The organism is Achromobacter veterisilvae (genome assembly GCF_900496975.1).
Classification (GTDB): Bacteria; Pseudomonadota; Gammaproteobacteria; order Burkholderiales; family Burkholderiaceae_B; genus Achromobacter; species Achromobacter veterisilvae.
In genome coordinates, this window is the sequence record NZ_UFQC01000033.1 from 1 (window position 1) to 56255 (window position 56255).

General features: G+C 69.1%; 48 protein-coding genes (1 of these 48 running past the window's edge). 23 read left to right on the forward strand and 25 right to left on the reverse strand.

Annotation, left to right across the window (positions count from 1 at the left end; all coding sequences use genetic code 11):
- From AVE30378_RS24345 to AVE30378_RS24365, 5 genes are all read left to right on the forward strand, one after another.
- Nucleotides 1-335: UDP binding domain-containing protein (locus AVE30378_RS24345; protein WP_279636208.1), on the forward strand; the 335-nt coding region annotated here is incomplete at its 5' end.
- A 37-nt stretch (nt 336-372) separates the two neighbouring features.
- Nucleotides 373-2430: a capsular polysaccharide biosynthesis protein gene (locus AVE30378_RS24350; protein ID WP_129244421.1), complete on the forward strand. Its 2058-nt coding sequence runs from the start codon at nt 373-375 to the stop codon at nt 2428-2430.
- Entirely contained in the window at nt 2427-3647 is a 1221-nt protein-coding gene (locus tag AVE30378_RS24355) for a capsule biosynthesis protein (protein WP_129244423.1), read from the forward strand. Before AVE30378_RS24350 ends, AVE30378_RS24355 begins: the two co-directional genes overlap by 4 nt.
- Nucleotides 3644-4414: an SDR family NAD(P)-dependent oxidoreductase gene (locus AVE30378_RS24360; RefSeq protein ID WP_129244425.1), complete on the forward strand. Its 771-nt coding sequence runs from the start codon at nt 3644-3646 to the stop codon at nt 4412-4414. The genes AVE30378_RS24355 and AVE30378_RS24360 overlap by 4 nt, the downstream gene beginning before the upstream one ends.
- Nucleotides 4404-5912 (forward strand): LTA synthase family protein, encoded by a 1509-nt coding sequence (locus AVE30378_RS24365; protein ID WP_129244426.1) that lies wholly within the window; start codon nt 4404-4406, stop codon nt 5910-5912. Before AVE30378_RS24360 ends, AVE30378_RS24365 begins: the two co-directional genes overlap by 11 nt.
- A gap of 14 nt (nt 5913-5926) precedes the next feature.
- On the opposite strand, the gene AVE30378_RS24370 is transcribed toward AVE30378_RS24365, so the two are convergent.
- The 3 genes from AVE30378_RS24370 to AVE30378_RS24380 all read right to left on the reverse strand — a co-directional run bounded on the left by AVE30378_RS24370 (nt 5927) and on the right by AVE30378_RS24380 (nt 15825).
- On the reverse strand, nt 5927-7276 hold the full coding sequence (locus AVE30378_RS24370; protein ID WP_129244428.1) for an aminotransferase class I/II-fold pyridoxal phosphate-dependent enzyme: 1350 nt from the start codon (nt 7274-7276) through the stop codon (nt 5927-5929).
- Nucleotides 7273-14856 carry a type I polyketide synthase gene (locus tag AVE30378_RS24375; protein ID WP_129244430.1) on the reverse strand — a complete coding sequence of 2528 codons (7584 nt, stop codon included), beginning with the start codon at nt 14854-14856 and terminating at the stop codon, nt 7273-7275. The genes AVE30378_RS24370 and AVE30378_RS24375 overlap by 4 nt, the downstream gene beginning before the upstream one ends.
- A 363-nt stretch (nt 14857-15219) precedes the next feature.
- On the reverse strand, nt 15220-15825 hold the full coding sequence (locus AVE30378_RS24380) for an RBBP9/YdeN family alpha/beta hydrolase (RefSeq protein WP_129244526.1): 606 nt from the start codon (nt 15823-15825) through the stop codon (nt 15220-15222).
- A gap of 315 nt (nt 15826-16140) precedes the next feature.
- Between AVE30378_RS24380 and AVE30378_RS24385 the strand changes: the two genes are divergently transcribed.
- Nucleotides 16141-17268, forward strand: a complete 1128-nt coding sequence (locus AVE30378_RS24385; protein WP_129244432.1) for a branched-chain amino acid ABC transporter substrate-binding protein — start codon at nt 16141-16143, stop codon at nt 17266-17268.
- A 217-nt stretch (nt 17269-17485) separates the two neighbouring features.
- Here the strand turns inward: AVE30378_RS24385 and AVE30378_RS24390 are convergent, their stop codons facing one another.
- From AVE30378_RS24390 to ugpB, 4 genes are all read right to left on the reverse strand, one after another.
- On the reverse strand, nt 17486-18574 hold the full coding sequence (locus tag AVE30378_RS24390; RefSeq protein WP_129244434.1) for a sn-glycerol-3-phosphate import ATP-binding protein UgpC: 1089 nt from the start codon (nt 18572-18574) through the stop codon (nt 17486-17488).
- Between the two features lie 47 nt (nt 18575-18621).
- Nucleotides 18622-19473, reverse strand: a complete 852-nt coding sequence (gene ugpE, locus AVE30378_RS24395; protein WP_129244436.1) for a sn-glycerol-3-phosphate ABC transporter permease UgpE — start codon at nt 19471-19473, stop codon at nt 18622-18624.
- Between the two features lie 21 nt (nt 19474-19494).
- Nucleotides 19495-20376: a sn-glycerol-3-phosphate ABC transporter permease UgpA gene (gene ugpA / locus AVE30378_RS24400; protein WP_129244438.1), complete on the reverse strand. Its 882-nt coding sequence runs from the start codon at nt 20374-20376 to the stop codon at nt 19495-19497.
- Nucleotides 20377-20511: 135 nt separating this feature from the next.
- Nucleotides 20512-21825 (reverse strand): sn-glycerol-3-phosphate ABC transporter substrate-binding protein UgpB, encoded by a 1314-nt coding sequence (gene ugpB / locus AVE30378_RS24405; RefSeq protein WP_129244440.1) that lies wholly within the window; start codon nt 21823-21825, stop codon nt 20512-20514.
- Nucleotides 21826-22020: 195 nt separating this feature from the next.
- Here ugpB and proC point away from each other — a divergent pair, with 195 nt between their 5' ends.
- The gene (gene proC, locus AVE30378_RS24410; RefSeq protein WP_129244442.1) at nt 22021-22854 is read left to right on the forward strand and encodes a pyrroline-5-carboxylate reductase; all 834 of its coding nucleotides are present in this window, start codon (nt 22021-22023) and stop codon (nt 22852-22854) included.
- Nucleotides 22851-23405, forward strand: a complete 555-nt coding sequence (locus tag AVE30378_RS24415; RefSeq protein ID WP_129244444.1) for a queuosine precursor transporter — start codon at nt 22851-22853, stop codon at nt 23403-23405. The genes proC and AVE30378_RS24415 overlap by 4 nt, the downstream gene beginning before the upstream one ends.
- A gap of 35 nt (nt 23406-23440) precedes the next feature.
- Here AVE30378_RS24415 and AVE30378_RS24420 read toward each other — a convergent pair whose 3' ends face one another.
- The 3 genes from AVE30378_RS24420 to AVE30378_RS24430 form a co-directional block, all read right to left on the reverse strand.
- On the reverse strand, nt 23441-24457 hold the full coding sequence (locus AVE30378_RS24420; RefSeq protein WP_129244445.1) for a Bug family tripartite tricarboxylate transporter substrate binding protein: 1017 nt from the start codon (nt 24455-24457) through the stop codon (nt 23441-23443).
- A gap of 77 nt (nt 24458-24534) precedes the next feature.
- On the reverse strand, nt 24535-25347 hold the full coding sequence (locus AVE30378_RS24425) for a citryl-CoA lyase (RefSeq protein ID WP_129244447.1): 813 nt from the start codon (nt 25345-25347) through the stop codon (nt 24535-24537).
- The gene (locus tag AVE30378_RS24430) at nt 25344-26504 is read right to left on the reverse strand and encodes a CaiB/BaiF CoA transferase family protein (protein WP_129244449.1); all 1161 of its coding nucleotides are present in this window, start codon (nt 26502-26504) and stop codon (nt 25344-25346) included. Before AVE30378_RS24430 ends, AVE30378_RS24425 begins: the two co-directional genes overlap by 4 nt.
- A 116-nt stretch (nt 26505-26620) precedes the next feature.
- Between AVE30378_RS24430 and AVE30378_RS24435 the strand changes: the two genes are divergently transcribed.
- From AVE30378_RS24435 to AVE30378_RS24460, 6 genes are all read left to right on the forward strand, one after another.
- The gene (locus AVE30378_RS24435) at nt 26621-27526 is read left to right on the forward strand and encodes a LysR substrate-binding domain-containing protein (protein ID WP_129244451.1); all 906 of its coding nucleotides are present in this window, start codon (nt 26621-26623) and stop codon (nt 27524-27526) included.
- A 335-nt stretch (nt 27527-27861) separates the two neighbouring features.
- On the forward strand, nt 27862-28977 hold the full coding sequence (locus tag AVE30378_RS24440) for a high-affinity branched-chain amino acid ABC transporter substrate-binding protein (protein ID WP_129244453.1): 1116 nt from the start codon (nt 27862-27864) through the stop codon (nt 28975-28977).
- 191 nt (nt 28978-29168) lie between these two features.
- Nucleotides 29169-30095: a high-affinity branched-chain amino acid ABC transporter permease LivH gene (gene livH, locus AVE30378_RS24445; RefSeq protein WP_129244455.1), complete on the forward strand. Its 927-nt coding sequence runs from the start codon at nt 29169-29171 to the stop codon at nt 30093-30095.
- Nucleotides 30095-31330, forward strand: a complete 1236-nt coding sequence (locus tag AVE30378_RS24450; RefSeq protein ID WP_165360287.1) for a high-affinity branched-chain amino acid ABC transporter permease LivM — start codon at nt 30095-30097, stop codon at nt 31328-31330. Before livH ends, AVE30378_RS24450 begins: the two co-directional genes overlap by 1 nt.
- Complete coding sequence (gene livG, locus AVE30378_RS24455) at nt 31327-32094, forward strand: high-affinity branched-chain amino acid ABC transporter ATP-binding protein LivG (RefSeq protein ID WP_129244459.1); 768 nt, start codon at nt 31327-31329, stop codon at nt 32092-32094. Before AVE30378_RS24450 ends, livG begins: the two co-directional genes overlap by 4 nt.
- The gene (locus AVE30378_RS24460; RefSeq protein ID WP_129244528.1) at nt 32094-32795 is read left to right on the forward strand and encodes an ABC transporter ATP-binding protein; all 702 of its coding nucleotides are present in this window, start codon (nt 32094-32096) and stop codon (nt 32793-32795) included. Before livG ends, AVE30378_RS24460 begins: the two co-directional genes overlap by 1 nt.
- A 217-nt stretch (nt 32796-33012) precedes the next feature.
- Here the strand turns inward: AVE30378_RS24460 and cuyB are convergent, their stop codons facing one another.
- The 3 genes from cuyB to AVE30378_RS24475 are packed head-to-tail and all read right to left on the reverse strand — an operon-like array spanning nt 33013 to nt 36201.
- Entirely contained in the window at nt 33013-33756 is a 744-nt protein-coding gene (gene cuyB, locus AVE30378_RS24465; RefSeq protein ID WP_129244461.1) for a cysteate racemase, read from the reverse strand.
- Between the two features lies 1 nt (nt 33757).
- The gene (locus AVE30378_RS24470) at nt 33758-35224 is read right to left on the reverse strand and encodes an N-acyl-D-amino-acid deacylase family protein (RefSeq protein WP_129244463.1); all 1467 of its coding nucleotides are present in this window, start codon (nt 35222-35224) and stop codon (nt 33758-33760) included.
- A 2-nt stretch (nt 35225-35226) separates the two neighbouring features.
- Nucleotides 35227-36201, reverse strand: coding sequence for a Bug family tripartite tricarboxylate transporter substrate binding protein (locus AVE30378_RS24475; RefSeq protein WP_129244465.1), 975 nt, complete (start codon nt 36199-36201; stop codon nt 35227-35229).
- A gap of 132 nt (nt 36202-36333) precedes the next feature.
- Between AVE30378_RS24475 and AVE30378_RS24480 the strand changes: the two genes are divergently transcribed.
- Complete coding sequence (locus AVE30378_RS24480; RefSeq protein WP_129244467.1) at nt 36334-37320, forward strand: LysR substrate-binding domain-containing protein; 987 nt, start codon at nt 36334-36336, stop codon at nt 37318-37320.
- Between the two features lie 19 nt (nt 37321-37339).
- On the opposite strand, the gene AVE30378_RS24485 is transcribed toward AVE30378_RS24480, so the two are convergent.
- The gene (locus AVE30378_RS24485; RefSeq protein WP_129244469.1) at nt 37340-37951 is read right to left on the reverse strand and encodes a glutathione S-transferase family protein; all 612 of its coding nucleotides are present in this window, start codon (nt 37949-37951) and stop codon (nt 37340-37342) included.
- Between the two features lie 143 nt (nt 37952-38094).
- Here AVE30378_RS24485 and AVE30378_RS24490 point away from each other — a divergent pair, with 143 nt between their 5' ends.
- Nucleotides 38095-39249: a PQQ-dependent sugar dehydrogenase gene (locus tag AVE30378_RS24490; protein ID WP_129244471.1), complete on the forward strand. Its 1155-nt coding sequence runs from the start codon at nt 38095-38097 to the stop codon at nt 39247-39249.
- Nucleotides 39250-39254: 5 nt separating this feature from the next.
- On the forward strand, nt 39255-39893 hold the full coding sequence (locus AVE30378_RS24495; RefSeq protein WP_129244473.1) for a glutathione S-transferase family protein: 639 nt from the start codon (nt 39255-39257) through the stop codon (nt 39891-39893).
- 7 nt (nt 39894-39900) lie between these two features.
- On the opposite strand, the gene AVE30378_RS24500 is transcribed toward AVE30378_RS24495, so the two are convergent.
- Both AVE30378_RS24500 and AVE30378_RS24505 read right to left on the reverse strand, forming a co-directional pair.
- On the reverse strand, nt 39901-40815 hold the full coding sequence (locus tag AVE30378_RS24500; RefSeq protein ID WP_129244475.1) for a DMT family transporter: 915 nt from the start codon (nt 40813-40815) through the stop codon (nt 39901-39903).
- Nucleotides 40816-40875: 60 nt separating this feature from the next.
- Nucleotides 40876-41253: a DUF423 domain-containing protein gene (locus AVE30378_RS24505; protein ID WP_129244477.1), complete on the reverse strand. Its 378-nt coding sequence runs from the start codon at nt 41251-41253 to the stop codon at nt 40876-40878.
- A gap of 194 nt (nt 41254-41447) precedes the next feature.
- Between AVE30378_RS24505 and parS the strand changes: the two genes are divergently transcribed.
- Both parS and AVE30378_RS24515 read left to right on the forward strand, forming a co-directional pair.
- Nucleotides 41448-41933 carry a type II RES/Xre toxin-antitoxin system antitoxin gene (gene parS / locus AVE30378_RS24510; protein ID WP_129244479.1) on the forward strand — a complete coding sequence of 162 codons (486 nt, stop codon included), beginning with the start codon at nt 41448-41450 and terminating at the stop codon, nt 41931-41933.
- Nucleotides 41930-42493, forward strand: a complete 564-nt coding sequence (locus AVE30378_RS24515; protein ID WP_129244481.1) for an RES family NAD+ phosphorylase — start codon at nt 41930-41932, stop codon at nt 42491-42493. The genes parS and AVE30378_RS24515 overlap by 4 nt, the downstream gene beginning before the upstream one ends.
- Before the next feature lie 553 nt (nt 42494-43046).
- On the opposite strand, the gene AVE30378_RS24520 is transcribed toward AVE30378_RS24515, so the two are convergent.
- A complete protein-coding gene (locus AVE30378_RS24520; protein WP_129244483.1) occupies nt 43047-44105 on the reverse strand; it encodes an alcohol dehydrogenase in 1059 nt (352 codons plus the stop codon).
- 28 nt (nt 44106-44133) lie between these two features.
- On the reverse strand, nt 44134-45345 hold the full coding sequence (locus AVE30378_RS24525) for an ABC transporter substrate-binding protein (RefSeq protein ID WP_129244485.1): 1212 nt from the start codon (nt 45343-45345) through the stop codon (nt 44134-44136).
- 224 nt (nt 45346-45569) lie between these two features.
- Here AVE30378_RS24525 and AVE30378_RS24530 point away from each other — a divergent pair, with 224 nt between their 5' ends.
- Complete coding sequence (locus tag AVE30378_RS24530; RefSeq protein ID WP_129244487.1) at nt 45570-46307, forward strand: IclR family transcriptional regulator; 738 nt, start codon at nt 45570-45572, stop codon at nt 46305-46307.
- 27 nt (nt 46308-46334) lie between these two features.
- Here the strand turns inward: AVE30378_RS24530 and rocF are convergent, their stop codons facing one another.
- On the reverse strand, nt 46335-47273 hold the full coding sequence (rocF, locus tag AVE30378_RS24535; RefSeq protein WP_244235133.1) for an arginase: 939 nt from the start codon (nt 47271-47273) through the stop codon (nt 46335-46337).
- A gap of 24 nt (nt 47274-47297) precedes the next feature.
- Nucleotides 47298-48521 carry an ornithine--oxo-acid transaminase gene (gene rocD, locus AVE30378_RS24540; RefSeq protein ID WP_165360288.1) on the reverse strand — a complete coding sequence of 408 codons (1224 nt, stop codon included), beginning with the start codon at nt 48519-48521 and terminating at the stop codon, nt 47298-47300.
- A gap of 149 nt (nt 48522-48670) precedes the next feature.
- Here rocD and AVE30378_RS24545 point away from each other — a divergent pair, with 149 nt between their 5' ends.
- Nucleotides 48671-49492, forward strand: a complete 822-nt coding sequence (locus tag AVE30378_RS24545) for a MetQ/NlpA family ABC transporter substrate-binding protein (RefSeq protein ID WP_165360289.1) — start codon at nt 48671-48673, stop codon at nt 49490-49492.
- A gap of 157 nt (nt 49493-49649) precedes the next feature.
- Nucleotides 49650-50606: a sensor domain-containing diguanylate cyclase gene (locus tag AVE30378_RS24550; RefSeq protein ID WP_129244489.1), complete on the forward strand. Its 957-nt coding sequence runs from the start codon at nt 49650-49652 to the stop codon at nt 50604-50606.
- Nucleotides 50607-50630: 24 nt separating this feature from the next.
- On the opposite strand, the gene AVE30378_RS24555 is transcribed toward AVE30378_RS24550, so the two are convergent.
- A complete protein-coding gene (locus tag AVE30378_RS24555) occupies nt 50631-51827 on the reverse strand; it encodes an MFS transporter (RefSeq protein WP_129244491.1) in 1197 nt (398 codons plus the stop codon).
- A 91-nt stretch (nt 51828-51918) separates the two neighbouring features.
- Here AVE30378_RS24555 and AVE30378_RS24560 point away from each other — a divergent pair, with 91 nt between their 5' ends.
- The gene (locus tag AVE30378_RS24560; RefSeq protein WP_129244493.1) at nt 51919-52374 is read left to right on the forward strand and encodes an Lrp/AsnC family transcriptional regulator; all 456 of its coding nucleotides are present in this window, start codon (nt 51919-51921) and stop codon (nt 52372-52374) included.
- Between the two features lie 5 nt (nt 52375-52379).
- On the opposite strand, the gene AVE30378_RS24565 is transcribed toward AVE30378_RS24560, so the two are convergent.
- From AVE30378_RS24565 to AVE30378_RS24580, 4 genes are all read right to left on the reverse strand, one after another.
- On the reverse strand, nt 52380-53549 hold the full coding sequence (locus tag AVE30378_RS24565) for a metallophosphoesterase (protein ID WP_129244495.1): 1170 nt from the start codon (nt 53547-53549) through the stop codon (nt 52380-52382).
- A 91-nt stretch (nt 53550-53640) separates the two neighbouring features.
- Nucleotides 53641-54867, reverse strand: coding sequence for an alpha-hydroxy acid oxidase (locus AVE30378_RS24570; RefSeq protein WP_129244497.1), 1227 nt, complete (start codon nt 54865-54867; stop codon nt 53641-53643).
- Between the two features lie 98 nt (nt 54868-54965).
- Nucleotides 54966-55829, reverse strand: coding sequence for an archaetidylserine decarboxylase (asd, locus tag AVE30378_RS24575; protein ID WP_129244499.1), 864 nt, complete (start codon nt 55827-55829; stop codon nt 54966-54968).
- Between the two features lie 166 nt (nt 55830-55995).
- Nucleotides 55996-56255, reverse strand: partial view of a cytochrome P450/oxidoreductase gene (locus AVE30378_RS24580; RefSeq protein WP_129244501.1) — the 3' portion only. It continues 2095 nt past the right edge of the window; only the last 260 of its 2355 coding nucleotides appear in the window; its start codon lies beyond the right edge, outside the window; the stop codon is at nt 55996-55998.

Sequence of the window (56255 nt, forward strand, 5' to 3'; positions counted from 1 at the left end):
CCCGCGTGCTGGTGATGGGCCTGACGTTCAAGGAGAACTGCCCGGACCTGCGCAACACCCGCATCGTGGACATCGTGCGCGAACTGGGCGATTACAACGTGGCGGTCGACGTGTACGACCCGTGGGTGGATGCCGAAGAAGCCATGCACGAGTACGGCATCGAGCCGGTCGCCAAGCCCGAGGCGGGCAAGTACGACGCCGTGATCCTGGGCGTGGCGCATCACCAGTTCACGGAATTGGGCGCGGAGGGCATCCGCAAGCTGGGCAGGGCGGACCACATTCTCTATGACCTGAAGTACGTGCTGCCGGCGGACCAGTCCGACCTGCGCCTGTGAGCACGCCTTCGACGCGGAGCAAGCGCCGGCCCGACGCATGATAGAAATCCATTCCGCGGGCGTCGCCCGCATCCCTTTCCTGGAAGCCTTGCTGGGCGCGCCGGTCCGGCGGGGAAACGCCCTGGCGGGCCTGAACGGCAGGCGGCCGGACGCCGTGGCGGGCTGGGGGCTGCGTCCCTCGGCGCAGGCGGCGCGCAAGCGGGCCGCCCAATTGGGCGTGCCCTACCTGGCGCTGGAGGACGGATTCCTGCGGTCGTTCGGCGCGGGCGCCGACTATCCGACGGTGTCGATGGTGGTGGACCCGGAAGGCATCTACTACGACGGGACCCGCCCGTCCGCGCTGGAACGCATGCTGGCTTCGGATCTCGACCTGCTCGCGGGCATCGAGGACGACGTGGACGAGGCGATGGCGCTGGTGAAGGCCCATCGCCTCAGCAAGTACAACCACGCGGGCGCCGACTGCCCGCCGCTGTCGGCTGGCGGCCGCAAGTGCGTGCTGGTGGTGGACCAGACGGTGGGCGACATGAGCGTGACGCTGGGCGGCGCCGACGCGTCCACCTTCGCCGAACTGCTGGAGACGGCGCGGCGCGAGCATCCCGGCGCGCTGTGCATCGTGAAGACGCATCCCGAAGTGAGCGAAGGCCGGAAGGCGGGCTACCTGACGCACGTCGCCGATGACGCCGACACGCGGGTGCTGCGCGAGGAGGTGAATCCCCTGGCGCTGCTGGAGCAGGTGGACCACCTGTACGTGGTCAGCTCGCAGATGGGCTTCGAGGGCCTGCTGCTGGGCAAACCGGTCACGTGCCTGGGCATGCCCTGGTATGCGGGCTGGGGGCTGACGCGCGACCGCCAGCGGTGCGCACGGCGCACGCGCCGGCGCAGCGTGCGCGAGCTGTTCGCCGCGGCCTATTTCCATTACACCCGCTACCTGGACCCGGTCAGCCGCCGGCAGGGCAGCATCTTCGACGCGATTTCCTGGCTGCTGCGGCAGCGGATCATGGCGGAGCGCCTGCCGCGCCGGATGATCTGCGTGGGCTTCAGGCGCTGGAAGGCCGCCAACGTGCGGCCGATGCTGTCGCTGCGGGCCGGACGCGTGCTGTTCGTCCCGGACGCGCGGCGCGCGCAGGCCTTGGCGCCCGGCCCCGGGGACGCCCTGGTCCATTGGAGCGCGCGGGCGCCCGACGGCCTGGCGCGGCTGGCCGCCCAGGCCGGCTGCCCCATGCTGCGCATGGAAGACGGTTTCGTGCGCTCGGTCGGCCTGGGGTCGGACCTGATACGGCCCTTGAGCCTGGCGCTGGACGGGCAGGGCATGTACTTCGATCCGAGCCGTCCGAGCGACCTGGAACAGACTTTGAACCGCGCGCGCTTCACGCCGGGGGAACTGGCCGCCGCCCGCCGGGCGCGGGCCTTCATGGTCGCGCACGGCATCACCAAGTACAACCTGGAGCCGGCGCGGCCGGTGGCCTGGCGCGCGCAGGGCAGGGAGGTGGTGCTGGTGCCGGGCCAGGTCGAGGACGACGTTTCCGTGCGGCTGGGCTGCGGTCCGGTGGCGGACAACCTGGCGCTGCTGCGCCAGGCGCGCCAGGCGCACCCCGACGGCTACATCGTCTACAAGCCGCATCCGGACGTGGCCTCGGGCAACCGGCGCGGCGCGGTGGCGCGCGGCGAACTGGGCGGGCTGGCCGACCACGTCGAGACCGAGGCGTCGGTCGTGTCGTGCATCGACGCCTGCGACGTGGTGCACACCATGACCTCGCTCTCCGGTTTCGACGCCCTGCTGCGGGGCAAGCGGGTGGTGACGCACGGCCGGCCGTTCTACGCGGGCTGGGGCCTGACCGAGGACCGCATGGACATGCCGCGCCGCGAACGGGCCCTGACGCTGGACGAACTGGTGGCCGGGGCGTTGCTGCGCTACCCGGTCTATTGGGATTGGGAACTCAGGGGCTACACCACCTGCGAGGCGGTCCTGTGCCGGATAGCCGAAACCCGCGACGCGCTGGAACGCGAAGGCAGGCTGAAGAGCCTGCGGGCCGGCTATGCGCGGCGCCAGTGGCGCAAGCTGGACACGCTGCTGCGCGCGCGGTTCGCGCCATGAGGCGGTCCTATCTTTTCCTGCAGGGCGTGTGCTCCCCGTTCTTCTCGCAACTGGGCGCGCGGCTGCGGGCCGACGGCGCGGCGGTGTCCAAGGTGAATTTCACCGCGGGCGACGCCGCCTATTGGCGCAACGGCGACGCGCGCGCGTTCCGGGGCCGCGCGCAGGCCCTGCCGCAGTTCTACGCATCCGCGTTCGCGGAGCGCGCCGCGACCGATATCGTCCTGTTCGGCGACCGCCGTCCTGTGCACCGGCCGGCGATCGAACTGGCGCGCAGGCAGGGGCTGCGGGTCCACGTGTTCGAGGAGGGCTATTTCCGGCCGCACTGGATCACGCTGGAGCGCGGCGGCGTGAACGCGCATTCCGCCTTGCCGCGCGATCCCGCGTGGTATCGCGAGGCGGCTCGGGCGGCGCCCGCGCCGGAGCCGCGGCCCTTCCGGGCGCCGTTCTGGAACCGCGCGGGGCACGACGTTGCGTACCATCTCTGCGGGGCGCTGAATGCGCTCTGCTTCCCGCGCTACCGCAGCCACGCGCCCTATGGCGCGGCGCGCGAATACGCCGCCTACCTGCGGCGCGCGGCGGCGCTGCGGTGGCGCGGGCAGGCCGACGCGGTGGCGGTGGCGCGCGTCACCTCCGGTTCGCGGCCGTACTACCTGTTGCCGCTGCAGCTCGACGGCGACGCGCAGATCAGGGACCATTCGCCCTTTCACGGCATGCGCCAGGTGGCGGCGCTGACGATCGCGTCCTTCGCGCAGCACGCGCCCGCCGACAGCCTGCTGGTGGTGAAGAACCATCCGCTGGATCCCGGCGTGGCGGACCACGAGACCGGGGTGCGCGAACTGGCGCGCACTTATGGCGTGGCGGAGCGCGTGGTCTACCTGGAGCGGGGCCATCTGCCCAGCCTGCTGGCGCGCGCGGCGGGGGTGGTGACCGTCAATAGCACGGTCGGCTCGGCGGCGCTGGAACACGGCTGCCCGACCGTGGCGCTGAGCAGCGCCATCTATCATCTGGAAGGGCTGACGTTCCAGGGCCCGCTCGACGAATTCTGGCGGGCGGCCGAGCCGCCGGACCGGGCGCTGTTCCGGTCGTTCAAGGCGGCGGTGGTCCACGCCACGCAGGTCAATGGCGGCTTCTACAGCGAGCCGGGCATTTCGCTGGCCGTGCGCGGCGCGGCCGAGCGGATGCAGCGGCCGCGTTCGCCGCTGGAGGACATGATATGACGCAGACTGCCTTGAACGTGCTGATCACGGGCGCCACGGGCGCCATCGGCCAGGCGCTGGCCGAAGAATATGCCGCGCCCGGCGTGGCGCTGGTGTTGCAGGGACGGCGCCTGGACGTGCTGCGCGACCTGGCCGCTCGCTGCGAGGCGCGCGGCGCGCGCGCTCGCACCGCCGCGCTGGACCTGCGCGACCGCGAGGCGCTGCGGACCTGGCTGGACGCGCTGGCCGACGAGGCGCCGCCGGACCTCGCCATCGTCAATGCGGGCGTCAATATTTCGGCGCCGCGGCCGGGGCAGGGAGAAGTCTGGGACGACGTGGAAGGCCTGCTGGAGGTCAACGTGCGGGCGTCGATGGCGATCGCCCACGCGCTGGGCGAGCGGATGCGCCGCCGGGGCGCGGGCCAGATCGCCCTCATGAGTTCCCAGGCGGCCTGGCGCGGGTTGCCCGCCACGCCCAGCTACAGCGCCAGCAAGGCCGCGCTGAAGGCGTATGGCGAGGCGCTGCGCGATGGCCTGGCCGGGCAGGGGGTGCGCGTCAACGTGGTGATGCCGGGATACGTGACCTCGCCGATGTGCGCGGCCATGCCCGGGCCCAAGCCGTTCGAATGGGATGCCGCGCGCGCCGCGCGGCGCGTGCGCCGCGGGCTGGCCGCGGACCGCGCGCGCATCAGCTTTCCGTTTCCGCTGAACCTGGGGTGCTGGCTGCTGGCCGGCCTGCCGCCGGGACTTTCCGGGCGCATCCTGCGCTGGCTGGGCTATGGCGCCTGAGGAATTCGCCGCGGCCGCGGCGGTGCCGCTGGCGGGCGGGCTGGCGCTGTCCTGGGCGCTGGAGGCCTGCCTGTCTTTGCGCCCGCGGCCGCCGTGGCGCAGGCCGGCCAGCGCCGTGCTCCTGCACGCCGGCCTGTGGATGCTGGCCTTCGCCCTGGCCTGGGCGCTGGTGCGCCGGCCGTACTTCGCGGCCGCGCTGGCGCTGGCCGGCGCCGGCCTGATCGTGGTGGTCGACAACGCCAAGTACCAGGCGCTGCGGGAACCCTTTGTCTGGGCCGATTTCGAGTATTTCACGGACGCGCTGCGCCATCCCCGGCTGTACCTGCCGTTCCTGGGCCTCTGGCGGGCGCTGGGCGCGGCGGCGGGCGCCGGCGCGGCCCTGGCCGCGGGCCTGATGCTGGAGGCGCCCGGGCTTTCCTGGGCGGGCGTCTGCGCGCTGGGGCTGGGCGGCGCGGCGATCGCCGCCGCGGCGGGAAGCCGGCCGCGGCGTATCACCTTCGAGGCGCGCAAGGACCTGCGCCGGCTGGGGCTGGCCGCGGCCCTGTGGGGCTATGCGCGCAGCGAACGGCAGATGAAGGCGCCTCCGGCCACGCCGTTTTCCGTTCCGCCGGCGGCTCGGCCGGAAGCGCTGCCGGACCTGGTGTCCGTGCAGAGCGAGTCATTCTTCGATCCGCGGGCCCGCTATCCCCAGCTTCGCCCCGGACTGCTCGCGGAGTTCGACGCCCTGCGCGCGCGGGCCTGCGCGCACGGGCCGCTGCGGGTGGCGTCCTGGGGCGCCAATACCGTGCGCACCGAATTCGCCTTCCTGTCGGGGCTGGACGCGGGCCGGCAGGGCGTGCACCGCTACCAGCCGTACCGGCGCCTGGCGCGCACCGGCCTGGCCTCGCTGGCGGGCTACCTGCGCGGGCTGGGCTACCGGACCGTGTGCGTGCATCCGTACCACGGCGGTTTCTATGGACGCGACCGGGTATTACCCTTGCTCGGGTTCGACGAATTCATCGACATTTCGGCCTTCGAGGGCGGCGCGCCCGGCCAGCCCTACGTGGGCGACCGGGAGCTGGCCGCGCGCGTGACCGGCCTGCTGGCGCGCGAGCGGGCCGAGCCGCTGTACGTGCACGTCATCACCATGGAGAACCACGGGCCGCTGCACTGGGAGCGCGTCGACGCCGCGGACGAGGCGGCCGTCTGCCGCGAGCCGCTGCCGGCGGACTGCCGGGACCTCGTCGCCTATTGCCGCCACCTGCGCAACGCCGACGCCATGTTCGGGATGCTCGCGTCCGCGCTCGCGGCCCTGCCGCGCCCGGCGGGACTGTGCGTCTATGGCGATCACGTGCCGATCATGCCCGGCGTCTACCGGCGCCTGGGCGCGCCGTCGGGCGAGACGGACTATCTGATCTGGCGCCCGGACGGGACGGCGCGGTCGGCGGCCGCTCCGCTGGCGGCGAGCGACCTGGGACAGGCGTTCCTGGCGCACATGGGGTTGATGCCCGCGGCCTGAGCCGCGGGCCGGGCCTACAGGCGTTCGATCTCTTCGGCCAGGGCGTCCACCGCGCGGGCGACGTCGGCCTCGCTGTGCTCGCTGCACAGGAAAAAGCGCAGGCGCGCCGACTGCTCGGGGACGGCGGGATACAGGATGGGCTGCGCGTTGATGCCGCGCGCGAACAGCGCGGCGGACAGGCGGGCGGCCCGGATCGAGTTGCCGACGATGGCGGGCACGATCGCCAGGCCGGCGCTGGTGCCGGTGTCGATGCCGGCGCGGCGCGCCCGGGCCAGGAAGCTGGCGCCCCGCGCCTGCAGCGCGGCAACGCGCTCCGGCAGTTCGCGCATGCGGCGCAGCGCCGCGAGGCTGGCCGCGGCCACGGGCGGCGGCATGCCGACGCTGTACAGAAAGCCCGGCGCCAGGAACTTCAGGTGCTCCACCAGCGCAGCTTCGCCCGCGATATAGCCTCCGCAGCCCGCCAGCGTCTTGCTGAGCGTGCCCATCCAGACATCCACGTCGCCGCCTTCCAGGCCGAAGTGTTCGCGGATGCCGTGGCCGCGCGCGCCCATCACGCCCAGCGAGTGCGCCTCGTCCACCATCAGGAACACCCGGTGGCGGCGCTTGACCTCGACGTAGCGGGGAAGGTCGGGGTAGTCGCCGTCCATGCTGTAGAGGCCCTCCAGCACCACCAGCACGCGTTCGAAATCGCGGCGGTGGACGCGCAGCAGCGCGTCGAGCGCGTCGGGATCGTTGTGGGGGCAGGGCAGGCGCTTGGCGCCGGAGAGCTGGATGCCCTGCAGCACGCTGTTGTGGATCAGTTCGTCGTGCACGATGAGGTCGTTGGGCCCGAACAGCAGGCCCAGCGTCGACACGTTGGTGGCATGGCCGCTGACGAAGGTGACGGCGGCGTCCACGCCGTAGAGCGCGGCCAGCGCCTCCTCCAGCTCGCGATGCACGGGACGTTCGCCCGACACCAGGCGGCTGGCCGAGACCGACGTGCCGTAGCGGTCGACGGCGAGCTTGGCGGCTTCGCTCACGGCCGGATCGCCGGACAGGCCCAGGTAGTTGTAGCTGGCGAAGTTGAGATAGGCGTCGCCCGCGATGCGGGTCGAGGCGCCGGCGTTGCCTTCGTGCAGCTTGAAGAACGGGCTGCTCACGCCCAGCCTGGCCGCGCCCTCGCTGATGATGCGCAACTGCTGGTAGCCCGGATGCAGCGCAAAGCGGTAGTGCTGCTCGGGCACGTCCTGTCCGCTCGCGGCGGCGGCGGCCGGCTGCCGGCCCGCGCTTTTCAGCTTGCGCTGCAGCGCGTCCTGGATCAGCCGTTGCTTGATGCCGGCGGCGAGGCCGGGGCTGCGTTTGTCCACGGTGGCGTCGCGCGTCATTGGGCCAGTCCTTGCCCGGCTTCCGCCCGGCCTGCGCGCACCCGGCGGGCGATCGCGTCGATGTCCTCGGGGGCCACCTGCTCCGCGTGCTGGGAGGCGAGGCGCTCGATGTGCGTGGAGATGCCGTCGCCGCCCTCGGGGCGGGCGTCGCCGCGCAGGGCCTGGATCAGGCGCGCGCTCAGTTTGTCGAGCGTGGGGCTTTCGCTGAGCGCCATGACGGGCAGGCGGATGCCGAAGCGGCCTTCCAGCGCCACCACCAGTTCGACGCCCATCAGCGAATCCAGCCCGATGTCGTACAGGGAGCGGCCGGGGTCGATCCTGTCGACGGGCACGCGGAGGATCTCGCTGACCTCCTGCTTGAGCAGTTCGACGACGCGCGGCGCCAGTTCGGCGTCGTCCAGTTCGGCAAGCTGCGCCAGCAGGTCGTCCGGCGAACCGCCCTCGTCGCGGGCATCGCCCGCCAGGCGGGCGAGATCGGCGTAGCGGGGCGCGGCCGCGCCGGGCAGGTGGCGGGCCAGCGCATGCCAGTCCAGTTCCAGCACGCCCAGGTCTCCCGCGCCCGACAGCAGCATGTCCTCCAACGCCGCCAGCGCCAGCGCGGCCGGCGTGGCGGCGCCGCCCATGCGGTGTTGCAGCGCCTGCTTGATCGATTCGTTGCGGGCCAGGTAGCCGGCGTCGTCGATGGCGCCCCAGCGCGGGCAGGTGGCGGGCAGGCCTTGCGAGCGCCGCAGCCGCGCCAGGGCTTCCAGGCCCGCGTTGGCGGCCACGTAGGCGCTCTGCCCGGGGTTGCCGAACAGGGTGGTCGCCGACGAGAACAGCACGAAGCAGTCCAGGGGATCGCCGCGGGTCAGTTCGTGCAGCAGCACCGCGCCGCGCAGCTTGGGCGCGAGCACGCGGGCGATCCGCGCTTCGTCCGCGCCCTGGGCCAGGCCGTCCTCGATGACGGCGGCGGCATGGATCACGCCGCGCAGGGGCGGGAAGTCCGCGCGTACCTGGGCAAGCAGCGCTTCCAATTGGCCGGCGTCGGTCACGTCGCAGGCCTGCGCCATGACGCGGACGCCGCGTTCGCGCAACGCCGCGACGGCCTGCCGGGCTTCCTCCGAGGCTGGGCCGGCGCGTCCGGCCAGCACCAGATGGCGGGCGCCCTTGTCGGCCAGCCACTGCGCGGCGCGCAGTCCGAAGCCGGACAGGCCGCCGGTGACCAGATAGCTGCCGTCGGGACCGAACGCCAGCGCGGGCCGGGGGCCGTCCGCCGCCGCTTCAGGCAGGCCGCGGCGGTACGTCACGACGACCTTGCCGATCTGGCGCGACTGCTGCATGTAGCGGAAGGCATCGACGATGTCGCGCGCCTCGAAGACGCGCTGGGGAAGCGGGCGCAGCGCGCCTTCGTTGAACAGCGCCATCATTTCGCCGTACAACTGGCGCGCCAGTTCTGGGCGTCCGGCGAGCAACTGGTCCGCGTCGATGCCGAAATAGCTGATGTTGTTGCGGAAGGGGCGCAGGCCGATGCGGGTGTTCTCGTAGAAATCGCGCTTGCCCAGCTCCAGGAAGCGGCCGAACGGCGCCAGCACGTCCAGGTTGCGACGCACGGCTTCGCCCGCGAGCGAATTGAGCACCACGTCCACGCCGCGCCCGCCGGTGCGCGCGAGGATGTCCTCCGCATACGCCAGCGTGCGCGAGTCATATACGTGGGACACGCCCATCAGGCGCAGGAAATCGCGCTTTTCCTCGGTGCCCGCGGTGGCGTGGATCTCCGCGCCGCGCCACTGGGCGTACTGGATGGCGGCGATGCCGACGCCGCCCGCCGCGCCGTGGATCAGGACCTTTTCGCCGGGCGCGAGGCGCGCCAGGTGATGCAGGGCGTAATACACCGTGAAGAACGTGCTGGGGATGGTGGCGGCGGCCTCGAACGAGACGCCTTCGGGAATGGCGGCCACCGCGGTCGTCCCCGTGGTGATGTAGTCGCCGAAGCTGGCGGGGCCGAAGCCCATCACCGCGTCTCCCGGCGCGCAGCCTTCGACCGCGGCGCCGCAGCGCACGACCGTGCCGGCGAACTCCAGGCCCAGCGTGGGGCCGGCATAGCCGTTCTCCAGCGCTTCGTCGGCCAGCAGGCCCAGCGCGTACATGACGTCGCGGAAGTTCAGGCCGGTGGCGTGGACGCGCACCTCGACCTCGTCGTCGGCGGGCGCCCGGCGTTCATGGGACTCCCAGCGCAGATTGCGCAATTGTCCGGGTAGCTCGAATCCCAGCTTGCGCACCCGGAGGTCCGGCGCGCGGTCCGGGACGGGCCGGGGCCGGGGCGCCACGCGCAGGCGCAGCGCGTAGCGCGCGCCGTCCTGCGCCAGCGCGATCTCCTGCTCTGTGTCCGGATCGCGCAATTCGTTCATGACGGCTTCCAGCGGCGCGGCCGCCGCGGCGGCGGGCAGGTCCAGCAGGCGGACCGCGACGGAAGACGATTCGTTCATCAGGCTGCGTCCGTAGCCGGCCAGCGCCGCGCCGGCCAGATTGGAGAGGCCGCCGGCCGGCGTGCCGGCGGGCGGATGCGCGCCGGCGGTCAGCAGCCACAGCGTGGCGGGCCGCCCGTGGCGCTCGCAGGCGCGCAAGGCCGCGGCGGCCAGCGCGCAGCGGCGCGCGGGCGCGCCGTCATCGCCGGCATACAGGCCGGCGGCGTGCACCACGTGCTCGTATGTGTCCGACAGCGCCAGGGCGGGCAGGGAGTCGGCGGACGTGCCTGCCTCCAGGGGCAGGTGCGTCGCCTCGCGTCCGCTGGCGCGCAGGGCCTGCGTCAGCTCGCCGGCCAGCGTGGCGCCGGGGCCGGACGCGTCGGCCAGCAGCAGCCAGCGTTCGGCCGCGGCGGGCAGTTGCGGGTCGGCTGGCGCGGCCTCCGGCAGTTCGCCGGCGCGGGCGCACAGCACGTAGGCTCCCGCCATGGCGCCAGGCGCGAGTTCCAATGCCGGCTCGCAGGCGCAGCCCAGGGCCTGCAGTTCCTGGCGCCAGAAGGCCGGCGTCTGCTGCATGGAAAGCTTGCCGCCATCCACGGCGTCGATCCACCACGAGGGGCGGGCGCCGAAGACGAAGTCGGCCCAGCGCGCGGGATGGTGCGCCACCAGGATCAGCGCGGCGCCAGGCGCGAGGCGCGCGCGCGCCTCGTGCAGCGCGGCGCGGGTGCCGGCCAGGTTGTCGAAATTGCACTGCACGATGGCCAGGTCCACGGCTGCGTCCGCGGCGCCGGCGTCCTGGTCCGCAAGGCCGACCAGGCTCACGCTGGCGTCGGGATGGTCCGCCAGCCTGGCGGCGGCGGCTTCGCGGCCGTCCTCGTCCGCCGCGGCATAGCGGTAGTCGGCGCGCCGGAAATCCAGGGCGGCGCAGCAGTCGGCGCCGAACCAGGGCGCGTGCGCGCCGACCTCCAGGAGGCGCAGGCGGCGTCCCGGCGGCAAGGCGTCCTGGGCGGCCGCGAAGATGCCGCCCAGCGCCTGGGCAAGCTTCTGGCGGGCCGGCGCGGCGAGCAGGTGACGGGCGAGGTCGCGGTGGGTGAACTGGGAGGCCGCCGCGTCTTCCGGCGCATGCAGGCCTTGCAGCATCGCCGGCAGGCGCAGCCCGATCCGGCCGGCCGCCAGGGCCGGCCCGAAATGTTCCGGGTACTCGCGGGCCAGCGTGTTCCAGATGTCGGCGGCGGCGGGTTCGCCGGCCAGTTCCGGCGCCAGCGCCCAGCCGGCGCCGGCCCGGGTCGCCAGGCCGGCGCCTTCGGCGCGCTGGAGCAGCATGTCCAGGAAGGGCGCCAGCGCCGGCGCGCGGGCGCGATGGCCTGCCAGCGCGGCGTCGTCCAGACGGCCCTCGGCATTGGCCAGGGCGCGCAGCGCTTCGATGCCGTAGCGTTCGCAGAGCGCGTCCAGCAGGGGTTCGGCCTCCTCGGCGTAGCGCGCGTAGCATGGGTCCTCGGCGGCCCGTTCCAGCGCGTCGGACAAGGCCTGCCGCAACCCCGGCAGCGGAACGCCGGACGCGGCGCCGGCCCGTGGCCGGGGCGTCATGGCCTCTTCGACGAAGCCGAGGCGGTCTCCCGCGGCCTTCAACAGGCGCACGCTGCGCAGGCTGACCTCGAAGAGCGCCGCCACCGGTTCGCCGCCGTCGGCATACAGCGAGATGTCGACCGTCAGCGCGTGGACGGACCGGCGGCGCAGCCGCAGTTGCGCATAGCGCGGCGCGGGCGAGCCCGCGCACAGCGAGAGCCTGCCGATGCGGACCGGCACGAAGGCCAGCCCCAGGCCGGCGGCGGCCTCGTCCTTCAGCAGGTGGGCGGCCAGTTGGAACGCGCTGTCCAGCCGCGCCGGCGCCAGGTGGGACGCTTCGGTTTCGCCGCCGCCGTCGTCCGGCCGCAGGACGGCCAGCACGGTATCCGCGTCCAGGCGCCAGCCCTGTTCGATCAGCCGGTAGGCGGAACCGTAATTCAGGCCCACGGCGCGCGTCAGCGCCTCGTGGTCGGCGGCCAGGAAGTCGGGCGCGCGGTCCGGCGGCGCGGGCAGGGGCGAGCGCAGCCGCGAATCCGAGGGTTCGGAAAGCAGCCTGGCGCTGGCGTGCAGGGTCCAGGCGTCGCCGCTGCCCAGCTCCCGCGCGTGGATGCGCACGCGGCCGTCATCCGGCTCGATCGCGGTGCGCAGCAGCTTGGACGGCGAGGGCGCCAGCAGCAGCGGGGCGTGGATTTCCAGGTTCTCCAGTTCGGCGTGCGCGGCGGGATGCCGCTGCAGCGCCGCGGCCAGCGCCAGCTCGGCGAAGCCGGCGCCGGGAAAGACGACGGCGTCGCCGACGACGTGGTCGGCAAGCGCCGGATGGACGTGCGTGTCGAGCTGGTTCTCCCAGGCGGCCTCGTGCTGGGCCAGGCGGTAGCCCAGCAAGGGGTGCACGTGGTGCCGCTGGAGCTGGCCCAGCGATTCGGGGGTTTCCGGGTGCCAGTGGCGTTCGCGCTGCCACGGATACGCGGGCAGGGCGTGGAATCGCCCGGGGCGCGGGAACAGCCTGTCCCAGCGCACGTCCGCGCCCGCCAGCAGGGCCTGCGAGGCGGCCGCGCGGATCTTGCCCGGGTCGTCTTCGCCCCGGGTCGCCGTGATCAGCACCCGCCCGGCGCGCTCGGCGCACTTGAGCGCGTCGTTGACGTAGCCGCGCAGCACGGCATGGGGGCCGATTTCGATGAAGAGGTTGCAGCCTTGCCCGACAGCGCGCGAGGCGGCCTGCTCGAAGCGGACCGGCTGGCGGATGTTGCGCCACCAGTAGCCGGCGTCGAGCCGTTCGCCGGCCAGGTCGGCGCCGTCCACGGTCGAGTGGAACGGGCAGCGCGCGGGACCGGGGCGCAGCGCATCCAGCGAGGCCGCCAGTTCGGCCTGGAGGCCGTCCATGGCCGGGCTGTGGAAGGCATAGTCCAGGTCCAGCCGCTTGCTGGCCACGCCGCGCGCGTGCAGCGCGGCTTCCAGGCGCGAGAGCGCCGCCTTGTCGCCGGCGACGGTGGCGCCGCGCGAGCTGTTGTAGCCGGCCACGAACAGGCTGGCGGCGAGCCCCAGCTCGGCCAGCAGCGCCTGCGCGCTGGCGCCGTCGATGCCCACGGCGGTCATCTGTCCGCTGCCCTGGGTCGTGCCCTGCAAGCGGCTGCGGTGATGGATCACCTGGACGGCGTCGGACAGGGATAGCGCGCCGCAGGCCCAGGCCGCGGCGACCTCGCCGACGCTGTGTCCCATGACCGCGGCCGGCTCGACGCCTCGCCGCGCCAGCATGCGGGTGACGCCGACCTGCAGGGCGAAGAGCGCGGGTTGCGCGAATTCCGTGCGCGCGTAGCGCGCCGCGTCCAGGCTGCCCGCCAGTTCGTCGGCCAGGAGATAGCCGGCCAGCGGCGCGAACAGGGCGTCGACCTCGTCGACAGCGGCGCGGAAATCCTCGTCATCGAGGAGGCGCCGGCCCATGCCGGTCCATTGCGAACCGTTGCCGGAATAGACGAACACGGGGCCTCGGGCATCGGCCAACTGCTCCGCGGTGTGGACGGCGGCGCCGGCATCGCCTTCGGCGAAGCGCCGCAGCGTCTGCGCGGCGTCTTCCCCGTCCGCGCGGCAGGCGACCAGGGCCCGATGCGCGTGCCAGTCGCGCCGGCGCGCGGCGTGGAAGGCGGCGTCGTAGCGGGCCTCGCGGTCCAGTCCCGCGAAGTGCTCGGCCATGTCGCGCGCGGCGGCGCGCAGCGCCTGCGGGCTGCGGCCCGACACGATGAGCGGAAAGTCGGCGGGCGCGTCGGGCGCATCCGCGCCGGCCGCCGCGGCGGGCGCGTCGTCCGGGCTGCGCAGGATCACGTGCGCGTTCGAACCGCCGAACCCGAACGAGTTCACGCCGATCACCAGGCGCCCCGCGGCGGGCAGCGGCTGGGTCCGCGTGACGATGTCGAGATTCCATTCCTGGGCGCGTATCGCGGGGTTCAGCTCGCGGATGCCGATGGTGGCGGGCACGCAGCGATGCCGCAGGCTGTACACGGCCTTCACCAGGCCGGCGACGCCGGACGCCGCCTCCAGGTGCCCCATATTGCTTTTCACCGAGCCGATGGGCAGCGGCCGGTCCGGGGACCGCCGGCGTCCCAGCGCTTCGCCGATGGCGCGTGTTTCGATGGGGTCGCCCACGGGCGTGCCCGTGCCGTGGGCTTCCAGGTAGTCGATCTCGTCCGGGCCGATGCCGGCGCGGGCATAGGCCTGGCGCAGCAGTTCGGCCTGCGCGTCGGCGCTGGGCACCGTCAGGCCGGCCTTGCGGCCGTCGGTGTTGATGGCGGAGCCGGCCACGACCGCGAGGATGGGATCGCCGTCCGCGACGGCGCGGTCCAGGTCCTTCAGCAGGAACAGGCCGCCGCCCTCGGAGCGCACATAGCCGTCGCCGGCCGCGTCGAACACGTTGCAGCGGCCCTGGCGGGACAGCATCGAGGCCTTGGAAAAGACCAGGAAGCCGTAGGGGTGGAGATGCAGGCTGATCCCGCCGGCCAGGGCCTGCGAGATCTCGCCGGATTCGATGGCGCGGCAGGCGTGGTGGAAGGCCACCATGGACGACGAGCAGGCGGTGTCCATGACCACGCTCGGGCCGCGCAGATCATACACGTAGGAAATGCGGTTGGCGGCGATGCTGCTGGCGTTGCCGGTGGCGAACGAGGCGTCGACGACGCCGAGGTCGCCGGACACGCGGTGCGCGTAGTCCGCGCTGGCGACGCCGATATAGACGCCGCAATCGCTGCCGCGCAGGCCGGACGGCTTCACGCCCGCATTCTCCAGGGTCTCCCAGGCAAGTTCCAGCAGCAGACGCTGCTGCGGGTCCATGAGGCTCGCTTCGCGCGGAGAGATGCCGAAGAACTCGGCGTCGAAGCCGGATACGTCGCCCAGCGAGCCCGCGGCCCGGGAATAGGACGTGCCGGGGTGCTCGCGCAAGGGGTGATGGTAGGCGGCGGGGGCCCAGCGGTCGGGGGCGATCTCGGTGACGAGATCGCGGCCCTGCAAAAGATCGGGCCAGTAGCGGGCGGTGTCGGTGCTGGGAAATCGGAACGAGAGTCCAATGAGAGCAACACGCTTTGCCATGTGAAATCCTTCTAGCAAGAGCTGGTTGACAGCGTAGTGATGGAGCCTCTGCTGCAAGAGGGAAGGCCGGCGGGCGGGCCCGCGGACGCGTAGGCGTGGGGAGGCCGCGGAGTGCGCCGCGGCGCGGTCGAGGCAGGCTGCGGCGCCCGCCGGCAGCGTTCAAGTCCGGGGGATTCTAGGGGCCATGCGGCCCCGAAATATTTCAAGTCCCGACATTATTAATACCAACGTTGCGCCTGGCGGGGCGGCCCGCGGGCGCGCACGGCGGAACGCCGGCGCAGCGGGCGCAAGGCTGGAACGGCTTATTACATGGTTGTCAGGACGTTTACACGTCATGAGCGCGGGGCCGGACCCGGCTTGCGCTCAGGCATGCTGCGAAAGCGGCCGCGCGGGAATGGGCGCGATGCGTTCGGGCGGAGGCGTGACCCGCCATGCCGCGCGGCGGCGCAGGGCGCCCAGGAGCTTGAGCCCCTGCGGCCAGTCGTCCAGTCCGCTTTCGGCGTTGATGTGGCCGGCGCCCGTCAGCACCACCAGCCGGCTGCCCCAATCGCGGGCGAAGCCCCGGGCGCGTTCGAGCTGGCAGTAGGGATCGTCGTCGCTGGCGACCACCACGCTCTGGAACGGCAGCGATTGGCGGGCAATGGGCGCGAAGGCCCTGAGGCAGGCGGGCGCGCCCTCGCGCTCGACGTCGGCCGGCGCCACCAGCAGGGCGCCGGCGACCTTGGCGCGCAGCGGCACGGGCAGGGCGGCGCTGACCACGCAGCCCAGGCTGTGCGCGATCAGCAGGACCGGACTGCGCGCCTGGTTGACTTCGGCCGCGAGCGCCGCGATCCATTCGGCCGGCGCCGGCTGTTCCCAGTCGGACTGCTCGACCCGCCGCGCGTGCGGCAGCAGCTCGGCCCAGCGCGATTGCCAGTGTTGGGGCCCGGAGTTTTTCCATCCGGGAACGATGATCGGTTGGAGTCTCATGGCGGCCATGATGCCGCGCCGCCTTAGTAACGCAAACGAATAAATCGTCTTTTGCATATACGGCGGCGGGTATAAGCCGGAGCGCGGCGGAATGCGGCGGCGCAATAACCCGACGGGCGTCAAATCCCCCCCGGAAACGGCCCGAAACGCGCTATTTTTCAGTGTATGCTTGCCGTGCAATCGCAATGCAACCGGGCGTGACCAAGGCCGAGCGCCGCCCAATGGACAGTCCAGCAGGCGCGCCGAGCCTGGAAATGATCCGGCGTCCGCTCCGGTGCACAAACTAACGATTACAAATCATTAGAGGAGTCCAACATGAAGCCAGTATTTCGTCTGACCCCGGTCATCGCCGCTCTCGGCGTCGCCGCAGGTTTGGCGTTTGCCGCGGGAGCGCAGGCGCAAACCATCAAGATCGGCGTCGTCGGCCCCACCACCGGCGCGGTCACGCAGTATGGCGATATGGTCCGTGAAGGGGTCGATACCGCGGTCGAGCGCATCAATGCCACCGGCGGTGTCAACGGCAAGAAGCTGGAAACCGTCGTGATCGACGACGGTTGCGAGCCCAAGCAGGGCCCCGTCGCCGCCAACCGCGTCGTCAACAGCAAGATCGGTTTCGTCGTGGGCCACGTGTGCTCGGGCGCCACCATCGCGGCCGCCGACATCTACAACAACGAAGGCGTGGTCATGGTCACCCCGTCGGCCACGTCGCCGGCCCTGACCGACGGCAAGAACTACGAGTTCATCTTCCGCACCATCGGCCGCGACGACCAGCAGGGCCCCGCCGCCGCCAAGTTCGTTCTGGAAAAGATCAAGCCCAAGAAGGCCGCCGTGCTGCACGACAAGCAGTCGTACGGCCAGGGCATCGCCACCGCCGTCAAGAACGACCTGGAGAAGGGCGGCGTGCCCGTCGCGATCTTCGAAGGCATCAACGCCGGCGACAGCGACTATTCGGCCGTCATCACCAAGCTCAAGAGCCAGGGCGTGGACTTCGTCTACTACGGCGGCTACCACCCGGAAATGGGCCTGCTGCTGCGCCAGGCGGCCGAGCAGGGCGTGAAGGCCAAGTGGATGGGTCCGGAAGGCACGGGCAACCCGGACATCAACGCCATCGCCGGCGACGCGGTTGAAGGCATGCTGCTGACGCTGCCGGCCGACTTCACGCAGAACGCGGCCAACGCCGAGATCGTCAAGGCGTTCGAAGCCAAGAAGCGCAATGCCGGCGGCGCCTTCCAGATGACGGCCTACGCGGCCACCCAGGTCATCGCCGACGGCATCAAGGGCGCGGGCACCGACGATCCGACCAAGGTCGCCAAGTACCTGCACGCCAATTCCTTCGATACCCCGATCGGCAAGGTGTCGTGGAACAAGCAGGGCGACCTGACGAACTTCCAGTTCGACGTGTTCACCTGGCACAAGGACGGCTCGAAGACCGTTTACAAGTAAGCGGAGGGTCGGGTGTCGGCGCTGGGCTCAGTGTCTGACACCCGTACGAGATGTTCTCGCGGGTTGCAGCAGGCGTTCCCGGGTGTCTGACACCCTCGATCATCTTTATTCGCCGGGTGTCTGACACCCGCGGGATGCCCCGGAGGATTGAGGGTCATCTCCTCGGGTGTCAGACACCTTCATCCCCGGCTGTCAGACACTGGGCCTGGCCCGGTGATTACAACCCCTGCACGCGGCGGCCGGTGTCGGCCTCGAACCAGTGCAGCGGATGGCGGCCGTCCGAGCCCACGTTCACGCGGGCGCCCACCTTGGCCGACGATTCGGACAACTGGCGCGTCGTGCAGCGCACCACCAGCGTGGCCTTGCCGCAGCGGCAGTGGACCAGTTGCTCGGAACCCAGCGTTTCCACCATTTCCACTTCCGCCGGCACGCCCTGCGTGTTCAGCAGCATGTGTTCGGGGCGCATGCCCATGATGATCTTGCGGCCGCGGACCTGAGACGGCACCTCCAGCGGCGAGATGTCGAGCGGGGCGCCGTCGGCGCTCTGGACCGTGCCGTCGCCGGCCACGTTCACTTCCATCAGGTTCATGGGAGGCGAGCCGATGAAGCCGGCCACGAAGGTCGAGGCGGGCTTTTCGAACACTTCCATCGGCGTGCCGATCTGCTCGGGCACGCCCTGGTACATGACGATCATGCGGTGGGCCAGGGTCATGGCCTCGACCTGGTCGTGCGTCACGTACAGGCTGGTCGTGCCCAGGCGGCGATGCAGCTTCATGATTTCCAGGCGCATCGCCACGCGCAGCTTGGCGTCCAGGTTCGACAGCGGTTCGTCGAACAGGAAGACCTTGGGTTCGCGCACGATGGCGCGGCCCATGGCGACGCGCTGGCGCTGGCCGCCGGACAGCGCGCGGGGGCGGCGGTCCAGCAGGTGGCCGAGTTCCAGGATCTGGGCGGCCGCGTCCACGCGCTTCTTGATCTCGTCCTTGGAGAACTTGCGGATCTTCAAGCCGTAGGCCATGTTCTCGAACACGGTCATGTGCGGGTAGAGCGCGTAGTTCTGGAACACCATCGCGATGTCGCGTTCGGCGGGTTCCAGGGTGTTGACGACCTTGTCGTCGATCAGGATCTCGCCGCTGGTGACGGTTTCCAGGCCGGCGACCATGCGCATCAGCGTGGATTTGCCGCAGCCCGAGGGGCCGACGATGACGATGAATTCACCGTCCTTGACGTCCATGTCGATGCCATGGATGACCGGCACGTTGCCGGCGTAGGTTTTCTTGACTTTGCGGAAGCTGAGAGTAGCCATGTGTTATTCGTGTTCGGAGTCGTGTTCGGGTGGGCGAGGGCGCGAGGTCATTTTTCAGTGTCGACCAGACCCTTGACGAACCATTTCTGCATCAGGATGACCACCAGCGCGGGCGGGATCATCGCGAGCATGGCGGTGGCCATGGTGATGTTCCATTCGGTCACGCTGTCGCCGCCGCTGATCATCCGCTTGATGCCGATGACGACGGGGTACATGTCTTCCTGCGTGGTGACCAGCAGCGGCCACAGGTATTGGTTCCAGCCGTAGATGAACTGGATCACGAACAGCGCGGCGATGCTGGTCTTGGACAGCGGGAGCAGCACGTCGCGGAAAAAGCGCACGGGGCCGGCGCCGTCGATGCGCGCGGCCTCGATCAGTTCGTCCGGCACCGTCAGGAAGAACTGCCGGAACAGGAAAGTGGCCGTGGCCGAGGCGATCAGCGGCAGGGTCAGGCCGGCGTAGCTGTTGAGCAGGCCCAGGTCGGCCACCACTTTGTAGGTGGGAGCGATCCGCACTTCGACCGGCAGCATCAGCGTGACGAAGATCATCCAGAAGAAGAACATCCGGCCGGGGAAGCGGAAGTACACGACCGCGAAGGCCGACAGCAGCGAGATGGCGATCTTGCCGATGGAAATCGCCAGCGCCATGATCAGGCTGACGTACATCATGCGGCCCACCGGGGCGCCCGACGAACCGCCGGACGAGCCGCCGAACAGCGCCTGCATGTAGTTGTCGACGAAATGCTCGCCGGGAATGAGCGACATCGGCGCGGACGCCACTTCCTGCGCGGTCTGGGTGGACGCGACAAAAGTGACGTAGAGCGGAAATGCCACCATCGCCACGCCGCAGAGCAGGATGACGTGGGCCAGAATATCCAGCCAGGGACGGCGTTCAACCATTGTTTGTAGCCTCGGACAAAATCAATACTGCACTTTGCGGTCGACGTAGCGGAACTGCACGACCGTCAAGGCAATCACAATGAACATCAGCACCACCGACTGGGCCGCGGACGAGCCGAGGTCCAGGCCGCGGAAGCCGTCGCTGTACACCTTGTAGACCAGAATCGAGGTCGAGGTGCCGGGACCGCCCTGCGTGGTGGTGTCCACCACGGCGAAAGTGTCGAAGAAGGCGTAGATGATGTTGACCACCAGCAGGAAGAAGGTGGTGGGGGAAAGCAGCGGGAAGACGATGCTCCAGAACCGGCGCGAGGGGCTGGCGCCGTCGATCGCGGCGGCTTCGATGAGCGAGCGCGGAATCGACTGCAGGCCGGCCAGGAAGAACAGGAAGTTGTACGAGATCTGCTTCCACACAGCGGCGATCAGCACCAGCAGCATCGCCTGGTTGCCGTCCAGGCGCGGGTTCCAGTCGACGCCGGCCTGGCGCAGGGCCACGGCCAGGATGCCGACGGAAGGCGAGAACAGGAACAGCCACAGCACGCCGACGACGGCGGGCGCCACGGCGTAGGGCCAGATCAGCAGCGTCTTGTAGAGCCCGGCGCCGCGGATGACGCGGTCGGCCATGACGGCCAGCAGCAAGGACACGCCCAGGCCGACGACCGCCACCAGGATGGAGAACACGGCGGTGACGCGGAAGGAATCCAGGTAGGCCTGTTGCGAGAACAGGTCCATGAAGTTGTCCAGCCCGACGAATTCGGAGGACAGGCCGAAGGCGTCTTCGAGCCGCAGGGATTGCCACATGGCTTGTCCGGCGGGCAGGAAGAAGAAGACCACGGTAATGATGAGCTGCGGCAGGAGCAGCAGATAGGGCAAGGTCTTGTGCCCGAATACGACGCGTTTTTCCATAGGGGGAACCCAAGGTACAGAAAAGCGGCGGTTGGAATCACCGCCGCCTGAAGCCGCCTTCACAAAATACGATAGGCTTAAAGCCCCAAAAGAACCAGGGCCTTAAGCCTTGCGCAAAACTTCGCGGGAAGCGAGTTACTTTACACTTTTCTCGAATTTTTCCAGCAGTTCGTTGCCGCGCTTGACGATGTTCTCGGCGCCGTCCTTGGCGGCGACCTTGCCGGAGACGATGCGCTCGATTTCAGCGTCCTCGATCTCGCGGATCTGCGGCAGGAAGCCCAGGCGCAGGCCGCGGGACTGGGCGGTGGTTTCGACGTTCAATTGCTTGACGCCGACTTCGGTGCCCGGGTTCTTGTCGTAGAAGCCTTCCTTCTTGGTCAGCTCGTAGGCGGCCTTGGTGACGGGCACGTAGCCGGTCTGCTGGTGCCAGCGGGCGGCGATTTCCGGGCTGGCCAGGAACTTGAAGAACGCGGTCACGCCCTTGTAGGTTTCCGGCTTCTTGTTGGCGAAGACCCACAGCGAGGCGCCGCCGATGATGGTGTTCTGCGGCGCGCCCTGCACGTCGGCGTAATAGGGCAGGGTCGAGGTGCCGAATTCGAACTTGGCGTTCTTGGCGATGTTGGCGCGCAGGCCGGACGAGCCGGTGATCATCGCGCACTTGCCGCTGATGAAGAGCGAGTTCGGCTCGTCGCCGCGCCCGCCGTACATGAAGATGCCTTCCTTGCCCAGCTTGGCCAGGTTGTCCAGGTGGCGCACGTGCAGCGGGGTATTGATGGCGATGCGCGCGTCCAGGCCGCCGAAACCGTTGTCCTTGGTGGCGTACGGCACGTTGTGCCAGGCCGAGAACGTTTCCAGTTGGACCCACGACGGCCAGGAGGTCGTGTAGCCGCATTCCTGGCCGGCGGCCTTCAGCTTCTGGCCAGCGGCGGCAAGCTCTTCCCAGGTCTTGGGGGGATTGTCGGCGTCCAGGCCGGCCTTCTTGAAGGCGTCCTTGTTGTAGTAGAACACCACCGTCGAGCTGTTGAACGGCATCGACACCAGTTTGCCGTCGGCCGACGAGTAGTAGCCGGCCACGGCGCCGATGAATTCCTTCGGATCGATCGGGTTGCCGACTTCCTCGGACATCTGCTGCACCGGCTTGATGGCGCCCTTGGCGTACATCATGGTGGCGGTGCCGACCTCGAAGACCTGCAGGATGTCGGGGGCGTTGCCGGCGCGGAACGCGGCGATGCCGGCGTTCATGGATTCACCGTAGTTGCCCTTGTAAACTGCCTTGACCTGGTAGTCGGGGTTCTTCTTGTTGAATTCGTCGACAAGGCCGTTCACCCGGTCGCCCAGCGCGCCTTCCATCGAGTGCCAGAACTGGATCTCGGTGGCGGCATGCGCGGAGGCGCCCGCGAAAGCCGCCATGATGGCGGCAAAAGTTAAGGCAATACGGTGGGATCGCATAGTGAGGTTCCTCCAGGTTGGGCGTGTTGCAGCCGGGGTGTCCGGGCGCGGGAAAACACGACACCTTATGAATTGTTTGTGACAAAACCGTGACTTTCACATCAGTCTAAACGCCTGTCAAATTGCGCGTTTTAGGCGCGAACGAACATTTTTCCTTTTTCTCCCCACGGAGACTACCGTTTACAATCGCAGGCTATGAAAAACGAACTTTCGATTGCGTTCATTGGTGGCGGCAATATGGCAGCCGCCCTGGCATCGGGCCTCGCGGGCAAAGTATGCGCCGCCGGGAGCATCCACGTCATTGACATTAACCAGGATGCGCACGCCGCCTGGCAGGCCCGCGGCATGACCACCGCGACGGCCCCGGACGAGGCCCTGGCGCGCGCCCGCGTGTGGGTTTTCGCTGTCAAGCCACAGAACATGAAAGACGTTGTGGCTTCCACGCGTCAGTGGTTGCGCGACGACACATTGGTGGTAAGCGTGGCGGCCGGGATCCGCGCCGATACGCTGGCCGCCTGGCTGGGCACGCCCGAGGCGCCTTTCGGCCGCCTGGTGCGCTGCATGCCCAATACGCCGGCCCTGGTGGGCGCCGGCACGACCGGGCTGGCGGCCCTGGGCGGCGTGAGCGAAGCCGATCGCGAACTCGCGGCCCGGCTGCTGTCCAGCGTGGGCGACGTGGTCTGGGTGGACGGCGACGCGGCGCTCGATGGCGTGACGGCCCTGTCCGGCAGCGGCCCCGCGTATGTCTTCCTGTTCCTGGAGGCGCTGGTCGCCGGCGGCCAGAAGGTCGGCCTGACGGCCGAACAGGCCAAGCGGCTGGCCCTGGGCACGCTGGCCGGCGCCACGCGCCTGGCGGCGGAATCCTCCGAACCGCTGTCCACCTTGCGCGAACGCGTCACGTCCAAGGGTGGCACCACCGCCGCGGCGCTGGACGCCTTCGGCGCCGCGGGCTTTGCCGGCATCGTGGAGGAGGCCATGGCCGCCGCCGCGCGGCGTTCCCGCGAACTGGCGGAGGAGTTCGGCAAATGAAGGCGGCGGCAAGGGGCTTTCCTCCCATGAGCCGTGCACAGTTCGGCATCGCCGTGCTGTGCATGCTGCTGGTGGTGGTGGGCTCGAACATCCTGGTCCAGGTGCCCCTGAACGATTGGCTGACCTGGGGCGGGCTGTCGTATCCGGTGGCCTTCCTGGTGACCGACGTGCTGAATCGCCGCTTCGGGCCGGCGGCGGCCCGCCGCGTGGTGTGGTTCGGCTTCGCCGCCGCCCTGGCGGTGTCGGTGTGGGTGGCGTCGCCCCGCATCGCGCTGGCCTCGGGCCTGGCCTACATCTGCGCGCAATTGGTGGACATCCAGGTGTTCGACCGCCTGCGCGACCAGCGCTGGTGGCGCGCGCCGCTGGTGTCGGGCACCCTGGGCGCCGCCCTGGACACCGCGGTCTTCTTCAGCGTGGCCTTCGCCGCCACGGGCACGCCCTGGGTCACCTGGATGCTGGGCGACCTGGCGATCAAGCTGGCGGTCAACGTCAGCATGCTGGCGCCGTTCCGGGCGTTGATGTGGAACCTGGCCCGGCCGGCCAGCGCCTGAGAAACCAGCCGGCGCCGCGACGGCGCCGGCCCCGCCTAGTTGGCCTGGGCGCCGGATTGCCGGATCAGATCGGACCACTTGGCCAGTTCGTCCTGCCCGAACTTGTCGATGCCCGCCATGGGCACGTCGCTTTTCTCCAGGCCCTGCGCTTCCAGCTTGGCGACGATGTCCGGATTGGACAGCGCCGCCGCCGCGGAGTCGCGCAGGGTTTGCAGGACGGGGGCGGGCGTGGCGGTGGGCGCGTACAGCATGAACCAGGCCTGCAGGTCGAAATCGCCGCCCAGTTGTTCGGCGATGGTCGGCACGTCCGGCGCGGATGCGCTGCGGCGCATGACGGAGGTGCCCAGCGCGCGCAGCTTGCCGGACTTGATGTGCGGCAGTACGGCCAGGGGGTGGTAGAACATGAACTGGGTCTGGCCCGACATGACGTCGGTCAGCGCCTGGCTGCCTTCCTTGTAAGGGATGTGCACCATGGTGCCGCCCAGGCGCGATTTCAGCAGTTCGCCCGCCAGGTGCCCGGAGGTGCCGGTTCCGGCGGAGGCGAAGCTGATGCCGCCGGGCTTGGCGGCGGCGGCCCCCAGGTCCTGTAGCGTACGTATCGGCGAGCCGGCGCCGACCACCAGCAGCGTCGGCGTGTAGCCGACCAGCGCGACCGGCTTGAAATCGCGCAAGGGGTCGTAGCCCAGTTTGGGATAGAGGGCCTTGTTGATGGCGTGTGTGCCGACCGTGCCCATCACCAGGGTATAGCCGTCGGCCGGGGCGCGCGCGACGAGTTCGGTGCCGATGGAGCCGCCGGCGCCGGCCCGGTTCTCGATGATGACGGGCTGTCCCAGCGACTTGGACATGGCGTCCGCCATCATCCGGGACACGGTATCGGTGGTGGTGCCCGGCCCGAACGGCACGATCATTTTTATCGGACGTTCGGGAAAGGCGGCGGCACGCGCCGGCTGGGCGGCCGCGCCCAGCGCGCAGGCGCCCAGGGCCAGCACCGCGAGAGCGCGGCGCACGGAACTATTGCGGAAGGCCCGCGGGCAGGCAAAGGTCGGTTGCATTGTGGTTGTCTCCTGTTTTTTAGCGCGGCTTGCGGCCAGCAGCCACGGGGGCGGCGGGCGCGCCGGCGTCGTGGTGCTTAGTGGTCCGATTTTCCGAATCCGGCCGGAACCTTGCCGTCGTATTGCAGTTCGCGGGTGGCCTGGTAGGACAGCGCAAAGCCCGCCGCCTGCTGGAGTTCTTCATTGAGATGCGCGATGAGGCCGGCGGTGCGCGCCAGCAGCGGCACGCCGCGCAGGGCTTGAAGCGGAAATCCGGCGCCCAGCAGCACCGCCGGGATGGCGGCGGACACGTTGAGTTTGAGCGCTTTGCCAAGCACCGCGGGAATCTGGCGTTCCACGGCTTCGGCGATCTGGACGTAGGTCTGGTCCGCGCCACATTCCTGCGCCACCTCGAACAGCCGCGCCACGCGCGGATCGCGGGTCTTGTGCAGGGGATGGCCGTAGCCCGGGATGGCCTTGCCCTCGGCGCGGTAGCGCTTGAGCACGTCGAGCGCAGCGGCGTCCAGGCCCGTTTGCCCTTGCTCGGCGCAATCCTTGATTTCAGCGAACAGCCGGCCGGCCGTTTCCGAGGCGCCCAGGATCACCGAGCCGCAGCCCAGCAGGCCGGCGGCGACCGCGCCCTGCATGGCGTCGGGCGCGGCCGCCAGCGTCATGCGGGCGGCCTGCACGCTGGGCACGAAGCCATGCTCGGCGATGGCGACCAGCGTCGCGTCCAGCACGGCCGTGGCCGCGGCGTCGGGGCGGCGTCCGGTGACCAGCAGGTGAAAGTAGTCGGTAAAGGAAATGCGGCCGATCAGGTCTTTGCACAGGTCTTCGCCGCGCACCACGATCGTGTGCTCGTCGGAGGTGCAGATGGCGCTGCGGGGGATGGTGTTCTTGCCTATTTTCATGACGGGTCCCGGGAGGAAGGATTGCGGCTCGCCAGCGCGGCGCGGATCTGGGCGTTGTGTTCGCCCAGCAGGGGCGGGGGCGTGACCTCGCAGGCGCGCTGGCCGTCGAAGCTGACCGGCGAGCGCACGGTGCGCCAGGGGCCCAGCGTGGGATGGGCGCCTTCGATCTCCAGTTGCAGGTGGCGCGCCTGCGGGTCCTGCAGGGCTTCGGCCGTGTCGTACATCGGCGCATGCGGCACGTCCTCGTCCGTCAGGCGCTGGCACCATTGTTCGCGCGTGCGGCCGGCAAAGACGCCATCGAGCACGGCGATCAACTGTTCGTGATGGACGATGCGGCCTTCGCGCGTGGAAAAGCGCGGGTCCTGCAGGATGTCGGGCCGTTCCATGGCATTGGCCAGCCCGCGCCAGAACTTCTCCGGCGAGGACATGTGCAGGGCCAGCTTCTTGCCGTCCGCGCAGGTCAGGGCATAGGACTGGGATACGCTGGGCCGGCTGTACGGGCCCATGACTTCGCCTTCCGAGAAGAAGTGGGTGAAGGCGTCCAGATTGAAATGGCACATCGCCTCCAGCATCGACACTTCGACGCTGCGGCCCAGGCCGGTGCGCGCGCGTTCGACCAGGGCGCCGAGGATGCCGTAGGCGGCATAGAAGCCCGTGAGCGAGTCGGCGATGGCCGGTCCCACGACGCGGGGATTGTCCGGGTTCACCAGCAGGTTGAGGAATCCGCTGGCGGCCTGCGCCACGGTGTCGTAGGCCGGCCTCGCGGCGGCCGGGCCGGTCTGGCCGAAGCCGCTGATCGCGCAATACACCAGGCGCGGATTGATGGCGCGCAGCCGCGCCTCGCCCGCGTTCAGGCGCTCGGCGGCGCCGGGCCTGAAATTCTGGATATAGACGTCCGCGTCGCGTATCAGCTCGTCGAACACGCGCGCGTCGTCGGGGTTCTTGGCGTCGAGCTCGATGCTGCGCTTGTTGCGGTTGTAGGTCTGGTAGTGCGGGCTGTACAGCCCGCCCTTGAAAGCCCGGAACGGGTCGCCCGCGCCGGGCTGCTCCACCTTGATGACGTCCGCTCCCAGATCGGCCAGCAGCATGCCGGCCGCCGGCCCGGTAATGAACGTTCCCTGTTCGATTACGGTGATGCCATCCAATACCTTGGACATGAATGTTCCTCTTGCGGTTGCTGCGAACTGCAAGACTATCGGCCCCCGACCAAAGATAAAAATGATTAATATATTCGATCATCATTGATGCCATCGATTGATGGGGAGGGCATGGCATGGAACTGCGGCATCTCAGGTACTTCATCGCGCTGTCCGGCTCGCTCAATTTCACGCGCGCGGCCGAACGCGTGCACGTCACGCAGTCGACCTTGTCCCATCAGATACGGCAACTGGAAGACGAGATCGGGCAGCGCCTGTTCGAGCGGATCGGCAAGCGCGTGGTGATGACGGAGGCGGGAGAGACCTTCCTGGCCTACGCCCAGCGCGCGCTCAAGGAAATCGACCAGGGGCTGGGCGCGATCAAGCAGGACGTCGCGCTGGTGACCGGCCAGGTTCGCGTCGGCACCACCCATACTTTCAATCTGAACTTCATTCCCGACTGCGTGGCGCAGTTGCTGCAACGCAGTCCCGGGGTGAAAGTCCTGATCGAAGAGCTGCCGGCCGACGCCATCGTCCAGCAACTCGAGGCCGGCAGGCTGGACATCGGCGTGGCGTACCGGCCCGAAGGCGCCAGCGAGCTGCGGTTCGAACCGCTGTTCAACGAGGAACTGGTACTGGTGGTGTCGGCCAGCCACCCGCTCGCCGCCCGCCGGCGCATCCGCATGATCGAACTGCATCGCGAACCGCTGGTGATGCTGCCGGCCGGCTTTTCCACGCGCCGGATACTGGACGAGTGCTTTCAGGCCGCGGGCGCGGCGCCCGAGGTCATCGCGGAGATGAATACCATCGCCGCCATGCTGGGCATGGTGGCGCGCATGAACGTGGGCGCCATCGCCGCCGCCAGCGCGATCGCGCCGGACCCCGGGCTGCGCATGATCCCCATGGAGAATCCCACGCCGATGCGCACGCCGGGCCTGCTGTTCAATAACGCGGCGCCGCAGAGCCGGGCCTGCCGCGCGTTCGTCGCGCTGCTGCGCAGGCGCGCCATGGGCCAATCTGCATTATCCGTAAGGCCGGCGTAAGTACTGTATTTGAATGCTTGTTTAAACAGCGTATTAATGCGATCGCAAATAAAAAAACAAGCACAGGTTTTCGCGCGGCGCCAGTGCCTTATTAAGGTCTGTTTGCGATTTCTCCAGTGATTTCACGGGTTTGCGGAGATCATGCGTCACGATTAAAGGCAGTCGCAAAAATATTGGGGATTACACGCAGTGACAGTATGGCGCCTTGCTTCCAGAATACCGGCCACACCGTATTTTTGCCCAAGAAGCCGGCGACGGGCGATACGGATTACGGGGCACCCACCCGATAAGCCGCATCGAACAGAGCCGCTCAAAACCTCGCTGGAGAACTCCGCATGAAGTTTCTGCATCGTCTTACCCCGGTAGCCGTCGCGCTTGGGGCGCTTGCCCTGGCCGGCGCCGTGCACGCAGCCGACACGATCAAAATCGGCATTCCCCAGCCCATGACCGGTCCCAATACGCAGTACGGCGACCAGATCCAGGCTGGCGCGCTGACCGCCATCGAGACCATCAACGCCAAGGGCGGGGTCAAGGGCAAGAAGCTCGAGCCCATCCTTATCGACGACGGCTGCGAACCCAAGCAGGCCGTGCCCGCCGCCAACCGCGTGGTCAACTCCGGCGCCAAGTTCGCCGTGGCCCATGCGTGCTCCGGCGTGACCGTGGCCGCCGTGAAGGTCTACGAAGAAGAAGGCATCGTCGGCATCACCCCGGGCGCCACTTCGCCGCTGGTCACCGACACGATCAAGCCGCATTTCTTCTTCCGCACCATCGGCCGCGACGACCAGCAAGGCCCGTACGCCGCGAACTACATCGCCAAGAGCCTGAAGCCCAAGAAGGTCGCCGTGCTGCACGACAAGCAGACCTACGGTTCGGGCGTGGCCACCCAGGTCAAGGACAGCCTGGCCAAGGAAGGCGTGAACGTCGCGATGTTCGAAGGCATCAACGTCGGCGACAGCGACTACTCGGCCATCATCACCAAGCTGAAGTCGGCCGGCGTGGACCTGGTCTATTTCGGCGGCTACCACCCCGAACTGGGCCTGCTGCTGCGCCAGTCGCGCGAACAGGGCCTGAAGGTCCAGTTCATGGGTCCGGAAGGCACGGCCAACCAGGACCTGGTGGCGATCGCCGGCCCGGCCATCGAAGGCCTGCTGGTCACGCTGCCCGCCGACTTCACCAAGCTGCCCGGCAACGAAGGCATCGTGAAGGCGTTCAAGGACGCCAAGCGCGATCCGGACGGCGCGTTCCAGATGCCGGCGTACGCCGCCGTGCAGATCCTGGCCGACAGCATCACCGCGGTGGGCGAGGATCCCGCCAAGGTGGCCGACTACATGCACAAGACGGCTTTCAACACGGGGATCGGCAAGGTCGAGTACGACGCCAAGGGCGATCTGAAGAACTTCGAATTCGCAGTCTACAAGTGGGACAAGGACGGCAAAAAGACCCAGCTGTAAACTCGCGATCCCGCCGGCGGGTCGCCGGCGTGTAGGGCCTGTCGTCTTCGTCCTGCCGTAATCCGCGTAGCGATGCGCCAAAAGCGCTGTGCGGCCGGCAGGGGCCGGTGGCAGGCCCTTATGAAATACGCCCAGGTTTCCGGCTCCGGGTCTCTCTACCGGAGCCGGAACTATTTGGAGCAAGAGAAATAATGTCTGACCTCATACCCCAACTTACCCAGCAATTCTTCAATGGATTGTCTCTGGGCGCGATCTATGCGTTGATCGCCATCGGCTACACAATGGTCTACGGCATCATCGGTATGATCAACTTCGCCCATGGCGAAATCTACATGATCGGCGCCTATGTCGGCCTGGTCACCCTGACCGCCATCGGCACCAACAGCGGCCTGCCCATGCCGTTCATCATCGCGGCGATGCTGGTCGTGGCCATCGTCGTCACCGGCATCTACGGCTTTTCGGTCGAACGCGTCGCCTACCGTCCCGTGCGGGGCAGTCCGCGCCTGGTGGCGCTGATCTCGGCCATCGGGATGTCGATCTTCCTCCAGAACTGGGTGGCCCTGGGCCAGGGCGCGCGCGACATGGCCGTGCCTTCGCTGGTGTCGGGCGCCTGGACGTTCCACATGGGATCCGAGTTCGACGTGACGGTCCCGTATTCGCGCATCATGATCATCCTGGTCACGGTGACGCTGATGATCGCGCTGACGCTCTTCATCAAGTATTCCCGCATGGGCCGCGCGTCGCGCGCGTGCTCGCAAGACATGCACATGGCGAATCTGCTGGGCATCGACACCAACCGCGTGATCTCGTTCACGTTCGTGATGGGCGCGATCCTGGCGGCGGTGGGCGGCGTGCTGATCGCCATCACCATCGGCAAGCTCAATCCCTTCATCGGCTTCCTGGCGGGCATCAAGGCCTTCACGGCGGCGGTGCTGGGCGGCATCGGCAGCATCCCGGGCGCCATGCTCGGCGGCGTGCTGCTGGGCCTGGCCGAGACCTTCGCGGCCGCCTACATCTCGTCGCAGTACAAGGACATCGTGGCGTTCTCGCTGCTGATCCTGATCCTGCTGTTCCGTCCCACCGGGCTGTTGGGCAAACCTGAGGTGGAAAAAGTCTGATGTCGAACAACAATCTCAAAAACGCCACGATGGCGGCCGTGCTGACGGCGGTCATCGTCACGCCGGTATTCGGCCTGCAACTGATCCGCCAGGGCGCGCGCACCACCATGGAGGCGCACTGGTCGCTGGTGGCGATCGCCGCCGCGGTGGTGTTCGTGTTCCAGTTGCTGCGGCCCTGGATCGCCAAACCGTTCCAGAAACTGAAGACGGGCCTGCCGACCTTGCCGGCGGCGCCCGCCAGGACCCACAAGCCGCTGGCGCTGCTGCTCCTGGCGATCGCGGTGATCTGGCCGTTCTTCGCCGGACGCAGCTCGGTGGACATCGCCACGCTGGTGCTGATCTACGTGATGCTGGGCCTGGGCCTGAACATCGTGGTCGGTTTCGCCGGCCTGCTGGACCTGGGCTTCGTCGGCTTCTATGCCGTGGGCGCCTATACCTACGCCTTGCTGTACCACTGGGGCGGCTGGAGCTTCTGGGAGGCGCTGCCGTTCTCGGGCGCGATGGCCGCGCTGTTCGGCTTCATTCTCGGCTTCCCGGTATTGCGGCTGCGCGGCGACTACCTCGCCATCGTGACGCTGGGCTTCGGCGAAATGATCCGCCTGCTGCTGATCAACCTGAACACGCTGACCGGCGGCCCGGACGGCATTTCCGGCATTCCGAAGCCGACGGTCTTCGGCATGGAAATGACGCGCCGCGCCAGCACGGAAGGGGGCACTACGTTCCATGACTTCATGGGATGGACGTTCCAGAACCAGCACATGGTGGTCTATCTGTACCTGATGGCGCTGCTGCTGGCCCTGGTCACGCTGTTCGTGTCGACGCGCCTGATCCGCATGCCGGTCGGCCGCGCCTGGGAAGCGCTGCGCGAGGACGAGATCGCGTGCCGCTCGCTGGGGCTGAACCCCACGCGCATCAAACTGTCCGCGTTCACGCTGGGCGCCATGTTCGCCGGCTTCGGCGGCGCGTTCTTCGCGGCGCGCCAGGGCATGGTGAACCCCGAGTCGTTCACGTTCATCGAATCCGCGCTGATCCTGGCCATCGTGGTGCTGGGCGGCATGGGCTCGCAGGTGGGCGTGATTCTCGCGGCCGTGCTGCTGACGGTGCTGCCCGAGGTGGCGCGCGAGTTCGCCGAATACCGGATGCTGATGTTCGGCCTGGTGATGGTATTGATGATGATGTGGCGTCCGCAGGGATTGTTGCCCATGAAGCGTCCCCACGTGGAGCTGGCCAAATGAGCGAGGCATTGCTGAAAGTTTCCGGGCTCACCATGCGGTTCGGCGGCCTGCTGGCCGTGGACAGCGTGGCGTTCGAAGTCAAATCCGACGAGGTGTTCGCCATCATCGGCCCCAACGGGGCCGGCAAGACGACCGTGTTCAACTGCGTGGGCGGCTTCTATTCGCCGACCGCGGGCGATATCACCATGGACGGCAAGGCCATCACCGGCCTGCCCAGCCACAAGGTGGCGCGCCACGGGCTGGTGCGCACGTTCCAGAACGTGCGGCTGTTCAAGCAGTTGACCGTGCTGGAGAACCTGCTGGTCGCCCAGCACACCCAGGTGGAGTCGCGGCTCTTGCCGGGCCTGCTCAAGCTCAAGTCGTATCGCCAGTCGGAAGCCGACGCGCTGTCGCGCGCGGCCCAGTGGCTGGATTTCATGGGGCTGCGCGAGTTCGCCAACCGCGAGGCGGGCAATCTGGCCTACGGCCACCAGCGCCGCCTGGAGATCGCGCGCTGCATGATCACCAAGCCGCGCCTGCTGATGCTGGACGAGCCGGCCGCGGGCCTGAATCCCCAGGAAAAGCGCGACCTGCAATCGCTGATCGACCAGTTGCGGCGCGAATTCGGCGTCGCGGTCCTGCTGATCGAGCACGACATGAGCCTGATCATGGGCATTTCCGACCGCATCCTCGTCATGGAGCACGGCAAGCCCATCACTACCGGCACCCCCGAGCAGGTGCGCAACGACGAGCGCGTCATCAAGGCGTACCTGGGGGAGGAATGATGCTTAAGCTGGAAAACATACATACCTACTACGGCGCCATCCAGGCGCTGAACGGGGTGTCGGTGGAAGTCAACCAGGGCGAGATCGTCACGCTGATCGGCGCCAACGGCGCGGGCAAGACGACGCTGCTGATGACGGTTTGCGGCAACCCCCGGGCGAAGGTGGGCGCGATCACGTTCGAGGGCGAGGACATCACCCACAAGGACACGCACCACATCATGCGCAGCGGCATCGCCATTTCGCCCGAAGGGCGGCGGGTCTTCAAGGACCTGACGGTGGCCGAGAACCTGAAGATGGGGGGCTTCTTCTCGAACCGCGACGAGATCCAGGCGGGCATCGACCACGTCTACGGCCTGTTTCCGCGCCTGAAGGAACGCGCCAGCCAGCGCGCCGGCCTGATGTCGGGCGGCGAGCAGCAGATGCTGGCGATCGGCCGCGCGCTGATGACGCGTCCGCGCCTGCTGCTGCTGGACGAACCGACGCTGGGCCTGGCCCCGCTGGTGATCGCGCAGATCTTCGACATCATCCGCGAAATCCGCGAACAGGGCGTGACGGTGTTCCTGGTGGAGCAGAACGCGAACAAGGCGCTGGGCGTGGCCGACCGCGGCTACGTGCTGGAAAACGGCCGCGTCGTGTTGCAGGACACCGGGGCCAATTTGCTGGTCAACGATCAGGTGCGCAAGGCGTACCTGGGAGGTTGATGTTGGCCGGACGCGGCGCTTGCCAGTGTCTGACACCCTTTGGTACGCCGGCCCAGGTTGAAGGGCGGCTACCCAGGGTGTCAGACACCTCGGGCTCTTGCCAGTGTCTGACACCCTTCGTACGTCGGCTCAGGTTGAAGGGCGCCTACCCAGGGTGTCAGACACTCTCCATGATGCCCAGGGTGTCAGACACCCACCCAACGTGCCCGCATGCCTCCTACGCTGCGACCCGCTCCTGCGCCTGTTCGTCCAGGTAATGGGCGATGGCCGCGCGGGCCAGCGCGTCGATGGAGTCCGTCAGCGTGATGCCCAGGCTGGGGCGCAGCGCATGCGGCACGGCCAGCGGCAGTTCGGTGCAGCCCAGCACGACGGCGTCGGCGCCGCGCGCCTTCAGGCGGGCGATGCATTCGGCGGCGGGAGCAAAAGCGTCTTCGAGCCGATTGGCCTTGACGGCGCGGATCGAGCCCATGCAGTAGCGTTCGACCTCGTCGTCGTCCGGCACGATGCATTCGTAGCCTTGCGCTTCCAGGTGCCGCTGGTAGAGGCCCAGCTTGAGCGTGGCCGCCGTGCCCATCAGGCCGATGCGGCCCTTGGGCAGGCCCAGGCGCCGCAGGTCTTCGATGACGGCCTGGATGATGTGCAGCACCGGCAGGCGCGTGGACGCGGCGATCTGGTCGTACCAGAGATGGGCCGTGTTGCAGGGGATGGCGATGAGCTGCGCGCCGGCCCGCTCCAGGAAGCGCACCCCTTCGGCCATGTGGGGCAGGGGATTTTCGCCGCCGGCCATGTAGGCGCTGGAACGGTCGGGAATGCGGGGATCGTTGCGCAGCAGGGTGGGGATGTGCTGCTGGTCGACATCGGCGGGCGTCAGCGCCGCCAGGCGTAGGGCAAAGGCCGCGCCGGCCATGGGCCCCATGCCGCCCAATACACCCAGGTAACAACCCTGGGAATAGGTATTCACGTTATTCACTCCGAGACAATGCGTCGCCGGGCGCCAGAACCTGGCCCGGGCGTTCGGCGCCCGTCCGTTCCCCATCCCAGACGCGCTTGCCATTGACCCAAACCGCCTGGATGCCGTGACTTGCCTGAATGGGAGCTGAAAAAGTGGCCACATCTGTCACCGTGGCGGGATCGAACAGCACCAAGTCAGCATGATACCCCTCGCGCAGGCGTCCGCGCCCGGCGATGCCGTACTGGTCGGCCGCCAGGCCGGTCATTTTGTGGATGGCGGCTTCCAGGGACAGCAGGCGCCGTTCGCGCACCAGGGTACGCAGCACGTTGGTGAAGGTGCCCCATTGGCGCGGGTGCGGATGCGGATCGAAGGGCAGGCCGTCGGAACCCACCATGGTGAGCGGATGCGCGAAGATGCGGTTGACGTCGGCAGGGTCCATCAGGAAGTAGATGGCGCCGGCCGGCGCCAGGCGCGCGATGGCGGCTTCGTCGTCCAGCCCCAGTTCGGCCATGACTTCGCCGAAGTCGCGCCCGGTGGCCTGCGGATAGCCCTTGGACCAGGTGATCATGGTGCGGCTGGCGAGCCGGGCCCGGTCCAGCCGCAGCATGGTGGAGGTGGCGGGATACGGGTGGCAGTCCAGGCAGACGGGCTGCGTGGCGGCGGCGCGGCTGATGAGGTCCAGCGTTTCGCGGCTGCGGCCGTGATTGCGCTCGCCCGCCAGCTTGTGGTGCGAGAACACGACGCGGCAGCCCAGCTCGCGGCCGATGAGCAGCGCTTCCTCCATGGCCGGGACGATATGGTCCGCCTCGTCGCGCAGGTGGGTGGCGTAGACCCCGGGGCGTCCGCGCAGCGGGGCGCAGACGTCGATGATCTCGTCGGTGGGCGCGGCGCTGGCCGGCGGATAGAACGTGCCGGTGGAGACGCCGAAGGCGCCCGCGTCCAGCGCTTCTTCCAGCAGTTCCCGCATGGCGGCGCGTTCGCCGCCGTCGGCGGCGCGCGAGGTGTCTTCCATGACCGCCACGCGCAGCGTGGTGTGGCCCACCAGCGGCACCACGTTGACGGCCGCCGGGGTGTCGCGCAGGGCGTCCGTCCAGGCGCGGAACGTGCCGTAGCGGAACAGCGGGGCGGGGCCCAGCAGGTCCAGCGGCTGCGGGATCTCCGCGCGCGCCAGCGGCGCCAGGCTGATCCCGCAGTTGCCGGTGACGACCGTGGTGATGCCCTGCGACACCTTGGGCAGCATGTCGGGATGCGCCAGCAGGTAGCCGTCGTCGTGGGTATGGGAATCGATGAAGCCCGGCGCCAGGACGCGGCCCCGGCCGTCGACGACGGGCGCGCCGGCGGGGTGCTCGAAGGCGCCCACGGCCGCGATCCTGCCGTCCAGCACGGCCAGGTCACCCTGGCGGGCGGGCCCGCCCGAGCCGTCGATGAGCGTGGCGCCCGCCACGATGAAGTCTGCCTGCAAGCGGGATGCCGTCATGTTCAGTCGAGCTTCTCGATGCCGGCGGATTCGATGATCTGGCGCCACTTGGCGGTTTCGCGGTCGATCAACTGCTTGAACTCGGCCGGCGAGCCGGAGGCGGGCTCCGCGCCCAGCGTGGCCAGGCCGGCGCGCACGTCGGGGGCCTGCAGCGCCTTCTGGATGGCCGCGTTCAGCGTGGCCACCACGTCGTCGGGCGTGCCCTTGGGGGCGACCACGCCGCCCCACGAAACGGTTTCGTAGCCTTTCACGCCGGCTTCGTCCAGGGTCGGGACGTCGGGCATCAGCGGCAGGCGCTTCAGGCTGCTGACGCCGATGGCGCGGACCTTGCCGCTCTTGACCAGCGGGGCGGCTTCCGAGGTGTTCACGAACAGGTAGTCGAGCCGGCCGCCGAGCAGGTCCTGGATGGCGGCGGGGCCGCCGTTGTACGGGATGAACATCACGTCGACCTTGGCCATGCTCTTGAAGAGTTCGCCGCCCATGTGGCCGGTCGTGCCCACGCCGGAGGCGCCATAGGACAGGCGGCCGGGCGCCTTGCGGGCGCGGTCGATCAGGTCCTGCACGCTCTTGACGGGCGAGTCGGCCGGCACGATCAGCGCGTTGTACAGGTCGAACAGGTGGGCGACGGGCGCCAGGTCCTGGTCCACGTCGTAGGGCAGGCGCTTGAACAGCGAGCGGTTCACGGCCAGGGTGTTGATGTTGCCGTAGCCGACGGTGTAGCCGTCGGCCGCGGCGCGCTTGACCAGCGCGATTCCGATGTTGCCGGCCGCGCCGGGGCGGTTTTCGACCACCAGCGTGGCGCCGGTGTCGCGCGCCAACTGGGTCGTGATCAGGCGCGACAGCACGTCGGGCGAGCCGCCGGCCGCGGACGGCACGACGAAGGTGATGGGCTTGTCGGGATAGCCGGCGACGGCGGTGGCCGACAGCGCCGCGCCCAGCGCCAGCGCGGAGAGGCCGCGGAAGAATAGGTTGCGCATGATGGTTTCCCCTGTTTCTATTGTGGTCGAGGCCGGCAGATTACACCCGGGGCGGTCTGTCTCCGTCATCGAAAAATGTCGAAAACCTATAATCGGCCGTTATTGATTTGGCACGAAAACGCGGGGGAAAAAATGGACGCGGACGCCTATGCGGACGAGGTGGGGCCGACTGCCGGACGGCCGTTGAACCTGAGGCAGATCGAGGTGTTCCGGGCCATCATGATGGCCGGCTCGATCAGCGGGGCGGGACGGATGCTGCACGTGTCGCAGCCCGCGGTCAGCCGGGTGCTTGCGTTGACGGAAAGCCGCCTGGGCTATCGGCTGTTCGAACGCGTGAAGAGCCGGCTTTCGCCCACCGCCGAGGCGCGGCGACTGTATGCGGAAGTGGAGCAGGTATACGGCGGCATCCAGCGCGTGAACGACCTTGCCGCCAGCCTGGCGCAATCGGGCGCCGGCATGCTGAAGATCGTCGCCAGCGCCAGTTTCGGCCAGCGCCTGATCCCGATGGCCCTGGACCGCTTCCGCAGCCGCAACGCCGGCGCGCGGGTGGACTACCGCAGCGTCACCTTCGACGAACTGGCCGCGTACTTCCTGTCGGGCCAGGCGGACATCGGGATCTCGATGCAGCCGCCGGACCATCCCAATCTGACCTCCCTGCACCTGGCCCGGGTGCCGGTGGTCTGCGTGTTGCCGGCCGCGCATCCGCTGGCCGCCCGCGAGGTGCTGCGCCCCGAGGACTTCTCGACCGCGGCCTGGATCGGCTATCCGCAGAATACGCCGCTGGCCCGCGCGCTCCAGCCGTTCTTCGGCGAGCGGGGCGCCTGCCCGGCGGCGGTGGAAGTGCATTCCCCGGTGACCGCCTGCTCGTTCGTGCAGCAGGGGCTGGGACCGGCGCTGGTGGACGCCTGGTGCGTCGCGCCCGATCAGGCCGCGCACATGGCGCTGCGGCCGATACGGCCGGCGGCCTGGGTGGACATCTGGGCCACGCATTCGAATCTGAGCGCGCCGCCGCTGCTGGCGCGGCGCTTCCTGGCGGCCGTGAAGAAAACGCTGGAGGAAGGGCGCCCGGCCGAAGGGGCGCCCGGCGATCTGCCGGGAATCCCGGACGCCGCCGGCTGAGGCCGGGGCGCCCCGGCGATTACAGGCCTTCGGCCTTCAGCGCGGCCTGGACGCCCTTGTCGGCTTCCATGCGCTTGAAGAATGCGGCCAGGTTGTCCTGGCCCGACAGGTCCACTTCCTTGGCGTGCGCCCAGCGCAGCACGACGTAGAGATAGGCGTCGGCGATGGAGGGGGCGTCGCCGGTCAGGTAGGGCTTGCCGGCCAGTTGCGCGTCCAGTTGCGAGAACAGCCTGGTCAGCAGCTTGGAAGCGGAGCCGGCCAGCTCCTTCTGCGCGCCTTCCTCGGCCAGGAAGCGCTGCGCGCCGAAGATCATCGAGAAGGTCTTGTGGACATCGGAATTGATGAAGCCGAGCCAGCGGCGCACGTCGGCGCGCGAGCGGGCCGTGCCGTCGCCCAGCAGCCCGGACTGCGGGGCCTGTTCGGCGAGGTATTCCAGGATGGCGGCGTTCTGCGTGACCGTCCAGTCGCCGTCCGCCAGCGCGGGCACGGCGCCCAGCGGATTGATCTTCAGGAACTCGGGGCCCTTGAGCTCGTCGCGGCTGAGCTTGTGCGTTTCGTAGGGCTTGCCGATCCATTCGAGGACGATGTGGGAAGCGAGCGAGCACGCGCCGGGCATGTAGTACAGTTTCATGTAAGGGAGTCTCCTGGAAGGAAGGACGGGAGGCACCCGTCCCTGGCCGATATGGTACGCCACCCGCGCGTCCCTCCGCGGGGGCTTCCGGCGTTCCGGGCCCCGACACGACGCATTCAACCGAGTTGCCGCCGGAGATGTCCATGCCGCCACGCCTCGCCGCGAACACGCGCGCTTTTTCCCTGCTTCTGACCCTGTCCGCGGCGTTCGCGGCGCCCGCGCAGCCGGCTTCCGAACCGCCGTCCGTGGCGGCCCGCGTCACCGCGGTCGCGGGCGGGCTCGATCATCCCTGGTCCATGGCGTTTCTGCCCGACGGCGGCGTGCTGATCACCGAGCGTTCCGGCGGCCTGCGGCTGCTGCGCGTGCCGGGCGGGCTGTCCAGGCCGCTGGCCGGCGTGCCGAAGGTGGCGGCGCAGGGGCAGGGCGGTTTGCTCGACGTCGCGCTCTCGCCGGACTTCGCCGCCGACCGCTATGTCTACCTGTCCTATGCCGAGTCCAACGGCTCCAAGAGCGGCACCGCCGTGGGCCGCGGGCGCCTGTCCGCCGACGGCGCGGCCCTGGAAGATTTTCGCGTGCTGTTCCGCCAGGAGCCCAAGCTGTCGTCCGGCCAGCACTACGGATCGCGGCTGGTCTTCGACCGCAAGGGCTATCTGTACATTTCGCTGGGCGAGAACAACCAGCGGCCCACCGCGCAGGAACTGGGCAAGCTCCAGGGCAAGGTGGTGCGCCTGAAGGCCGACGGCTCGGTGCCGCCCGACAACCCCTTCGTCGGCCAGGCCGGCGCCCGCCCGGAAATCTGGTCCTACGGGCACCGCAATCCCCAGGGCATGGCGCTGAATCCCTGGTCGGGCGAACTCTGGGAAAACGAACACGGACCGCGCGGCGGCGACGAGATCAACCTCATCCGGCCGGGCCGGAACTACGGCTGGCCGCTGGCGACTTATGGCATCAACTATTCCGGGCAGCCGATACCCGAAGCCAAGGGCGAGACCCAGCCCGGCATGGAGCCGCCGCTGTACTGGTGGCCCCGGTCGCCCGCGATCAGCGGCATGGCGTTCTACGACGCGGACCGGTTTCCGGCATGGCGCAATTCCGTGTTCATCGGCGCGCTGGCCGACCAGAACCTGATCCGCCTGACGCTGGACGGCGACCGCGTGGTGGCGCAGGAGCGGCTGCTGGACGACCGCAAGCGCCGCATCCGCGACGTGCGGCAGGGGCCGGACGGTTATGTCTACGTGCTGACCGACGCTTCGCCCGGCGAATTGCTGCGGGTGGCGCCGGCGGAATCCGGAGGGTGAATGCCATGAAACCGTATGAGCTGATCGGGTCGGCGGGTTGCGGATCCGCCATTGTCGAAATGGCGCTGGTGCTGGCCAACGTGCCGCACACGCTGACGGACGTCCCCTACCTGAAGCCCGGGCCGGAACGCGACCGGCTGCTGCGGCTGAACCCGCTGGGGCAGGTGCCGACCCTGGTCCTGCCGGACGGCGAGGTCATGACCGAAAGCGCGGCCATGATCCTGCACCTGAACGACGTGGCGCCGCAGGCCGGGCTGGCGCCGCCCGCGGACAAGCCGGAACGGGCGCGCTTCCTGAACCTGCTGATCCGCCTGGTGGGCGCGATCTACCCCACGTTCACCTATGGCGACGATCCGCCGCAATGGACCACCGCGGGCGCGCCCGCCGACCTGCTGCGCGAACGCGTGCACACGCGGCGGGCCGAGCTGTGGCAGGAACTGGAACGCCAGGCCGGCGCGCCGCATATGCTGGGCCGGCGGTTTTCGGCGCTGGACCTGTACATCACAGTGATGACGCACTGGCGGCCGGGGCCGGCGTGGTTCGAGGCGGCCTGCCCGGCCTTGAGCGCGGTGGCGCGGGAGGCCGCGCAGGAGCCGAACGTGGCGCGCGTGCTGCGCCGGAATTTCCCGCCGCCCACCGAATAGCGGCGCGTCAGGCCGTGGCGGGCCGGCGCGTCCGGGCCTTGGCGCGCGCTTCGCGCACGGCGATGTACACGCCGCTGCCCGCGATGAACAGGGCGCCCAGGTAGGCATAGGCGTCCGGCGCCTCGCGCCAGAAGATCCAGCCCAGGATCGTGGCCCAGACCAGGCCGGTGTAGTCGAAGGGCGCGACCACCGAGGCCGGGCCGATGCGAAAGCCCTGCGTGATCAGCGCCAGGCCCAGCGTGCTGAAGAGCGCCACGGCGCCGAAGTACGGCAGGTCGTCCATGGCGGGCGCGCGCCAGATCCAGGGCAGGCCGACCGCGCTGCATACCAGTTGGCCGAGCACGATGTAGAAGGTAGTCGTCAGCATGCCTTCGCCGCGGCCGATGCCGCGGGCGGTGATCATCATCACCGCGTACAGCAGGGCCGTGGTCAGCGGCAGCAGGGTGGCGGCCTGGAAGGCCGACGTGCCGGGGCGGACCACGATCAGCACCCCGGCGAAGCCCGCCAGCACCGCCAGCCAGCGCTTGCCGTCCACGCGCTCTTTCAGGATCAGCACGGACAGCGCGGTCACGAACAGCGGCGCGGCGAACGCGATGGCCGTGGCTTCGGCCAGGGGCAGGGCGCGCAGGCCCAGATAGAAGCAACAGGCGGACACCACGTTGATGGCGCCGCGCGCCAGGTGCAGCCCGGGATGCGCGGTCCGCAGCACCCGGCGCCCGCCCAGCCAGAGCGCCAGCGCCATGACGAAGGGCAGCGCGATGAGGGCGCGCAGGAACAGGATCTGCAGCGGGTTGTAGCTGGCGCCCAGCCATTTGGCGTTGGCGTCGCTCAGGGTCAGGAAAAAGATGCCGCCCACCACGCAGGCGATCCCTGCGATGGCGGAATGGTTCTGGGCGGCGGGCAATGCGGTGGAGGTGGACATCTACAGCCTGGGAAAGCGGCGGTTCCTGCCGCCGTGTGAAGGGAAGGGGAAAGGCGGGCCCTAGCCCTGGGCGCGGTAGGCGGCCAGCGCCACCATGGCCCAGGACGCCAGGAAGGCGACGCCGCCGAAGGGCGTGACCGCGCCCAGCCAGTGCGTGCCCGTCAGCGACAGGACATACAGGCTGCCGGAGAACAGCACGATGCCCACGAACATCACGACGCCGGCGGCGGACAGCAAGGGCGAGCCGTAGCGGGCGCCCAGCAGCGCGACGGCGAACAGGCCCAGCGCGTGGACCAGGTGATACAGGACGCCGGTCTGCCAGACGGACAGCAGTTCGGGCGTGATCATGCGCTTGAGTCCGTGGGCGCCGAAGGCCCCCGCGCCCACCGCCACCATGAGATTCAACGCCGCGAGTATCGTGAGCTGCCGGTCCGTCATTGCCTGTCCTTTCTTAGTGTCTGATCGATCGTGTTACAGCCGCCTATGATAGGCCCAAATCCGGCGCATGCCGGGAAGCGGGCGGCGGCGGCCATTGCCGGGCCCGGCCTGGGCATGGGATTACCAAATGGGATATCATTAATTCAATTTGGTAATTCCCTCAGCCTTGGGCTGCGGCCACCCAGGAGAGCGCCATGACCCTCGCCATCGCCGGCAAATCCCCCGCCAAACGCGGCGCGACCGCCAAGCGTCCGCCCCGCCATGGCGCCGCGCGGGCCAAGCAGTTGTTCCGCGGGCTGGTGGACAGTCCCCTGATCGAGATGGCGCGCGACGTAAGCCGCGGCCTGCCCGCGCAGATGGTGGACGACGCCGCCGACTACCTGCAGGTGCCCAAGTCGGAAATCATGGCGATCACCGAGGTCAAGGCGGCGTCGCTGTCGCGCTGGACCCGCGAGGGCCTGATGCTGCCGCTGGGCGAATCCGACCGCCTGGCCCGCGTGGCGCGGGTGGTGCGCGTGGCCCGCCAGGTGCTGGGCAGCGAGGAAGAGGCGGTGCTGTGGCTGAATACGCCCGTGCCCGCGCTGGGTAACGTCAAGCCGCTGTCGCTGCTGACCTCGGACGCCAGCAGCCGCATCGTCGAGGACACGCTGGCCCGCGCGGCCGCGGGCGTGTACGCATGAGCTTGCCGGGCCGCTCCAGGGCGGAGCACGAAGGTAGCTCAGCAAGCCCCAGCGTTTCGCTGTGGCGCATCGGCACGACGGCGGGCAAGTACCGCGCGGACGACCTGAGCGGCGGCGGCGCGGCGGCCGTGGGCGGCCGCTACAACAGCCCGGGCACGGCCGTGGTCTATGCCTCGTCCTGCGTGGCCCTGGCCGTGCTGGAGACGGTGGTGCATTTCGCGGCGCGGGCTTCCGAGCAGGCCAACCGCTATCTGATCGAACTGTCTGTGCCGCGCGCCGTGCATGAAGGCAGGCAGATACTGACCCTGGACCAGATGCAGGAGGACTACCCCTTCTGGGACGCCGTGCCGTTCGCCGAAGCGGCGCAAGAGGCGGGCGATTACTGGGTCGCGTCGGGCGTGTCGGCGCTCTTGCAGGTGCCCAGCGCGATCGTGGCTTGCCGGGGAGTGCCGGACTGCAATTTTCTTCTCAATCCGGCGCATCCGGATGCCCAGCGGATCGAAGTCGTGCGGCGGGAGAGGTTTGTTTATGATCCGAGGTTACATACTCCGCGTGTCTGACAGCGTAACCCCTCCGCGTGTCTGACACCCGTACGAGATGCCCTGTGCGCTGCGACGGCGGTCCCGGGTGTCTGACACCGGCTGACTTTGGAACGGCCGTCGAGATATGGCCGGTGTCTGACACCCGGGGAGAGAGGCTTGGATTCCAACGTCCTCTCATACGGGTGTCAGACACGTGGAGACATACTCTGCGTGTCTGACACCCGTACGAGATGCCCTGTGCACTGCGACGGTGATCCCGGGTGTCTGACACCGGCTGACTTTGGAACGGCCGTCGAGATATGGCCGGTGTCTGACACCCGGGGAGAGAGGCTTGGACTCCCAACGTCATTTCGTATGGGTGTCAGACACGTGGGGACACCGGCAGGTTACATACTCTGCGTGTCTGACACCCGTACGAGATGCCCTGTGCGCTGCGACGGTGGTCTCGGGTGTCTGACACCGGTTGACTTTGGAACGGCCGCCAAGATACGGCCGGTGTCTGACACCCGGGAAGAGAGGCTTGGATTCCAACGCCATCTCGTATGGGTGTCAGACACGCGGAGGGGTTACGTTACGCTGTCAACACCGCCCGCCCGACCACCTTCCCCGCCCGCAGCGACGCCAGCACGCTGTCCGCCTCCGCGAGCGCATGGCGGTGCACCGGAATGGGAGGCACCTTTCCAGCCCGCACCAGTTCCATCAGTTCCCGCAATTCGGCCAGGTTGCCCACGTAGCTGCCGACGATGGACAGGGCTTTCATGGGGATCAGCGCGATCGGCCATGACGAGGCGCCGCCGAACAGGCCCACGATGATCAGCTTGCCGCCCTTGGTCAGGAAGTCGAAGGCCAGCGAGGTGGTCGCGGGCGCGCCCACCAGGTCGATCGCGGCTTGCACGGGCTTGCCGCCCGCGGCCTTGACGATCTGTTGTGCGGCATCGGGCGCGGCGCCGTCGATGGCCGCCAGCGCGCCGGCTTCCAGCGCGGCCTGGCGCTTGGCCGGGTCGATGTCGACGACGATGGCGCCGGCGCCGCCCAGCGCCTTGATCAGCGTCAGGCTCATCAGCCCCAGGCCGCCGGCGCCGAAGATCACGACCGGATGGTCGCGGTAGACGTCGGCGCCGATCTTCTTCAGCGCGGAATAGGTGGTGAGGCCGGAGCAGGCGTAGGGCGCGATCTGCGCCGGTTCCAGGTCGCCAATGTCGATCAGGTAGCGCGGATGCGGCACCAGGATGTGGTCGGCATAGCCGCCGGCGCGGTGCACGCCCAGGCAGGCGGGAGCGGGGCAATGGTTTTCCATGCCCGCCCGGCAGGACGGGCAGTCGCCGCAGCCGATCCAGGGATAGACCAGGTAGTTGCGGCCGGACGCCAGCCCCTGCGCGTCGGGGCCGGCCGACACCACGGCCCCGACCGTTTCGTGGCCCATGGTCAGCGGCAGCGAGACGCCGCGGTCCTTCAGGGACAGGGTGCGGCCCTGGCCCAGGTCGTAGCCGCCTTCCCACAAGTGGATATCGCTGTGGCAAACGCCCGCCGCGCGGACCTTCAGCAGCACCTGCGACCCCTGCGGCGTGGGCGTGGGCTGGTCCATTTCCTGCAAGGGCTCGCGGAAGTTCACGACGCAATAGCACTTCATGGGTTGTCTCCTTTTGATGTGTCGTTCATCACTTCTTGACCGACGGGCATTCGCTGTCCGCCAGGGACACGAAGACCTTTTCGCCGGGCACCGTGGACAGGATGCGGTAGAAGTCCCCGGAATACTTGGATTCGGCGGGTTTCTTCACTTCGACCAGGTACAGGTCCATGATGACGCGGCCGTCTTCGGGGCGCACCCGCGCATTCTTGATCAGTTTGGTGGTGATGGGCAACTCGCGCATCTTCTGGTTGACGGCGGCGCCGTCGAACGAGCCCACCGCCTGCGCGGCCTGCAGGTAATGGGTGGTGGCGACGTAGCTCAGCGCCTGCACGATGGACGGGGCGCGGGTTACGCCCATTTTCTTCTGCCAGCGCTGCGTCCAGGCGCGCGTGTCGTCGTCGGCGTCCCAGTAGAAGCCGGTGGGGAAGGTCAGGCCCTGGGCCACGGGCAGGCCCATCGCCTGGACGTCGTTGATGAAGGTCAGGAAGGTCAAGAGGCGCTGCTTGCCGCCGGTCAGGCCGAATTCCTGGGCCTGCTTGATGAGGTTGACCAGATCGCCGCCGGCGCTCGCCAGGCCCACCACGTCGGCCTTGGACGATTGCGCCTGCACCAGGAACGAGGCGAAGTCCAGGGCGCCCAGGGGGTGGCGCGTGCTGCCCAGCACGGTGCCGCCCGCGTTCTGCACGAAGCGGGAGGCATTGCCTTCCAGCGATTTGCCGAACACGTAGTCGGTGGTGATGAAGTACCAGGACTTGCCGCCGTTCTCGACGACGCTCTTGACCACCGCGTTGGCCAGCGCGTAGGTGTCGGGCGCCCATTGGGTGCTGAGGTTGCTGCACTGCTTGCCGCTGAAGTCCCCGGCGAAACCGCCGCTGATCAGGGCGGTGCCGCCTTTCTCGCGGGCCACGCCCTGCGCGGCCAGGCCGGCCGAACTGGCGCCGCCGTCCACCACCGCCACCAGGTTCTGCGTGTCGAACCAGCGGCGCACCAGGGCCGAGGCCACGTCGGCCTTGTTCTGGTTGTCGGCGCCGATGACCTGGACGGTCTTGCCGGCGACCTTGCCGCCGAAATCCTCGACCGCCATACGCACCGCCATTTCGGAGCCCAGCCCGCCCAGGTCGGAATAGATCCCGGAGCGGTCGTTGGATACGCCCAGGCGCACCACGTCGGCTTGGGCATGGGCCGCGCCGCTGGCGGCCAGGGCGGCGGCCAGCGCCGCCAACAGGGATTTGATACGCATCTGCTTGTCTCCCAGCCCGCTCGCGGGCCGAATTATCGATATTCGTCTGGACGCTTCTGTATCTGGCCTGGCCGCCGGTTCTCCAGCCGGCTGAAAAATATTTCTAGTTGGTGAATAGAAATTCCTGTGCAAGAATTTATTTTCACATACAAGGAAAGTCAACATAGTGGATTACCTAGGCCGATCGCGCGATCCGGCCTGGAATCCGGACACAGGTGGCCCCCATGGAAGTGAAGCTCGTCGTACGGACGCTGGAATTGATCGAACTGTTCGCCCAGGTGCGGCGGCCTTTGCCCCTGACCGAACTGGCGCAGGGCCTGGGCGCGCCGATGTCGAGCTGCCTGGCGCTGGTGCGCACGCTGGCGGCGCGCGGCTACCTGTACGAGGTGCGCCGCCGCGGCGGCTATTACCCGACGGCGAAGCTGCATGCGCTGGGCGCGCAGATCGTGGCGGGCGACCCCTGGCTGGAACAGGCGCGCCCGCAGCTCGTCGCCTTGCGCGACGCGGCCGACGAGACGGTCATGCTGGCCAAGATCCAGGACGGAGACGTGCTTTACCTGGACGTGGTGGAGGCCACGCAGCCCGTGCGCTACACCGCGAGGCCCGGCGCCCGCCGGCCCTTGCATACCAGCGCGGTGGCCAAGGCCATCCTGGCGCGCCTGCCGCCGGCCGAGCGCGAGGCCGCGCTGGCGTCGGCCGACTACACGCGCTATACGGACCGCACGCTGGTCACTCGCGAGGCGCTGCGGGCCGAGGTCGAGCGCGCGGCCGAAAGAGGGTGGGGCGAGAACGTCGGCGAGAGCGTGGCCGACCTGACCGGGCTGGCGGTGGCGCTGGACCTGGGCGGGGAATGGTACGCGCTGTGCATGGCCGGGCCGACGCCGCGCATGCGGGAACACCGAGAGGAGCACCTGGGCCGCCTGACGGCGGCGGCGCAGGCGATCCGGCAGGGGCGGGGCTAGCGCCGGCTCATCCGGCCGGGCCGCGGATCACGCGCCGCGCCGCATCAGCGTGGACTTGCCGAACAGGCTCTCGATGAGGTCCACCGCCAGTTCCGCCGTTTTGTTGCGCACGTCGAAGGCCGGGTTCAATTCCACCACGTCCAGCGAGCGCATCAGGCCGGTGTCGGCGATCATCTCCATGCAGAGCTGGGCCTCGCGGTACGTGGGGCCGCCGGGCACGGTGGTGCCGACACCGGGGGCGATCTCGGGATCCAGGAAATCCACGTCGAAACTCACGTGCAGGTGCGTGTCGGCGTCCAGGCCCGCCAGCGCGGCGTCCATGGTGGCGCGCATGCCCATTTCGTCCAGGTAGCGCATGTCGAAGACTTCCAGGCCCGCTTCGTGCACCAGGCGCTTTTCGCCCTGGTCGACGCTGCGGATGCCGATCTGCCGCACCCAGCCCGGCTCGATGTCCGGGGTCTGGCCGGACAGGCCGGTGATCTGCGCCGGCCCGTAGCCGCACAGGCAGGCCACGGGCATGCCGTGGATATTGCCGGTGGGGGTCAAGGCATTCGTGTTGAAATCCGCGTGGGCGTCCAGCCACAGCACGCGCAGCTTCTTGCCCGCCGCGCGGCAGTGGCGCGCCGCCGCGCTGATGGAGCCGATGCCCAGGCAGTGGTCCCCGCCCAGCAGGATGGGCAGGTTGCCCTGGCCGAGTTCCGCGTAGACGGCGTCGTGCACGGCGCGGTTCCAGGCCGCGACCTCGTCCAGGTGGCGGTAGCCGTCCACGGGCGGCAGCCAGGGATTGGCGGGGCCGTACAGGTTGCCGCGGTCGGCCACTTCGAAGCCCTGGGCCTCGATCACGGGGCCCAGATCGGCCACGCGCAGGGCTTCGGGGCCCATGGAGGCGCCGCGGGCGCCCGCGCCGATGTCGGTGGGAGCGCCGATGAGGGCGATGCGGTTGGGCAGATGGGTGGTGGTGTGCAAGTTGCGGGCTCCGGGCGGGATGCGTCAAGGGGCGGATAGTACCGCGGCAAGCTGGTCGCAGGCCCAGTCGATCTGCTCGCGCGTCACGATCAGGGGCGGGGAGAGGCGCAGCGTATGGCCGTGGGTGTCCTTGACCAGCATGCCGCGCGCCTGCAGGCGTTCGCTCCACAGGCGGGCGCCGCCGGCGTCGGGCTCAAGCTCCACGGCCAGCATCAGCCCGCGTCCGCGCGCTTCGCGCACGGGGCCGGGCAGAGCGCGCAGGCGTTCCAGGAAGTACGCGCCCATGGCCGCGGCGTTGTCGATCATGCCTTCTTCCGTCAGCACGCGCAGCGCCGCGCGCGCGATGGCGCAGGCCAGCGGATTGCCGCCGAAGGTGCTGCCGTGCTGGCCCGGCTGGAAGACCCCGAGCACGTCGGCGTTCGACAGCACCGCCGATACGGGATAGAAGCCGCCGGACAGCGCCTTGCCGATCAGGGTGACGTCGGCCTCGATGCCTTCGTGTTCTTCGGCCAGCAGTTTGCCGGTGCGCCCCAGCCCGGTCTGGATTTCGTCCAGGATCAGGGTGATGCCCTGTTCCGTGCAGCGCCGCCGGACCTGGGCGAAGTAGCCGGCGGGCGGAAGCACGACGCCCGCTTCGCCCTGGATGGGCTCGACCAGGAAGGCGACGGTGTTGGGCGTGATGGCGGCGTCGAAGGCCGCATAGTCGCCGAAGGGGACGGTCTTGAATCCGGGCGCGAAGGGCCCGTAGTGGCCGTAGGCGTCGGGGTCGGTGGAGAAGCCGACGATGCCCAGGGTGCGGCCGTGGAAGTTGTTGGCGCAGACGATGATCTCCGCCTGGTTCTCGGGCACGCCGCGCACCTCGTAGCCCCATTTGCGCACGGCCTTGATGGCGGTCTCGACGGCTTCCGCGCCGCTGTTCATGGGCAGGATCTTGTGCGCGCCGGTCAGGCGGGCCAGGTCTTCGTAGAACGGCGCCATCTGGTCGTGGCGGAAGGCGCGCGAGGTCAGCGTCAGCTTTTGCGCCTGTTCCATCATGGCGGCCAGGATGGCGGGGTGGCAGTGCCCCTGGTTGACGGCCGAATAGGCCGACAGGCAGTCGAGATACTTGCGGCCGTCCACGTCGTACAGCCAGACCCCGCTGCCGCGGGCGATCACCACGTCCAGCGGATGATAGTTGTGCGCGCCCAGCCGGTCTTCGACCTGATCGCGGTGGATGGCGGCGGACGGGGATGTCAATACGGCGCTCATGAGCGTCTCCCGAGGACGTATTGGCTTCATCTTAGCGCCGCTGGCCGGCGGCGGGATTTCCATTGCGTGACAAAGGGCCTTTGCGGGAGGCGGCCGGCGGCTGCTGCACAATAGCGACCACGCCCTGTTTTCCCATCTGGAAGGTCCACATGTTCCTGCACCGACTGTTTTCGACACTGACGCGCGGCGCGGCCGCGGCCGCGCTGGGCCTGGCTTGCGCGGCAGGCGCGATGGCGCAGGACAAGCCCCTGCGGATCGGGGTGATCGCCAGCGTGGCGAACGCGGCCACCGAGCTGGCGATCGCCCAGGCGAAGAAGGAAGGGCTGGACGTCCAGTTGGTGGAGTTCAACGACTGGGTGCTGCCGAATATCGCGGTGGCGGACGGCTCGGTGGACGCGAACTTCTTCCAGCACGAACCCTTCCTGCAATTGTTCAACCAGCGGCGCGGCGCCAACCTGGTGCCGGTCGCCTACGGCTATTCCACCACGATCGGCCTGTTCTCCAAGAAGCTCAGGAAGGGCGATCCGGTGCCCGACGGCGCGACGATCGCGGTGCCCAACGATCCGGTGAACACGGGCCGGGCCCTGCTGCTGCTGGAGTCCATCGGACTGATCGGGCTGAAGCCCGGCGTGGCCCATCGGGCGGCGCTGGAGGACGTGGTGTCGAATCCGAAGAAGCTGAAGTTCGTGCAGATCGAAGGTTCGCAATCGGCGCGCACCTTCGACGACGTGACGGCTTCCGTGACGTACACCACCTTCGCCAAGCAGGCGGGCATCGACGAAAAGGACGGCCTGGCGTTCGACAATGCCGACCCGGTCAACGTGCGCCGCTATGCGATCCGGTGGGTGGCCACGCCCCAGGGCGCGCAGGATCCGCGCCTGCTGAAGTTCATCGCGATCTACCAGCAGTCGCCCGAGGTCAAGGCCAGGCTGCGCAGCCTGTACGGCGATCTGATCGACTTTCCCTGGTAGGGCCGGGCGCCAGGCGGGCGTTGACGATTCTTGGCAGTTGCCGGCGGGCATCGCACGTATACTGGCCCCGATTCCCAGCCGGGCATCGCGGCGCCGCCGTGGCGCGCCCGGCGCTCGCGGCCGGCATGGGTCCCGCCTTTCCATCGATTGCAGAGCCATGCAAAGTCCATTGCCCCACGACGACGCCCGCAGCCAGCACGCCGTGTCGGACGCCGCTGAGCTTGAACTCGAACTGACGCGGCTGCGCGATGTGGTGGCGCAATACGAAGCCCTGTTCCAGACGGCGCCCGTGCTGATCAATGCATTCGGGCCGGACGGGCGCTGCACGTTGTGGAACGAGGCCTGCGAGCGGCGCTTTGGATGGTCGGAGGCCGAGATCAAGGAGTGCCGCGACCCGCTGGCGCTGTTCTACCCCGACCCGCAGGTCAGGAAGCAGGTGATCGACACCGTCGGGCCGCAGCCGTCGCGCTCATTCCGCGAATGGCATCCCCGCGCGCGCAGCGGCGAACGGCTGGCGGTCCTGTGGTCCAACGTCCGCCTGCCCGACGGCAAGGTGGTCAACATCGGCATGGACATGACCGAAAGCCGGCGCACCGAGGCGGCGCTGGCGTGGATGGCGCGGGTCGACAGCCTGACCGGCTGCTGGAACCGCGCCGAGATCCTCAAGCGCCTGGAAGACCGGCTGGCCGCCGCCGCGCGCGGCGAGGGCGGCCCGAATACCGCGCTGATGCTGGACCTGGACCACTTCAAACAGGTCAACGACCGCTACGGGCACCTGGGCGGCGACGCCGCCTTGCGCCATTTCTGCGAACAATTGCGCGCCTGCATGCGGGACGGCGACTCGATCGGCCGCCTGGGGGGCGAGGAGTTCCTGGTGCTGCTCGCCGATGCGGACGTGGACGCGGCGCATGCGATCTGCGCCCGCCTGCGCATGAGCCTGCGGCAGCATCCGGCGGATATCGACGGGGCGGCGGTGGCGCTGTCCGTCAGCGGCGGCATCGCCCGTTTTGTCGAAGGCGACGCCAGCGCCTCGGACGTGCTGCGCCGGGCCGACTCCGCGCTCTACCAGGCCAAGCGGGCCGGGCGCGATTGCGCGGTGGAATACCGCGGCTGATCCTGACGCCTGGCGTCCGGCCGTTCAGGCGGCGGCTTCGCCGCTCGCGGCGCGCCGGCCGTTCAGCCGGCTGTGCAGGCCAAGGGCTGCGGCGGCCAGCGCGGCGGCCGCGGCCAGCCCCAGCGTTTCGAAGCCGGCGTGCGCGTAGATCGTGCCGGCGGCGGCCGTGCCGATGCTTGCGCCCAGATAGGTCGTGCAGGTGTTCAGGCCCAGCACCGCGCCCCGCTCGTCGGGCCGGGCGCGGGAGAGCAGCAGCACCAGCAGGTTCAGGCTCAGTTGGGAGGCGGCTCCCCACAGCGTGGCGACGGCGAGCACCGCGGCCAGCGAATGCGCCGCCGGCACCAGGCCCGCGTAGACCAGCGCGATGGCCGCCAGCGCCAGCGGCAGGGCGCGGCGCGGCCCGATGCGCTCGATCAACGGCGCGCCGGCCACGCCGGCCAGCAGAAAGCCCGCGCCGTAGGCGAAGGCAATGAAGCCCACCTGTCCCGCGGACAGCGCCAGCAGGGTGCGCACGTGGTCCGCCAGGAACGCGTAGACGCCATAGAACGCCGAGGAAAACGCCAGGCAGCCCAGCAGCAGGGCGGGCACGTCGCGGTACGAGAGCGGCGCCAGCAGGCGCGACAGGCGCAGCGGGGCGGGATGGGCCGCGCGGCGCTCGGGCAGCCTGCGCAGGCTGAACGCCGCGATCGCGGCGCACAGCGCCAGCGTCGCGTAGGTGGCGCGCCAGCCCACGGCGTCCGAGATCAGGGCGGACAGCGGCACGCCGGCCACCAGCGACACGGACCAGCCCGCGATGACGCGGCCCAGCGTGCGCGCTTCCTGGCCCGGCGCCGCGATCAGCGAGGCCGATCCGTAGGCGGCGGGCAGGATCACGCCGGCGGCCGCGCCGGCCAGCGCCTGGGCCAGCGTCAACACGATCCAGTGGGGTGCGGCGGCGGACAGGACCAGGGCGGCGATCAGCGCGGCCATGGCGATCAGCAGCGCGCGCCGGATCCCGATGCGGTCGATGCGCGCGGCGAGGAAGAAGGCGCTTGCCGCCGTGGCCGCGCCGTAGGCGGAAATGGCGGTGCTGATGGTGAGCGCGGAGGTCGAGAACGAGCGCGCGACGTCGCTCAGGATGGGGCTCAGCGCCAGGCCGTTGGAGCCGACGACGCTGACGGCGAACATCAGCGCGGGAACGGAAGAGGCGGGGCGGGCGCCGCGGGTGCTACGGTTATGCATCCCCGAATTTTATTGGAATAAAATAAGGGTTAACGCTTATATCTCCTTATTCCATAAAAGTTCGAATGCCATTAGGCAGAATGCGATTCCAATGTCAGACCTCGACGACCGCGACCGAAAACTATTAACGCTGCTGGCCGGCGACGCCACTCCCAGCTATGCGGAGTTGGGCAAGATCCTGAACCTTTCCGCCCCGGCCGTGCACGAGCGCGTCAAGCGGCTCAAGCGCGACGGGCTGATCAAGGGCATCGCCGCCAGGCTGGACGGCGCGAAGATCGGCCGGCCGCTGCTGGCATTCATTCACGTGGACACCAACAACTGGAGCATCACGCAGCAGGTGCTGGGGCTGGCGGAGCTGACCGAGGTGGAAGAGATCCACACCATTACCGGCAAGAGCGCCATGCTGCTGAAGGTGCGGGTGCGCGACACGCAGGCGCTGGAGCTGCTGCTGGCGCGCATCCACCAGATCGAAGGCATCACCAACACCACGAGCGATATCGCGCTGACCAGCTACCTGGAGCGCGGCCCGCTGCCGGACGACGCTTGAAGCGGTCAGCGGGCCGGGGCCGCGCGCAGCCGCAGGCGCGTGATTTCGGAAGGCGCGCCCAGGCGCTTGGGCGGGCCCCAGTAGCCGGTGCCGCGGCTGGTGTAGACCCACATATTGCCCATGCGGTGCAGGCCGGCCGTGTAGGGCTGCTGGAAGCGCACGAAGAATCCCCAGGGAAAGAACTGGCCGCCGTGCGTGTGGCCCGACAGTTGCAGGCTGTAGCCCAGCGGCTCGGCCTCCGCCGCGCTGCGGGGCTGGTGCGCCAGCAGGATCCTGGGCAGCGCGTCGGCGGGCGCGCCGGACAGCGCGGCCCGGGGATTGCTGCGTTGCTGCGGGTCGTAGGCGCCGGCGCCGTAGTCGGTCACGCCGGCCACGACCACCGGCAGGCCGGCGGGATGGATGACGGCATGTTCGTTCATCAGGACGCGCAGGCCCATGCGGCGGAATTCGGCCACCCAGGACGCGGCGCCTGAATAATATTCATGGTTGCCGGTGACCAGGTAGACGCCATAGGGCGCGCGCAACTGGCCCAGCGGGCTGGCCTGGGCGCCCAGGTGTTCCACGCTGCCGTCGACCACGTCGCCGGTGATGGCGATCATGTCGGGCAATTGTTCGTTGACGGCGTCGACGATGGCCTGCACGTAGCGCTTCTTGATGGTCGGGCCGACGTGGATGTCGCTGATCTGCACGATGGTGAAGCCGTCCAGGTCCGGCGGCAATCCGTCGATGGGAACGTCCACGTCGACGACGCGCGCGCGCCGCCGCGCGTTGTACAGGCCGACGAGCGTGCCGGCCAGCGCCAAGGCCGCGACCGCCCAGGCGCTGGCCTGGCGCAGCAGGGGCCATGGCGGCGCGGCGTCCAGGGGCAGCGTCGCCAGCCAGGCCGCGAGCAGCAGCGCGTCGCGCAGCACCGTGAGCACGAAGAGGGACGAAAACAGGCCCATGGCGAACAGCCCCACCCAGGCGATGCGGTCGCCCCAGGGCGGATGCACGGACGAGCGGCCCAGCATGCCCAGCGGGATCAGGACGCAGGACAGCACCAGGGCGAGGATGGCGGCGGCCGATCCTTCGCCGCCCAGCAGGGCGTCGGGGATCAGGCGGACGCCCACGTAGACGTGAGCCAGCGCGCCCAGGGTCAGGAAGCGCAGGAAAAACGAGGATTGGCGTAGGGACACGGGCGGCTCGGAAGGCGCCCATGCCCGGCAGGGGCATGGGCGCGCGTGGCAAGAGAAACGCCATTCTATGCCGCGCCGGGGCGGCGCCGTTTCAGTCCGCCGGCAGCGCTTCGCGCGCCAGCAGGTCCGCGTTCATTTCCCGCAGATCGTTGATGCCCAACATGGCCATGTTGCGGTCGACCTCGGCGCGCAGCAGGCCGATGGCGTGCGAGACGCCGGCCTCCGCGCCGACCGCGGCCGCATAGTTGAACGGGCGGCCGACGAAGACGAAGCGGGCGCCCAGCGCCAGGGCCTTGAGCACGTCGCCGCCGCGCCGCACGCCGCTGTCCATCATCACGGTCATGCCGCCCGCCGCCTCGGCGACGCCGGGCAAGGCGCGCAGCGGCGAGATCGCGCCGTCGAGCTGCCGCCCGCCATGGTTGGACACGATGATGCCGTCGGCGCCGTGCCGCCTGGCCAGCGCCGCGTCCTGCGGGTGCAGGATGCCCTTGATGATCAGCGTGCCGGGCCATTGCCGGCGGATGCGCGCCACGTGCTCCCAGTCCAGGTGGTCGCGCGCGGTGAAGTCGCGCAGCACCGAAGCCGACACGATGGGCGCGCCGCGCGTGGCGAACGAGTTCTCGAAATGGGGCATGCCGTGGGACAGCAGCGTGCGCAGGAAGGTGCCGGCCAGCCAGCGCGGCCGCGTCATGCCGTCCCACGCCAGCCGCAGGCTGGGCTTGAGCGGCGTGGAAAAGCCCGTGCGCACGTTGTTTTCGCGGTTGGCCGACACGGGGATGTCCACCGTCAGCACCAGGGTTTCGTAGCCGGCGCGGCGCGCGCGTTCGACCAGCGCGTCGATGCGCTGCGGATCGCCCGGCAGATAGGCCTGGAACCAGGTGCCGGGCGCTTCGCGGATGACGTCTTCGAGTGGAATCAGCGAGGTGCCGCTGAGGATGGCCGGAATGCCCTGTTCGCGCGCGGCGCGGGCCAGCACGATGTCGCCGCGATAGGCCGAGAGCGCGCTGATCCCCATGGGGGCGATGCCGAAGGGCGAGGCGTAGCGACGGCCGAACAGTTCGGTCTGCTGGCTGCGGCGCGATACGTCCACGAGCACGCGCGGCGCGAACGCATAGCGCGCGAACGCCTGGCGGTTGCTGTGCAGCGACTGGTTGTCTTCCGCCGCGCCGGCGACGTAGCCGAAGATGGGACGCGGCAGGCGCCGCCGGGCGGCGGCCTCGAAATCGTCCAGCGAGAGCAGGCGCGCAAGCGCGCGCGGCAGCGGCCGGGTGGCCGGGGCTGCGCTGGGGAGGGTGGCGGACGGAAGGAGGGATGTCATGGCGGGCCGGCAAAAGCCCGTAATCTAGCAACGCGGATTCATCGCATAAAGCGAATAAATCCCGACATCCAATTTCGCTTTTGGCGAACGAGGCGACCTTAGGCGGGCAGCGCCATCAGTTCGCCCATGCGCACGGGGCCCAACACCGACGGCGTGTCGGCCCAGCGGATCCTGCCGGGCCCGAACAGCACGATGGCGGTCGAGCCCAGCTTGAAGCGCCCCATCTCCGCGCCCTTGCCGAGATGGATGGGCGCGCGCGCCGCGTCGTCGTAGCGGACGGACTTGACGCGCCGCTTGTGCGGCGTGACCAGGCCCGCCCACACGGTTTCGATGGAAGCCACGATCATCGCGCCGACCAGCACCACCGCCATCGGGCCGTGTTCGGTGTCGAAGATGCAGACCACGCGTTCGTTGCGCGCGAACAGGCGCGGCACGTTGCGCGCGGTCAGCGGGTTCACCGAGAACAGGCGGCCGGGCACGTGGACCATTTCGCGCAGGGTGCCGGCGACCGGCATGTGCACGCGGTGATAGTCCTTGGGCGACAGGTAGACGGTGGCGAATTCGCCGCCCTGGAAAGGCGCTGCGCGCTCGGCGTCGCCGCCCAGCAGGTCGGCCAAGCCGTAGGTGTGGCCCTTGGCCTGGAAGATGCGGCCGTGTTCGATGGCGCCCATCTGGCTGATGGCGCCGTCGGCGGGACAGAGCACCGAACCCGGTTCGTCGTCCAGCGGACGGGCGTCGTCCTTCAGCGCGCGCGTGAAGAAATCGTTGAAGCAATCGTAGGCCAGCGGGTCTTCCTGGCGGGCTTCGCGCATGTCCACGCCGTAGCGCCGCACGAAGCGCGAGATCATCCAGTTCTTGACCGCGGGTTCCCGGCAGTCGGAGGCGTATCCGAAAAGGCGCGACACCAGGTGGTGGGGCGCGAGATACTGGCTGGCGAGAAATAGTTGGTCTTTGATCGGCATCTAGGAGCGCTGGGAAAAAGGGCGCTTTTTGCGCCGGCACCGCCGGCGTCAAAACAACGCGTCCCGCCTTGCCGCGGGACGTCGTAATGCGCTGAGCGCGGATTGTAACGCTTTCAGCCCCACTTCAGACAGCCCGATCGCGGGATCTCCGCGACGGTTTCCGGCGCTATAGCTCCAGCACGATGCGCTCGCCGCGGGCGCGGGAACAGCAGGCCATCATGCGGTTGCCGGCCTCGCGCTCGCCGCGCGTCAGGACCACGTCGCGGTGGTCGATGGCGCCGTCGATCACGCGCACTTCGCACGACCCGCACAGTCCTTCCTCGCAATCGCTCTGCACGTCGATGTTGGCGCTGCGCAATGCCGCCAGCAGCGTCTGGCCGGCGGGCACCTGCACGACGATGCCGGAATCCTTGAGCTCCGCCTCGA

Bases quoted from the DNA above. Each gene is read 5' to 3' on its own strand.
- AVE30378_RS24460 (WP_129244528.1), top strand. From the start codon at position 32,094: ATGCTTAAGCTGGAAAACATACATACCTACTACGGCGCCATCCAGGCG.
- proC (WP_129244442.1), top strand. From the start codon at position 22,021: ATGAAAAACGAACTTTCGATTGCGTTCATTGGTGGCGGCAATATGGCA.
- AVE30378_RS24545 (WP_165360289.1), top strand. From the start codon at position 48,671: ATGTTCCTGCACCGACTGTTTTCGACACTGACGCGCGGCGCGGCCGCG.
- rocD (WP_165360288.1), bottom strand. From the start codon at position 48,521: ATGAGCGCCGTATTGACATCCCCGTCCGCCGCCATCCACCGCGATCAG.
- AVE30378_RS24520 (WP_129244483.1), bottom strand. From the start codon at position 44,105: ATGAAGTGCTATTGCGTCGTGAACTTCCGCGAGCCCTTGCAGGAAATG.
- AVE30378_RS24470 (WP_129244463.1), bottom strand. From the start codon at position 35,224: ATGACGGCATCCCGCTTGCAGGCAGACTTCATCGTGGCGGGCGCCACG.
- AVE30378_RS24475 (WP_129244465.1), bottom strand. From the start codon at position 36,201: ATGCGCAACCTATTCTTCCGCGGCCTCTCCGCGCTGGCGCTGGGCGCG.
- AVE30378_RS24530 (WP_129244487.1), top strand. From the start codon at position 45,570: ATGGAAGTGAAGCTCGTCGTACGGACGCTGGAATTGATCGAACTGTTC.
- AVE30378_RS24560 (WP_129244493.1), top strand. From the start codon at position 51,919: ATGTCAGACCTCGACGACCGCGACCGAAAACTATTAACGCTGCTGGCC.
- AVE30378_RS24450 (WP_165360287.1), top strand. From the start codon at position 30,095: ATGTCGAACAACAATCTCAAAAACGCCACGATGGCGGCCGTGCTGACG.
- livG (WP_129244459.1), top strand. From the start codon at position 31,327: ATGAGCGAGGCATTGCTGAAAGTTTCCGGGCTCACCATGCGGTTCGGC.
- AVE30378_RS24490 (WP_129244471.1), top strand. From the start codon at position 38,095: ATGCCGCCACGCCTCGCCGCGAACACGCGCGCTTTTTCCCTGCTTCTG.
- AVE30378_RS24360 (WP_129244425.1), top strand. From the start codon at position 3,644: ATGACGCAGACTGCCTTGAACGTGCTGATCACGGGCGCCACGGGCGCC.
- AVE30378_RS24365 (WP_129244426.1), top strand. From the start codon at position 4,404: ATGGCGCCTGAGGAATTCGCCGCGGCCGCGGCGGTGCCGCTGGCGGGC.
- AVE30378_RS24380 (WP_129244526.1), bottom strand. From the start codon at position 15,825: ATGAGACTCCAACCGATCATCGTTCCCGGATGGAAAAACTCCGGGCCC.
- AVE30378_RS24515 (WP_129244481.1), top strand. From the start codon at position 41,930: ATGAGCTTGCCGGGCCGCTCCAGGGCGGAGCACGAAGGTAGCTCAGCA.
- ugpA (WP_129244438.1), bottom strand. From the start codon at position 20,376: ATGGAAAAACGCGTCGTATTCGGGCACAAGACCTTGCCCTATCTGCTG.
- AVE30378_RS24350 (WP_129244421.1), top strand. From the start codon at position 373: ATGATAGAAATCCATTCCGCGGGCGTCGCCCGCATCCCTTTCCTGGAA.
- AVE30378_RS24425 (WP_129244447.1), bottom strand. From the start codon at position 25,347: ATGAAAATAGGCAAGAACACCATCCCCCGCAGCGCCATCTGCACCTCC.
- AVE30378_RS24375 (WP_129244430.1), bottom strand. From the start codon at position 14,856: ATGGCAAAGCGTGTTGCTCTCATTGGACTCTCGTTCCGATTTCCCAGC.
- AVE30378_RS24370 (WP_129244428.1), bottom strand. From the start codon at position 7,276: ATGACGCGCGACGCCACCGTGGACAAACGCAGCCCCGGCCTCGCCGCC.
- AVE30378_RS24495 (WP_129244473.1), top strand. From the start codon at position 39,255: ATGAAACCGTATGAGCTGATCGGGTCGGCGGGTTGCGGATCCGCCATT.
- AVE30378_RS24385 (WP_129244432.1), top strand. From the start codon at position 16,141: ATGAAGCCAGTATTTCGTCTGACCCCGGTCATCGCCGCTCTCGGCGTC.
- AVE30378_RS24485 (WP_129244469.1), bottom strand. From the start codon at position 37,951: ATGAAACTGTACTACATGCCCGGCGCGTGCTCGCTCGCTTCCCACATC.
- AVE30378_RS24570 (WP_129244497.1), bottom strand. From the start codon at position 54,867: ATGACATCCCTCCTTCCGTCCGCCACCCTCCCCAGCGCAGCCCCGGCC.
- AVE30378_RS24420 (WP_129244445.1), bottom strand. From the start codon at position 24,457: ATGCAACCGACCTTTGCCTGCCCGCGGGCCTTCCGCAATAGTTCCGTG.
- AVE30378_RS24555 (WP_129244491.1), bottom strand. From the start codon at position 51,827: ATGCATAACCGTAGCACCCGCGGCGCCCGCCCCGCCTCTTCCGTTCCC.
- AVE30378_RS24480 (WP_129244467.1), top strand. From the start codon at position 36,334: ATGGACGCGGACGCCTATGCGGACGAGGTGGGGCCGACTGCCGGACGG.
- ugpB (WP_129244440.1), bottom strand. From the start codon at position 21,825: ATGCGATCCCACCGTATTGCCTTAACTTTTGCCGCCATCATGGCGGCT.
- AVE30378_RS24500 (WP_129244475.1), bottom strand. From the start codon at position 40,815: ATGTCCACCTCCACCGCATTGCCCGCCGCCCAGAACCATTCCGCCATC.
- ugpE (WP_129244436.1), bottom strand. From the start codon at position 19,473: ATGGTTGAACGCCGTCCCTGGCTGGATATTCTGGCCCACGTCATCCTG.
- AVE30378_RS24390 (WP_129244434.1), bottom strand. From the start codon at position 18,574: ATGGCTACTCTCAGCTTCCGCAAAGTCAAGAAAACCTACGCCGGCAAC.
- AVE30378_RS24505 (WP_129244477.1), bottom strand. From the start codon at position 41,253: ATGACGGACCGGCAGCTCACGATACTCGCGGCGTTGAATCTCATGGTG.
- AVE30378_RS24430 (WP_129244449.1), bottom strand. From the start codon at position 26,504: ATGTCCAAGGTATTGGATGGCATCACCGTAATCGAACAGGGAACGTTC.
- AVE30378_RS24435 (WP_129244451.1), top strand. From the start codon at position 26,621: ATGGAACTGCGGCATCTCAGGTACTTCATCGCGCTGTCCGGCTCGCTC.
- AVE30378_RS24355 (WP_129244423.1), top strand. From the start codon at position 2,427: ATGAGGCGGTCCTATCTTTTCCTGCAGGGCGTGTGCTCCCCGTTCTTC.
- AVE30378_RS24415 (WP_129244444.1), top strand. From the start codon at position 22,851: ATGAAGGCGGCGGCAAGGGGCTTTCCTCCCATGAGCCGTGCACAGTTC.
- AVE30378_RS24525 (WP_129244485.1), bottom strand. From the start codon at position 45,345: ATGCGTATCAAATCCCTGTTGGCGGCGCTGGCCGCCGCCCTGGCCGCC.
- AVE30378_RS24440 (WP_129244453.1), top strand. From the start codon at position 27,862: ATGAAGTTTCTGCATCGTCTTACCCCGGTAGCCGTCGCGCTTGGGGCG.
- AVE30378_RS24550 (WP_129244489.1), top strand. From the start codon at position 49,650: ATGCAAAGTCCATTGCCCCACGACGACGCCCGCAGCCAGCACGCCGTG.
- parS (WP_129244479.1), top strand. From the start codon at position 41,448: ATGACCCTCGCCATCGCCGGCAAATCCCCCGCCAAACGCGGCGCGACC.
- asd (WP_129244499.1), bottom strand. From the start codon at position 55,829: ATGCCGATCAAAGACCAACTATTTCTCGCCAGCCAGTATCTCGCGCCC.
- livH (WP_129244455.1), top strand. From the start codon at position 29,169: ATGTCTGACCTCATACCCCAACTTACCCAGCAATTCTTCAATGGATTG.